This is a genomic window from Streptomyces violaceorubidus (genome assembly GCF_000717995.1).
GTDB lineage: Bacteria > Actinomycetota > Actinomycetes > Streptomycetales > Streptomycetaceae > Streptomyces > Streptomyces violaceorubidus.
Genome location: NZ_JODM01000036.1, coordinates 1 through 55,564, shown reverse-complemented (window position 1 = coordinate 55,564; position 55,564 = coordinate 1). Strand labels below are relative to the sequence as shown.

Here is a 55,564-nt window from a genome sequence, read left to right as displayed (position 1 = left end):
GCAGTACGCTCCGGGGCCCTTCCAGCTGCGGCTGCGCCGTACCTTCGACGGGGTGCACGTGGTGATGCACGACACCAGCACGACGGAGCCGGCCCCGCGCCCCTTCCATCCGAGCAAGGGCGGCGGCGGCATCGGCTGGCACCTGATCCACACCCTGTCCGAGCAGGTCAGCGTCGTCACCGGGGAACGGGGCAAGGACATCCACGTCTTCCTGCCCTGGTGAGCGGCGCGGACCGGTCAGGGGGCGCCCGGCGCGACGCGCAGGGGCACCAGCGCGCTGATCGTCTTGCCGCCCTGCGGGCGCGGGTCGACGGCGATGTCCCGGGCGAGGCGGGCGACGAGCGGCCAGCCGTAACCGCCGCCACCGGTTCGGGCGGTGGGAAACGCGTACGCGGCCCGGGGCACCACCGCGCTGTTGTCGTGGACGGCGATCCGTATCCCCTCCGGGGTGGGCCGGGCCTCGAAGCCGGCCAGCCCGTCACCGTGCCGGATCGCGTTGGTCACCAGCTCCGAGACCACGAGCAGCAGGTCGACGACGTCCTCCTCGCGCACCTCGCGTCCGGGGCCGCCCCAGGCCGTCCGCGCCACCGACTCCGCGTACGCCCGGGCTCCCGCGGCGCCGCCCCGGGCGCCCGGCGCGGGTACGGGGGCGGGACGGGTCGATGCCGTGGTGACCCCGGCGGTCGTGCTGGTCCGGTCGGCTGGTTCCATGTCAGTGCTGTCCCCGGTTTCCGCGTGCCGTCGTCCGCTTCGGTCCGCCTCGCGGGGCGGTCCCGGGGCGCGTGCCGGCCGGGCGGACGCGACGGTCCGCACCGGCTCCACAGCAGCGGTTACCCGTCCGGGGCCGCCGCATTCGGCGCGGCGGGACCGCTCGGGCGTGACCCGATGCGGGGGTACGCGTCCGGCCGGGTGACACATCGCTTTGTCGGCGCCGGGCACCTGGGTTAGCCTCGGGCGTATTTTTCTCCCGGGGACGAATCCGTGAACTGCGTGAACGCGGACACGGGAGGCCGGACCGCCCGGGCGGTCCGGCAGGGGGTGTCGGGTCCTCACCGCGAGGACCCCCGGGGAGCGGAACGAGGGTGCGCATGACCAGCGACAGCACGGGATCCGTCGACACGGCTCCGGGCGATCAGGAGCTGCGCCGTCTCCTGGCGGGCCTGACGGCCGTGCGGGACGGCGACTTCGGGACCCGTCTGCCGGACGACGCGGACGGCCTGATGGGCGACATCGCCAAGGTCTTCAACGGCATGGTGGACCAGTTGTCCGTGTTCACCTCCGAGGTCACGCGGGTCTCCCGCGAGGTGGGCACCGAGGGTGCCCTGGGCGGGCAGGCCGGCGAGATCCTGGAGCTGAAGAACACCATCAACACCATGGTCGACCAGCTCTCCGCCTTCGCCGACGAGGTCACCCGCGTCGCCCGCGAGGTCGGCACCGACGGGCGGCTCGGCGGCCAGGCCGACGTGCAGGGCGTCAGGGGCCGGCGAGATCCTGGAGCTGAAGAACACCATCAACACCATGGTCGACCAGCTCTCCGCCTTCGCCGACGAGGTCACCCGCGTCGCCCGCGAGGTCGGCACGGCGGGGAACCTGGGCGGTCAGGCCCGGGTGCGCGGGGTGTCGGGCACCTGGAAGGACCTCACCGACAACGTCAACGTGATGGCGTCGAACCTGACCGGGCAGGTGCGCTCCATCGCCCAGGTGGCCACCGCGGTGGCCCGGGGCGACCTGTCGCAGCGGATCACCGTCGACGCGGAGGGCGAGGTCGCGGCGCTGGCCGACGTGATCAACACGATGGTCGACACCCTGTCGGCGTTCGCCGACGAGGTCACCCGCGTGGCCCGCGAGGTCGGCACCGACGGGCGCCTGGGCGGCCAGGCGCACGTGCCGAACGTCGCCGGCACCTGGAAGGACCTCACCGACAACGTCAACTCGATGGCCAACAACCTCACCAACCAGGTGCGCAACATCGCCCTGGTGACGACCGCGGTGGCCCGGGGCGACCTGTCGAAGAAGATCGACGTCGACGCGCGCGGCGAGATCCTCGAACTCAAGACGACGATCAACACGATGGTCGACCAGCTCTCCGCCTTCGCCGACGAGGTCACCCGGGTGGCCCGCGAGGTCGGCACCGAGGGCCGGCTCGGCGGCCAGGCCGAGGTGGAGGGCGTCTCCGGCACCTGGAAGCGCCTCACCGAGAACGTCAACGAGCTGGCGGGCAACCTCACCCGCCAGGTCCGCGCGATCGCCGAGGTCACCTCCGCCGTGGCCGAGGGCGACCTGACGCGCTCGGTCAACGTGGAGGCCTCCGGCGAGGTCGCCGAGCTCAAGGACAACATCAACGCCATGGTGGAGTCCCTGCGCCAGACCACGCGGGCCAACCAGGAGCAGGACTGGCTCAAGACCAACCTGGCCCGCATCTCCGGCCTGATGCAGGGCCACCGGGACCTGCCCGTCGTCGCCGAGCTGATCATGGACGAGCTGGTGCCGCTGGTGTCGGCCCAGTACGGCGCCTTCTACCTCGCCGAGGACGGCGACGAGGGTCCCGAGCTGCGGCTCGTCGGCTCCTACGGCTACCCGCAGGACACCGACAGGCCCACCCGTATCGCCTTCGGCCGCACGCTGGTCGGCCAGGCCGCGCGCAGCCGGCGCACCATCATGGTGAACGAGCTGCCGCCGGGCTACCTGACCGTCTCCTCCGGCCTCGGCGAGGTGGTCCCGGCCGCCCTGGTGCTGCTGCCCATCGTGGTCGAGGGGCAGGTCCTCGGGGTCATCGAGCTGGCCTCGGTCGCTCCGTTCACCCAGATCAACCAGGACTTCCTGGAAATGCTGATGGAGACCATCGGCGTGAACGTCAACACGATCGTGGCCAACGCCAGGACCGACGAGCTGCTCGCCGAGTCCCAGCGCCTGACCGCCGAGCTCCAGGCCCGCTCCGCGGAACTGCAGACGCAGCAGGAGGAACTGCAGCACTCCAACGCCGAGCTGGAGGACAAGGCGTCCCTGCTCGCGGCGCAGAACCGGGACATCGAGGCGAAGAACCTCCAGATCGAACAGGCCCGGCAGGAGCTGGAGGCCCGCGCCCAGCAGCTGTCGCTGGCCTCGAAGTACAAGTCGGAGTTCCTGGCCAACATGAGCCACGAGCTGCGCACCCCGCTCAACAGCCTGCTCATCCTGGCCCAGTTGCTGGCGCAGAACCCCTCGCGCAACCTCACCCCGAAGCAGGTCGAGTACGCGGGCATCATCCACTCGGCGGGCTCGGACCTGTTGCAGCTGATCAACGACATCCTGGACCTGTCGAAGGTCGAGGCGGGGAAGATGGACGTGTCCCCCGAGCGCGTGACGCTGCGCCAGCTCATCGAGTACGTCGAGGCCACCTTCCGCCCCATGACCAGCCAGAAGGGCCTGGAGTTCAGGGTCACCACGGCCGCCGGGGCGCCGGCCGACCTGCTGACCGACGACTCCCGGCTGCGGCAGGTGCTGCGCAACCTGCTGTCCAACGCGGTGAAGTTCACCGAGCGGGGCGGCGTCGAGCTGGCCGTCGAACCGGCACCGGACGACGAGGTGCCGAGGGGTGTGGTCCGGGGCGGGGCGGTGGTCGCCTTCCGGGTGAAGGACACGGGCATCGGCATCCCCGAACAGAACCTGGAGTCGATCTTCGGCGCCTTCCAGCAGGCGGACGGCACCACGAGCCGCAAGTACGGCGGCACCGGGCTCGGCCTGTCCATCACCCGGGAGATCGCGCAGCTCCTCGGCGGTGCGGTCACCGTGGACAGCACGCCGGACCGGGGCAGCACCTTCACCCTGTACCTGCCGGTGGCCCGGCCCGACTTCGAGGACCTGCTGGCCCGCGGTCCGCAGCACATCGGGGCCGACGTGTCGGCCGACGTCCTCGACCGTCCGGTGCCGCTGCCCGAGCTGACCGGCGGCCACCGCCGGCGACCACGGCGCCTGCTGGTCGTGGAGGAGCGTCCGCGCGGTCTGCTGACCCTCGTCGCGGAGAGCGTGGTCGCCGATCTGACGCACGGGCGGGACGACGCGGGAGACAGGCCCGTGCTCGACGTCATCACGGCCGTGGGGGCCGAGGAGGCCGCCGGGGCGCTGGCGGCCGAGCCGTGCCACTGCGTCGTGCTGGAGCTGGGCATGCCGGACGACGAGGCGTCCCGCTTCCTGCACGCGCTGCGGGGCGACTCGGCGCTGGCGAGCGTGCCGGTGCTGGTGCACAGCGGTCACCGCGCGGACGCCGCCGTGGAGGAGGACCTGCGCTCGCGCGCGGCCGGCACCACCCTGGAGTTCCTGGCCGGCCTCGACGAGCTGCGCGAGCGCATCGCCCTGCACCTGGCCGCGGAGGAACCCGGGGACGTGCTGTCCCTGGTGCGGCCGGAGGAGCCGCCGCGCCCGGAGCCGCGGGCCGCTCAGGATCCGCCCGCCGGCCGCACCGTCCTCGTGGTGGACGACGACGCGCGCAACCTGTTCGCGCTCAGCGGGATCCTGGAGCTGCACGGTCTGCGGGTGCTGCACGCGGAGAACGGCCGCCGGGGCATCGAGACCCTCGTGGACCACCCGGAGGTGGCGCTGGTCCTCATGGACGTGATGATGCCGGAGATGGACGGCTACACGGCGACGGCCGAGATCCGCCGGATGCCTCAGTACGCCGAGCTGCCGATCATCGCGGTCACGGCGAAGGCGATGCCCGGCGACCGGGAGAAGAGCCTCGCCTCGGGCGCCAGCGACTACGTCACCAAACCCGTCGACACCCAGGACCTCATCGCCTGCGTCCGACGGTGGCTGCCGGTATGAGCACGCCCGAGCAGTCCGGCGAGCCGGGCGGCGTCGACCGGCGGGAGGCGTCCGCGGTCGGCATGACGCCGCTGTCGCCCGTGGGGCGGCTCGCGGCCACGGTGGACCGGCTCAGCCGCGAGGTACGGGCCGCCCAGGCGGAGGCCGAGGGCCGGGCGCTGATCGAGCTGGCCAAGGGCATCCTGGTGGCGCGGCTCGGCTGCGGTCCCGCCGAGGCCGCCCGGCAGCTCGCCGAACTGGCCGAGCAGTCCCAGGTGACGCCGCTGGAGTTCGCGGTCGACGTCATCAACCAGGCCGCGCGGGACCGGATGTCGGAGGTGACGGACGCTTTCCTGGCGGCCACCGCCGCGGTGCGCACCGCCGCCCCCGACGAGGACCCGGACGGCGAAGGCGCCCGGGAGGTCGCGGCCGGGTCCCCCGCCGTACGCCTGCGGGCGGCCGAGAGCGGCGCGCTGGCCGCGGACGACACCCAGGCCGTCGCCGACGCCCTGCTGGAGCAGGCGCTGCGCCCGCTCGGCGCGGTGGCGGTGGCCGTCTGGGCGGCCGGGTACGACGGGTCGCTCACCCTGGTGGGCAGCGCCGGGTTCCCCCCGGCCGAGGCGGACCGCTGGCGGTACGTGCCGCCGGACGTGGCGACGGTGGCACGGCGGGGGCTGACCGAGCGGGCCGGGCAGTGGATCACGTCCCTGGCGGAAACGGGGCTTCCCAGCGTGGGCCGCCACCAGTACCCGGACGGCGGCAGGGTCGCGCTGCCCGCCGGCACCGGGGGACGCGTCCACGGCGTGCTGGAGATCGCCTGGCCGGTGCCGCTGGCCCCGCAGCCGCCCCAGGTGGTCCGTCAGGTGGAGGCCCTGGCGGAGCTGTGCGCGCACACCCTGGAGTCGTACACGCCACCGCGCGACACCGGACAGGAGCCGCGGGTCGTCCCGGACGCGGTGGAGCTGATGGAGCTGGCCGACGGGCTGCACGACCCCGCCCTGGTGCTGGTGCCGCACCTGGACGCGGCGGGGCATCTGGCGGACTTCCGCATCCAGCACGTGAACAAGCGCTTCATGGACCCGGCCGGGCGGCCGCGTGCCGTCGTGGGCGGCGCGCTGCTGCTGGAGGCCTACCCGATGGCCGCCGGGGACAGCGAGCTGTTCCGGAACGTGGAGCGCGTGTACGCCACGGGCGAGCCGTTTCGGGCCCGGCACATGAACCTGACCGCCCTGGTGGACCAGGTGCCGCTGTCGGCGGTGGCGGACATCAGCATCAGCCGGCACGGCAACGCCGTGCTGCTGATCTGGCGCATCGAGGACGAGGCGGCCCGGCTGGCCAGCCTCCTCCAGCACGCGCAGCGGCTCGGCCGCATCGGCGGTTTCGAGGAGAACCTGCTGACCGGCGAGATCACCTGGAACGAACAACTGTTCGACCTGTACGGGCGCCCGCACACGAGCCCCCCGGTGCCGCTGGAGGAACTGGCCGCCCACGCCCACCCGGACGACGCCGTCGCCATCGGGCGGTTCCTGCGCACGCTGCTGCACCACCGGCGGCCGGCGTCGGCGGCCTTCCGGCTGCGTCGGCCCGACGGGGTGACCCGGCACGTGCGGGTGGTGGCCGAGCCGGTCCTGGACACCGACGACCGGCTGCTCCTCGTACGCGGCGCCTGCCAGGACATCTCGGCCCAGCACTGGACGGAGGTGGCGCTCGCCGCGACCCGCGACCAGCTGGCGCACACCGAGCAGCAGGCCGCCGAGCGCGCCCGGCTGACCCTTCAGTTGCAGCACGCCATCATGCCCCCCGCCCAGACCCCGCTGCGGGTGCCGGACCTCCAGGTGGCCGTCCGGTACCGGCCCGCGGAGACGGAGCAGTTGGTGGGCGGCGACTGGTACGACGCGGTGATGCTGCCCGGCGGGCGGGTGCTGCTGTGCGTCGGGGACGTCGCGGGGCACGGGATAGAGGCGGCGACCAGCATGGTGGTGCTGCGCAACGCGCTGCGCGGTCTCGCGGTGACCGGGGCCGGTCCGGGACAGCTGCTGTCCTGGCTCAACATCGTGGCGCACCACCTGACGGGCGGGGTCACCGCCACGGCGGTGTGCGGCCTGTACGACCCGGCCCGGCGCACGCTGCGCTGGGCCAGAGCGGGCCATCTGCCGCCGGTCCTGGTGCGGGGCCCGGAGGCGGAGCCGCTGCCCCTGGTGCGGGGCATGCTGCTGGGGGCGGTGGCGGAGACCGGGTACGAGGAGGCCGAGGCCCAGCTGGCCGCCGGGGACACCCTGCTGATGTACACCGACGGTCTGATCGAACGCCGTGACCGCCCGGTGGAGGAGGCGCTGGCCCAGCTGCTGAGCACCGTGCGCCCGACGCCGAACACCCTGGACCAGCACCTGGACCGGCTGCTCACCTACAGCAGGTCGGACACCGACGACGACACGTGTCTGGTGGGCATCCGGGTGGGGTGACACCTCCCGGCCGGGTCCTGGACGGGACGGCAGGTGTGGGGACGGGTTTCGGGGGTATCCGCCCGGCGCGGTGGACCAGACGACGGTCCGCCGCGCCGCCGCGTTGCTGGAGGTACACGTGCCCATAGCCCAGAACCCGCTGTCCGTCGAGGTGACGCTGCCGCGGGAGGAGGTCGCGCTGATCAAGGTGGAGGGTTACCTGGACGTCGACACCGCGACCGAGTTCCAGCACCATCTGGCCAACCAGCTCCATCACGGCCGACGGCACTTCCTGTTGGACCTGTCGGCGGTCCCGTTCATGGACTCGTCCGGTATGAACATCATCCTGCGGGTCTACCAGGAGGTGCGCGAGCTGCCGGGCAGCGTGCACATCATCTCGCCGACCCCGGCCGTGCTGCGCGTGCTGGATCTGACCGGGGTGAGCATCACGGTGCCGGTCTCGGGGAGCATCGAGGAGGCCCTCTCGCGCGTCGACGCCGAGCCGGAGGGTCCACGGGTGCCCGAGGCCTGAGCCGCCGCGTGCCCGAGCCTCGTCCGGACCGGTCGTGCGGAAGCAGGTGCCGAGCCAGGTCGGCGGGTGGTTAGAGTTGTCGACCGGCTGGGTCACGTCGCCGCCGCATCGGCCCCAGTGGGCAGATGTGCGGCGCTACGCGGATGAGGAGTGGGACAGGTGCCGGAGCACGCGGAGGGAACGGCGGCGGAGCCGACGCGCGAGGTAAGGGATCTGCTGCGGCGCCGCCGTGAGCAGATCGCCCAGCGGTGGGCGGACGAACCCCTGTTCCGGGCCGTGTTCACCGTCTCGCGCGACGAGGCGGTGGAGGCGGGCAAGACCGTCGTGGACGCGCTGGCGCAGGTCGCGGACGCGGCGCGGGTCGAGGACCCGGACGCGGCGGGATTCTCGACGGTGCGCGAGCAGCTGGCGCGGATGGGGGTCGCCCGCTCGCGCTCCGGGCTGAGCACCGCGCAGGTGTCCAGCGAGCTCGCCGCGCTGCGTCCGCCGGTCGAGAACCTGCTCGTGGCCGACCTGCCCGAGGACGCCCCGGCCGAGCACGTCCGCGACTGTGTCACCACGCTGAGCGTGCTGATGGGCACCCTGCGGGTCGTGGTGATGCAGACCGCGCTCAGCGAGGGGCAGGCGCTCATCGACCGCCAGCGGCTCCAGCTGCTCGAGGTGGCCACCCCGGTGATCAAGCTGTGGGACGGCATCGTGGCCGTGCCGCTGATCGGCACGCTGGACAGCGCGCGCAGCCAGGTGGTGATGGAGACCCTGCTGGAGTCCATCGTGGAGCAGCAGGCGCGCTACGCGATCCTGGACATCACCGGCGTGCCGACCGTCGACTCGCTGGTGGCCCAGCACCTGATGAAGACGGTCGCGGCGGCCCGGCTCATGGGTGCCGAGTGCATCGTCTCCGGCATCCGGCCCGCGATCGCGCAGACCATGGTCCACCTGGGTCTCGACCTGGGCACGGTGGTCACCCGGGCGAGCCTGGCCGACGCGCTGGGGTACGTGCTGCACCAGCTCGGGGTCGGCATCGTGACGCCCGGCACGAACGGTGCGGGCGCGCGGTGAGCCAGGTACTGCCCGGGCCCCACGGGGCCCCGGTGACGGGGCATGTGCCCGTCCTGCGGCTCGGCGAGATCCTGCTGGTCACCCTCCAGGGGGACCTGCACGACAGCACGGCGCAGCAGCTCCAGGAGGATCTGGCCGAGACCATCGTGCGCAGCGGGGCCACCGGGGTGGTCATCGACGTCTCCGGTGTGGAGATCGTCGACTCCTTCCTCGGCCGGATCCTGGCCGAGATCGCCGGGCAGACCGGTCTGCTGGCCGCGCGGACGGTGCTGGTCGGCATGCGGCCGGCCGTCGCCATCACCCTGGTGGAGCTGGGGCTGACGCTGCCGGGTGTGCACACCGCGCTCAGCACCGAGGTGGCCATGGAGCTGCTCAGACAGCAGGCTCCGTCGTCCCGCTTCGGCGGCCTGCGCCAGGAGAGTCAGTGATGCACACTGCAGCGGGCTCCCAGGCCCGCCTGCCGATCCGTTCGGACATGGATCTGGTGTGGGTGCGACAGCATGTGCGGCAGGCCGCCGCCCAGCTCGGCTTCGGCCTGGTGGACCAGACCAAGCTGGTCACCGCGGCCAGCGAACTGGCCCGCAACACGCTCGTGTACGGCGGGGGCGGCACCATGGAGACGGAGTCGCTCGTGGAGGGGACCACGCACGGGCTGCGGCTGACCTTCATCGACGAGGGGCCCGGCATCCCGGACGTGGAGCAGGCGCTCAGTGACGGCTTCACCTCCGGCGACGGGCTCGGGATGGGGCTGGGCGGCGCGCGGCGCCTGGTGCACGAGTTCGGGATCGAGACGGCCCCGGGCTCCGGGACGACCGTGCGGGTGACGTCATGGGTGGGCCGGCCGCCGCGCCCGCGTGAGGAGTCCTGATGCCCCGCGTGTGGGATGTCCCGGTGCACGACTCGACCCGGGTGCGCGACGCCCGGGTGGCCGCGGAGCACGCGGCGGCCCTGGCCGGTCTGGACGAGCAGCGGACCTCGACGGCGGCGTTGGTGGCGACCGAGCTGGCCACCAACCTGCTCAAGCACGCCGGGGGCGGCCGGGTCGTCGTCGACGTGGTCGCCCCGCCCTTCCTCGCGGCCGGTGCGCAGGACGCGCCGCGTGTGCAGGTCGTCACGGTCGACCACGGCCCGGGGATCGCCGACGTGTCCGCCGCGCTGCGCGACGGCTTCACCACCACGAGCTCCCTCGGCGCGGGTCTGGGCACCTGTGCGCGCCTCGCCGACGACTTCGACCTGCACAGCGTCCCCGGCCGGGGCACGGTGGTGGTCGCCCGGATCGGTCCCGTCCGCGGGGCCCGCGCCGCCGACCCCTCTGCGGCGGGCCGGTTGCGGGCCGGCGCGGTGAACGTCCCGTTCGGCGGTGCGGAGTACTCGGGTGACGCCTGGGCGTGGGTCCGGGACGGCGACCTGGTCACGCTGATGCTGGCCGACGGTCTCGGCCACGGCCCGGAGGCGGCCCGGGCCTCGACCGCCGCCGTGGAGGCACTGCGCACCGCGGCCCACCTGCCGCCGGCCGAGGCGGTGCGGCGGCTCGACCGGGCGCTGTCCGGCACCCGCGGCGCCGCCGTCGCGGTGGCCCAGGTCGACACGCGGGCCGCGGTGCTCCGCTTCACCGGCGTCGGCAACATCGGGGCCCGGCTGTGCGAGGGCGGGACCTGGCGGCACCTGGTGTCGCGGCCCGGCATCGTCGGCGCCCACCGGCCCACCACGCTGCGCGAGGAGCAGGCGCCCTGGGCGGACGACCGGGTGCTGGTCCTGCACAGCGACGGCCTGCCGAGCCGGTGGTCCCCCACGTCCGACACGTGCCGCACGGCGGCCGACCCGGCGGTGACCGCCGCCGTGACGATCCGTGACGCCAGCAGCCCGGCCCGGCCCGTACGGGACGACACCGCCGTCGCCGTGCTGGCCCCGACCCCGCCGGACGGCCCATGACCCGCTCCTGGCAGATCACCGACGTCACCGACGCGGCGCGGGCGCGCATCGCCACCGCGCGCCTGGCCGCGGCCTTCGGTGTGCCCCCCGTGGAGCGTGCGCGGCTGACGGCGTCGCTCGGCGCACAGCTGCGGCAGTGCCTGACCAAGGGCGGCACCTGGCGGCTCACCCTGGAGACGGGCACGGCTCCCCGCACCGCGCCGGGGACCGGGGAGAGCGTGCTGCACGCCGTGGTGACGCCCTCGCCCCGGGCAGCCACCGCCGGACAGCCGCCGTGGCGGGTCACCGTGCCGTGCCCCGAGGCGGCGGCGGACGTGGACGTGGGCGCCGACGCCGTGGCCGAGGACCCGGAGCTGCTGGCCCAGGCCCTGCTGGGCGCCGACGAGGACACGGCGCTGGTGCTGGAGCGCCTCTCCGAGCAGGAGGGCCTGGTCGAGTTCCACCGGGAGGAGCTCCAGCAGACCAACCAGGGCGTGGTGGCGCTGCACGCCGAACTGGACGCCGCCGGACGGGCCCAGCGCGAGGCGTTCGCCGCCGAACGCAAGGCGCGCACGGAGGCGGAGAACGCCCGGCGCAGGCTGACGTTCCTGGCGGACGCGAGTGCGGTGCTGACGGCGTCGCTCGACCATCACGAGATCGTGCGCCGGTTGCCGGAGCTGCTGGTGCCCGAGTACGCGGCGAGTGTCGACATCTGGCTGTTCGACCAGGACGGCGACCGGCCGGGACCCGCCCACGCGGCCGCCGCGGTGGTCGCCGCCCGCACCGGCCGCCCGCAGTACGCCGCGGGGCACCCGGGCCGCCTGCCCGGCGTCGACGACCAGCCGCCCTCGGCACTGGCCCCGGACCGGCCGCTGCTGTGCATCCCGTTGCCCACGCGGCAGGCTCCGCTGGGCGTGGTGACCCTCTCCCCGCCCGGGGAGCGCTGGGACCCGGACGACGCCGTGATGCTGGTCGAGCTGACCCGGCGGGCCAGCATCGCGATCGACCACGCCCAGCGCTATCAGCACAACCGCGACATCGCCGAGACCCTCCAGCGGGCCCTGCTGACGGAGCTGCCGTCCCCGCCCGGGCTCTCCCTGGCCGCGCGCTATCTGCCGGCGACCCACGGACTGAACATCGGCGGCGACTGGTACGACGCGTTCCGGCAGCCCGACGGCGGTGTCATCGCCGTGGTCGGGGACGTCACCGGGCACGGGCTGCGCGCGGCGGTGATGATGAGTCAGCTGCGCACCGCTCTGCGCGCGTACGCGGTCGACGGCGGCAGCCCCGGGCAGTTGCTGACCCGGCTGCACATCTTCCTGCACCATCTCCAGCCCGATCTGTTCGCCACCGCGGTCATCGCGCGTTTCCACCCCGACGACCCGACGGTGACCTGGGCCGCCGCCGGTCATCCGCCGCCGGTGCTGCGTACCCCCGACGGGCGGGTGCGCACCCTGGACGACAAACCTGGGGCGATGCTCGGCATCCCGCTGCGGCAGGAGATCGCGGACCACACGGTGGCCGTGGCGCCCGGTTCGACGCTCGCGCTGTACACGGACGGTCTGGTGGAGCGCCGCGCCCTCGGCATAGACCCGGGCATCGCGCGGCTGACGGCCGCCCTCGGGTCGTTCGGCCCGGCGGAGCTGGAGGCGGACCTGGAGGGCTCGGCCGACGGCATCCTGCGGCCGATGCTCAGCGACTCCGAACGCGACGACGACGTGTGCCTGCTGCTGTGCCACCTGCGCGGCACGGCCTGATCCACCGCGGGGCAGGGACCGGTCCGGCGGGAGAAGTTCCACGCGGTTCGCTCCCGCCCGGTGCGCTCCGGGCCCGGGCGGGGCATGGTGGTGATCAGGACGTGTCGCCTGCCTGCCGCACCCGGCTGGCCGAAGCGGTCCGCGCGCGGTCGCATGGACGAGGTGCGAAGCGGCGATCCTCGGGCAGGCGAAGGGCGTCCGCGGCAGAGCGCCCCGGAGCCGCAGAAAGGGATGGACACCGTGACACGACCCAGGATCCTGGTGGTCGGCGCAGGTTTCGCCGGCGTGGAGTGCGTGCGTCGTCTGGAACGCAGGCTCTCGCCGAACGAGGCCGAGATCACCCTGGTGACACCGTTCTCCTACCAGCTCTACCTGCCGCTGCTGCCGCACGTCGCCGCCGGGGTGCTCACCCCCCAGTCGATCGCGCTCTCCCTGCGCCGCAGCAGCAAGTACCGGACCCGGATCATCCCGGGCGGCGCCATCGGCGTGGACCTCAAGGCGAAGGTGTGCGTGGTGCGCACCATTACCGACCGGATCGTCAACGAGCCCTACGACTACATCGTGCTGGCGCCGGGCAGCATCACCCGCACCTTCGACATCCCCGGGCTGACCGACCACGCGTTCGGCATGAAGACGCTGGCCGAGGCCGCGTACGTCCGCGACCACGTCATCTCCCAGTTGGACCTCGCCGACGCCAGCCAGGACCCCGCGGAGCGCGCCTCCCGGTTGCAGTTCGTGGTGGTGGGCGGCGGCTACGCGGGCACCGAGACCGCGGCCTGTCTGCAACGGCTGACGCACGCGGCGGTCAAGCGCTACACCCGGCTGGACCCGGCCCTGATCAAGTGGCACCTGATCGACATCGCGCCGAAGCTGATGCCGGAGCTGGGCGAGAAACTCGGCCGCGACGCGCAGGAGATCCTGACGCGGCGCGGCATCGAGATCTCGCTGGGCGTCTCCATCGCCAAGGCCGCGCCCGAGGAGGTCACCTTCACGGACGGCCGGGTGGTGCCCACCCGCACGCTGATCTGGACGGCGGGTGTGGTCGCGAGCCCGCTGATCGCCACGCTCGGCGCTCAGACGGTCAAGGGCCGCCTCGCGGTGACCGCGGAGATGTGCCTGCCGGACCACGACGGGGTGTTCGCGCTCGGCGATTCCGCGGCCGTGCCCGACCTCGCCAAGGGGCAGGAGGGCGCCGTCTGCCCGCCCACCGCCCAGCACGCGATGCGGCAGGGCCGGCACGTCGCCGAGAACCTCATCGCCACCCTGCGCAACCAGCCGATGCGGCCCTACGTCCACAAGGACCTGGGGCTCGTCGTGGACCTCGGCGGCACCGACGCGGTCTCCAAGCCGCTCGGGGTGGAGCTGACCGGCCTGCCCGCGCAGGCGGTGGCCCGCGGCTACCACTGGTCGGCGCTGCGCACGGGCGTGGCCAAGGCCCGGGTCGCGGCGAACTGGGCGCTGAACGCGGTCGCCGGCGACGATTTCGTCCGCACCGGCTTCCAGGCCCGCAAGCCGGCCAAGCTGAAGGATTTCGAGTACACCGACGCCTATCTGACGCCGGAGCAGGTGCGGGAGCGGGTCGCCGAGGCGGACCGGGCGACGCCGTGACCCCCGGCCGCCCCCACCTCCCATAACGGACCGGGGCATGACATGCTGAGAAGTGGATCTCGGCGTGAACCGGCCGGGACATGGCTGGAACCGGCTGTGAGGCCGGCTGTGAATCGGGAGAGTGTACGGCGGCGTGAAGGCAGCGGGACGCTCGGCGCGGACACGGCTGCGGGACCGCGTCGCCGCGTCCGACCCGGGGCTGTTGCGGCTGACGGCGGGCTTGCGGACGGTGGGCGCCATAGCGCTGGCGCTGGGCGTGCTCGCCGTGTTCGAGGTGGACGTCAAGCACCTGGTGGCGGGCGCCATCGCGGCGATGGTCGCCACCTTCGCCATCCGGGAGAAGGAACCGGGTCCCCAGGCCGTCACGCTGACGCTGGGCCTGCCCGTCGCCCTGGCCTCGGTCTCACTGAGCACGCTGCTCGCCTCGCGGGTCGTCCTCGGTGACGCCGTCTTCGTCGTCCTGATCTTCAGCGCGGTCTTCGTCCGCCGGTTCGGGGACCGGGGCACGGCGCTCGGGCTGATCGGCTTCCAGATCTACTTCGTGTCGCTGTTCGTGGGCGCGAAGGTCTCCGGGCTGCCGGGGCTGTGGACCGCCATCGCCGTGGCGTTCGCGTCCAGCGCGGTGGTGCGCTTCGGGGTGGTCCCGGCGACTCCCCCGCGCATCCTGAGTCTGCTGCGGCAGGCCTTCCGCGCCCGTCTGGCCCAGCTGATCGCGACCCAGCTCGACCTGCTGGACGCCGGGCCCGACGCGATCGACAAGACGCTGGAGCGCCTGCGGGACGGCACGGCCCGCCTGCACGAGACCGCCCTGATGATCCAGTCCCGGCTGGAGGAGGGCACGCCCGACGCGTCCACGGCACGCCTGGTGCAGCGGCGCGTCGCGGACGCCGAGATCGCCGCCGAGCGCCTCGGTCTGCTGCTGCTGACGGCGCGCAGCGCCGAACGGGCGGACACCCTCACCCTGCACCTGCCGGGCGCCCCGGCCCCCACGGTGGGCCGCTCCCCCGCCCCCGGCGAGGCCACGGAGACGCTGCGGCGCGATCTCATGGCGCTGCGCACCCTGGTGCTGCGCCCGCCGGCGGAGGCCCGCGGCACCGCACTGTCCCACCTGCGCAACCGCCTGCTCGGCTACCGCGACGAGGAGAACCTGCCCAAGGCGACCGCGGCCGTCCAGGACGTGTTCCGCGGCATCGGAGAGACGGCGCGCGCGGTCATGGGCCTGAGGATCGCGCTGGACGGGCCGCAGGACGAGTCCGACGACTCACCGGCCACCGCCCGTTCCCGCGAGGAGCTGGACGCCGAGGACGCGGCCATCGACGCCGGTGAGGAGGCGGCGCCCGAGGAGGAGCAGACCGGACTGCGGCGGCCCACCACGCGGGCCGCGGTGCAGGTGGCCGTGGGGTCGTCGCTGGCGATCGTGGGCGGCGAGTTCCTGTCCTCGCAGCGCTGGTACTGGGCGGTGCTCACCTGCTGGATCGTCTTCATCAACACCGCCTCGACCGGCGAGATCCTGGTCAAGGGCTACCGGCGGCTGCTGGGCACGGTGCTGGGCGTGGTGGCGGGCATCGTGCTGGCCGGTCTGGTGGGCGACCACACCTGGACGGCGTTCGGCCTGGTGCTGGTGCTGATCTTCGCGATGTTCTACACGGCGCCGCTGTCCTACACGCTGATGTCGTTCTTCGTCACCGCGATGCTGGGGCTGCTGTACACGCTGCTGCACACCTACAGCGCGTCGGTGCTGGTGCTGCGCATCGAGGAGACGGCGCTCGGCGCGGCCTGCGGGATCGTGGCGGCGGCGCTGGTGCTGCCGATCCGCACCGACCGGCGTACGAACGAACTGCTGGGCACGGTGCTGGAGCGGCTCACCGATGTCACGGAGGGCGCGGTCGACCAGCTCAGCGGCGGGCCGGAGGCGGACCTGCTGGACACCGCGCGGGAGCTGGACCAGGCGCTGGGCGACCTGCGGGCCGCCACCCAGCCGCTGACCCACCCGATCACGCCGCTGCGGGCCCGGCGCGACACGGCCCAGTACGTGGTCGCGCTGCTGGAGACGTGCGCCTATCACGCGCGGTCGCTGGCGGCGACGGCCGAGCTGCTGCCCACCCATCCGTCGATCGCGGCCGATCCCCGGCTGCGCGGCGCGGTGCGGCGCACGGTGCGCAACATCGAGACGATCGCCGCCCACGTGGCCGGCGAGGACACCGGGGCACAGGTGGAGACCGGGCCGAGCATCGCCTCGCTGCTGGAGCCGGACGCCGCCGGAGTGCCGCGGTACGGCCGCATCACGGGTCGGGTGCTGCGGCACCTGGAGCGGCTGGACGAGGCGGTGGTCGGCCTCGCCCGGCCGCTGGGGGTGTCCGTCAGGGCGCCGCAGCGCTGACGGGGCCACCGAGCCGGTGCGGGTCAGAAGTCGCTGGGCAGACCGCTTGCCTCGGCGATGCCGCGCAGCTCCTCGTTCTGCTGGTGGCGTTCCTTGAGGTAGTCGGCGATCTCGCCGAGGCGCTCGGGGTCGGAGGCGGTGGCCGCGTCGGTGACGACCCGGACCGGGCCGGTCTCGTCGGTGCTGATCTCGACGACCTCGTTGTCGAGGCGTCCGGTGACGGCGGTGGCGATGACGAGTGCGGCCTCGTCCCTGATCTCCTGGGGCAGCGCCTCGGCGTTGTCCCCGTCCAGCGAGAAGTCGATGGTCGGCATCTGCTGCTCGTCGATCGCCTGGAGGACCGGTTCCACCACGCTGAGCAGCAGCTGGTAGTCGTCGTTGGCCATGCGCACGCGCAGGAGGTCGAGGTAGACGTCCACGGGACGTCCGTCCGGCGGAGGAATCTCGTGTTCGTTCATTCGCCCCGTGTTCCCCGTGCCGGGAAGCTCAGACCCTCCGCCAGCGGGCCAGGGTGAAGGAGAAGACGCCGAACAGCACCAGACCCGCGGCGACACAGGCCAGCAGCCAGGGGCCGAGGGCGGTGTCCGCGAAGGAGCGGAGGGTGTCGTCCAGTCCCTTGGCCCGGTCGGGTGCGTAGTCGACGGCGGCCCGTACGGCGAAGGCCCCGGCCACGGCGAACACGATGCCGCGGGCGGTGCCGCCGCCCACGCCGGTGACGTCGACCAGCAGCCGGGCCCGGCGGTCCACTCCGCCGAGCTTCATCTTCTTGCGGTAGGTGCGGCGCAGCGCCTGCACGGCGATCACCACCCCGGCGACGACGATCGCGGCTCCGGCTGCGCCCACGAGCCACCGGCCGGCGGGCATCTCCATCACCCTGGCCGTGACGTCCCGGGACTGCCGGTCGCTGGAGCCGCCACCGCCCGCTCCGGCCGCGAAGGCCAGGACGGAGTAGGCGACGAAGGCGTAGAAGACGCAGCGGGCGGCGGCGGGCAGGCGCTTCTTCGCCGTGTGCCCGTCCTTGCCGGTGACTCCGAAGACCGCCTCGGACAGCCTCCACAGGGCCATTCCGACCAGTCCGGCACCGAGCGCCCACAGCAGCACCGCGCCGAAGGGCCGGTCCGACAGCTCGGCCAGGGCGCCGCCCCGGTCCGCCTGCCGGTCCCCGCCGCCGAAGGCGATCCGCAGGGCCAGGATGCCGACCAGCAGGTAGATGACGCCCCTGGCGGTGAGTCCCGCCCGGGCGGCCCCCTCGGCCGCCGATCCGTTGGCGGCCCGCCGGGCGTGGCCTCGGCCGGTACGTGCAAGGACACGTGCGTTCATGTGGACCTCCCCTCCCGGACTCCGCATGCCCCGGCATCGTCCGCGCACACCGCGCTGGTCGCGGACGGACGACCGCCCGTACACCGAATGGTGGTGTACGGGCGGTCGTCCCGTCGTGTCACTGGCCGCAGGCCGCGTCAGTCCCCCACTGCCGCGGGCGTGCCACCGGGTACGGACGCCGGCGCCGCGGCCTCCGCGAGGTGGCGCCGGGCGGCCTCCAGGGCCCGCCGCACCTCACGGGTGCCGGTGGACACGCACAGTGTGTACGCGAGGTCCCGGGTCCGCGGACCCGGTTGGCCCGCCGCGTCGGCGGGCTCGTCCACCGCTGCGGCCTCGTACTCCGCCAGGAGTCTGCGCAGCACCGCGGGGTGTGGCATCAGCATCCGTCCCGTCCCTCCCTGTGTTCCCTGTGTGCCCGGTGCTCCCGGTGCTCCCGTCTCGTCCGGCCCGCCGTCCCGTCGGCCCATCAGGTCCGCGCCGGCTGCCCGGAGCGGGCCGTGTGCTCTCCCAGCGCCTCGTCGCGGACGCGGGCGCAGCTGCGGCTGATGAGCCGCGAGACGTGCATCTGCGAGATGCCCAGGCAGTCGGCGATCCGGCTCTGGGTCATGTCCTCGAAGAAGCGCATGTAGAGAATGGCGCGCTCCCGCTCGGGCAGCCTGCGCAGGCCCTCCTTGGCGGACTCGCGGTCGATCACGGTGTCGTACGAGGCGTCGGCCGCGCCGAGGGTGTCCGCGAGGCTGTAGCCGTCGTCGCCGGCCGACAGCTCGGCGTCCAGCGACAGGGTGCTGAAGCTCTCCAGCGCCTCCATCCCGGCGGCGACCTCGTCCTCGGTCAGCCCGGCGTGGGCGGCGAGGGCGGCCACCGAGGGCTCGGGGCTGCCGGGGCTCTGGGCGAGCTCCCTGCGGGCGACACGCACCTTGTTCCGCAGTTCCTGGACCCGGCGGGGCACCCTCAGGGCCCACATGCGGTCGCGGAAGTGGCGCTTGACCTCGCCGGTGATGGTGGGCACGGCGTAGCTCTCGAAGGCCCCGCGCTCCGGGTCGAAGCGGTCGATGGCCTTGACCAGGCCGAGCGCCGCGACCTGGCGGAGGTCCTCGATGGACTCCCCGCGGTCCCGGAACCGTCCGGCGATCCGGTGCGCCATGGGCAGCCACGCCGTGACGAGTTCGTCGCGGAGGGCGTCGCGCTCGGGCCCCTCCGGCAGTCCCGCCAGGCGGCCGAAGAGCGCCATGGTGTCGGGAGCGTCGTCGTGCCGACGGCGGGCGGAAGCGTTCGAGGGGTCGACGGGCTCGGCGGACTGGGGGGTACCGGGACGGATGGTGGGCGTTTCTATGAGCATGCGGATCCGCTCCTGAACGGTGGTCTCAGGGACTTTCCGCGGGAACGGCGCCGTCCGGATCGCCCGGGCACAACCCGGGGCACCGAAGCAGCCGTACCGCTCCCGCTGCTGCGCCTCCGGTCCGAAGCACGAATCTGCGACTGCCCCTGCCCCGGTGGAACAAACTCCGCTTTTCGAAAAGTCATCAGGACAGCGGAACGACCACGGTGATGCACTTGCCTCCGGAGGGAAGATCTGCCACCCGCACCTCGCGGGACAGCCGGCAGACGATCGGCCAGCCCCGACCACCGAGGCGCCGGCGGCCCCGGTCGTCCGTGGCGGGGACGGCCACCGGCAGGTCGTGGCTGCGGTCGCTCACGGACAGGCGCACTCCCGGTCGCACGCGGGGTCCCACCACGTCGACCCGGAAGTCGGTGATGCCGCCGCCGTGCAGGATGGCGTTGGTGGTCAGCTCCGAGGCGACGAGCACGGCGTCGGAAAGGGCGCCCGCGTCGCAGGCGACGGCGCCGTGGGGGCCGGGGCATTCGGTGACGGCCCGTTCGACCGCCCTGCGCGCGTCGGCGGGCCGGTGCGGCCGATCTCGGCGGCAGGTGTCCTTGCCGAGCTGCTCGACGACGGGTTGAGTCGTGTCCCTGTCACGCATCCCTCAGCTCCCTGGTCGGTGGGACGGTCCGGTCCGGCCGTGCGCGCGCCGCGGCCTCGTCCCCTGTCGGCTGACCTCTGCCGGTACGGGCAAACCTCCCCTCCTCCGTGCGGCCCAGGGGCCATCCCGGCGCCCAGCGGGGGTACGCGGAGTGCATGACGGATGTTGTGGACTCGGACGAACTGCTGCGCCGGATGCACCGGGCGAGGGCCTGTGCGCTGGAGGAGGGGCGGAGCTGGCGGGCGCGCAGCGAGGAGCTGCGCCCGACCGACCCGGAGGCCGCGCGGGAGGCTGCCGTACGGACGGTGGCGTACGAGGCCGTCCTGCGGGTGCTCGACGAGGTGCTGACCCCGGGCCGGAGCGCCCGGTGAGGGGCCCCGGGGCGGATTGACGCGGCGCCGGACGGGAAACCGGGTCGGCATGACTGCGGATCACAGCCGAGCACCGGTCCTGGAAGCCCTCGTGGAGTACCGCCGCGAGGGGCGGCTGTCGTTCACGCCACCGGGGCACAAGCAGGCGCGCGGGGCGGACCCCGCGGTGCGCGAGGTGCTGGGTGACGCGGTGTTCTACGGCGACGTGCTGGCGACAGGGGGACTCGACGACCGGCTCACCCGGGGACGGGTGCTCCAGCGGGCCCAGGAGCTGATGGCGGACGCGGTCCACGCCGACCACACGTTCTTCTCCACGTGCGGGAGCTCCCTGTCGGTGAAGGCGGCGATGCTGGCGGTCGCGGGACCGCACGAGAAGCTGCTGATCGGCCGGGACGCCCACAAGTCCGTGGTCTCGGGGCTGATCCTGTCCGGCATCGAGCCGGTGTGGGTGGAACCGCGCTGGGACGCCGAGCGGCACCTCGCCCATCCGCCGTCCGCCGAGGCGTTCGAGGAGGCCTTCGCCGCCCATCCCGACGCCAAGGGTGCCCTGATCACCAGTCCGACGCCGTACGGGGCGAGCGCCGATCTGCGGGCCGTCGCCCAGGTCTGCCACCGGCGCTCGCTGCCGCTGATCGTCGACGAGGCGTGGGGGGCGCACCTGCCCTTCCACCCCGATCTGCCGTCCTGGGCGATGGACGCAGGCGCCGACATCTGCGTGACCAGCATCCACAAGATGGGCAGCGGACTCGAGCAGGGCTCGGTGTTCCATCTGCGCGGCGACCTGGTGCCGCCCAAGCTGCTCGGCATGCGCGCCGACCTGCTGGGCAGTACCAGCCCGTCGGTGCTGATCTTCGCGGGTCTCGACGGCTGGCGTCGTCAGATGGCGCTGCGCGGGCAGGAGCTGATGGGCGGCGCCCTGGAGCTGGTGGCCGGAGTGCGGGCGGCCGTCGAGGAGATCGACGGCATGCACGTCAACGACCGGGACGACTTCTGCGGCCCCGGGGCGGCCCACGGCTTCGATCCGCTGCCGGTCGTCATCGACCTCGACGGGCTCGGCGTCTCGGGCTTCCAGGCGGCGGACTGGCTGCGGGAGAACCGCGGCGTGATCGCCCACATCACCGACCACCGCCGCATCGGCGCGCAGATCACCCACGGCGACGACCGGGAGACCGCCGGCGAGCTGCTCACCGCGCTCAAGGACCTCGCCCGCGCGGCCCCCGGCCTGCGCCCCGCCCCACGCGTCGAGGTCCCTCCGCCGGCCGAGCTGCGGATGCCTCAGGTGTGCCTGCCCCGGGACGCGTTCTTCGGGCCGACCGAGGACGTGCCCCTGGACCGGGCCGCCGGCCGGATCGCGGCGGAGATGATCACCCCGTACCCGCCCGGCATTCCGGCCGTACTGCCGGGTGAGCGGCTGGCCGAGCCGGTCCTGCGCTATCTGCGCAGCGGCCTGGAGGCCGGGATGTACCTTCCCGACCCGACCGATCCGGCGCTGGAGACGATCAGGGTCGTCGCGGAGCACGGCGGGTGAGCCGGGTCACGTGTCGGGGGGCCGGATTCGCGGAACGACCCGCGATGGTTTAGCGTTCACCCACAAGTGGCGACGGAGTCGACCGAGACGTCCTCCGCGGTCACCGCTTGCGGCCCTGGCCGGCCTCCCCCGTCCGGCCAGGGCTTTTTCACGCCCTCACGCTGCCCTTCCCGTTCCGGCACGGAATCCGTACGGGATCCCGCCGTCCGCCGAGGTGCTCAGCGCGGCGACAGCGACTGAAATGGACATAGGGAAAGCCCCGGAACCGAATCGCCGGCGAGGAGTCCCGTGCCATGACCAAAGCGATCAAACTCCTGACCGCCCTCCCCTCCCCCCAGCGGGCGCGGCTGATGGAACTGGCCCAGGAGGTCTCCTTCCCGGAGGACGACCGGATCTTCGAGGCGGGGGGCCGGGCGGACCGCTTCTGGGTCATCCGCTCCGGCGCGGTCTCCCTGACCCAGCAGGTGACCTCCTTGCAGCGGGTCACGGTCGCCAGTCTCGGCGTGGGCGACCTGCTCGGCTGGTCCTGGCTGTTCCCGCCCTACGAGTGGGACTTCGGCGCCGAGGCCTTCAGCCCGGTGCGCGCCTACGAGTTCGAGGCGGCGTCGGTGCTCGACCTGTGCGACCGCGACCCCCAGCTGGGCATCGTGCTGGTGCGGTCGGTGGCGGAGATCCTCGCGCACCGGCTGGAGTCCACCCGGGGCCGGCTCATGGAGCACTACGCGCTGCACGGACGCGGCTCCTTCTGAGCCGATGCCGAACCGATGTCGAGCCGACGTCCGGCCGACGCCGAGCCCACGTCCGGCCGACGCCGAGCCGACGTCCGGCCGACGTCGAGCCCACGTCAGACGCGGTGGCGGCGCAGCGCCGGCATCGCGGCGGCCAGCGCCAGCATCACCGCCACCACGAGCAGCCCGCCGCCGGCCACCGCCTCGCGGGCGCCGAAGGCGGAGCCCGCGCCGCCGTGCAGCACGTCGGCCAGTCGCGGACCGCCCGCCACGACGACGGTGAACACGCCCTGCATGCGCCCCCGCATCTCGTCGGTCGCGGCGGACAGCAGGATCGCCCCGCGGAACACCATGGAGACCATGTCGGCGACACCGGCCACGGCCAGGAAGGCCACCGCGAGCCACAGGCTGCCGCTGAGCCCGAAGCCGGTGATGGCCGCGCCCCAGACGACGACCGCGCCGATCACCATCCAGCCGTGCCGGCGGGCCCGCGAGAAGGTGCCGGAGAACAGGCCGCCGGCCACCGCGCCGACGGGGATCGCCGCGAACAGCAGCCCGAGCGCGAGCCCCTCGCCGTAAGGGGCGTACGTCTCGGCGGCGAGCTGCGGGAAGAGGGCGCGGGGCATGCCGAGGACCATGGCGACGATGTCGGCCAGGAAGGACAGCAGGAGCACCTTGTGCCCGGCGATGTAGCGGAAGCCGGCCACGACCTCGCGCACGCCCGCGCGCCGGACGGCCGTACCCGCGAGCGGCGGCAGGGCGGGCAGCCGGTAGACCGCCCACACGGTGACGCACAGGGCCAGGGCGTCGATCAGGTACAGCTCGGGCAGTCCGACCAGCGGGATCAGCGCACCGGCGAGCAGCGGGCCGACCACCTGCCCGGTCTGCATGACGGTCGAGCCGAGGGCGTTGGCGGCGGGCAGCTCGCCCTCGGGCACCAGACGGGCGATCGAGGCGCTGCGGGCCGGGGCGTTGAGGCCCCAGAAGGCCTGTTGCAGCGCGAGCAGCAGCATCAGCGTGCCCACCGACTCCATGCCGGTGACCGCCTGTGTCCAGAAGAGCAGCGAGGTCACCGCGATGCCGGTGTTGGTGATCAGGAGCAGCTTGCGGCGGTCCATGGTGTCGGCCACCGCGCCGCCCCACAGCGCGAACACGACGAGGGGCAGCAGACCGGCGAGGCTCGCGGCGCCGACCCAGGCCGAGGAGCCGGTGATGTCGTAGATCTGCTTGGGCACGGCGACCGCGGTGAGCTGGCTGCCGACGGCCGTGACGATGGTCGAGGACCACAGCCTGCGGTAGGCCGGGCGGCGCAGGGGACGGGTGTCCATGGCCCAGCGGCGCCACCCTCGCGGGCGCCCTCCGTCCGGCGCCGCGGCCTTCGCCCCGGCTTCGGTGCCGCTCTCGCCCCTGCTCTCGCTGGTGTCCACGCGCTTCCTACATGCTCGATACATCTTTCGGTTGCGGGGATCACTATCGCAGTCCGTTCGAACACGCCCGCACGCGCGTGGCCTGATCCGGTCCGGATCAGGCCCGGCTCAGGCCCCGGCGACCAGGCAGAGGCCCAGGACGATCATGGTGGCTGCCACCAGGCCGTCCAGGACCCGCCAGGCCGCGGGCCGGGCCAGGAAGCGGCCGAGGTAGCGGGCGCCGAAGCCGAGCGCGGCGAACCAGACGAGGCTGGCCACCGCCGCCCCGAGGCCGAAGGTCCAGCGCAGCGGCCCCCGGTCGGCGGCGACGGAGCCCAGCAGGAAGACGGTGTCGAGGTAGACGTGGGGGTTGAGCCAGGTCAGCGCCAGGCAGGTGAGCACGGCCCGGCGGCGCGAGCCGGCGGCGTCGCCGTCCGCCCGCAGCGCGCCGGAGGGACGGAACACCCGCCGGGCGGCCAGGGCGCCGTAGCAGAGCAGGAAGGCGCCGCCGATCCAGCCGACGGCCCTCAGCGCGCCCGGCCAGGCCACCACCACGGCGCCGACCCCGCCGACACCGAGGGCGATGAGCACGGCGTCGGACAGGGCGCAGATCCCGACCACGGCGAGGACCGCGTCGCGGCGCACCCCCTGGCGCAGCACGAAGGCGTTCTGGGCGCCGATGGCGACGATGAGCGAGAGGCCGGTGCCGAAACCGGCGGCGGCCGCCGTGAGGGCGTTGTTCATGCACTCGACGCTAAGCGGACGATCACCGCACGTACAGCTAAAGATTCTTACCTATCATTAGCCCTCGTGATGACGACATGACGACGCCCTTCGCGGATCTGCCGCTGGACCACGTGCGCACCCTGCTGGCCGTGGTGGACGAGGGCACGTTCGACGCGGCCGCCGCCGCCCTGCACGTGACGCCGTCCGCGGTCAGCCAGCGGGTGAAGGCGCTGGAGCAGCGCACCGGCCGGGTGCTGCTGCTGCGCACCAAGCCGGTGCGGGCGACGGACTCCGGTGCCGTGCTGGTGCGGCTGGCCCGCCAGGTGGCGCGGCTGGAGCGGGACGCCTCGGCCGAGCTGGGCCTGCGCGGGGAGGGCGAGCCGACCCGGGTGACGGTGGCGGTGAACGCGGACTCGCTGGCGACCTGGTTCCTGCCCGCCCTGACCGGCCTCCCCAGGGAGCCCGCCCTCTGCTTCGAACTGCGCCGCGAGGACGAGGGGCACACGGCGACGCTGCTGCGGGAGGGCGTGGTGATGGCGGCGGTGACCTCCTCGCCCGAACCGGTGCCGGGCTGCACGGTCCGGGCGCTGGGCCGGATGAGCTATCTGCCCTGTGCCACCGCGGACTTCGCCGCCCGCCATCTGGCGGGGCCGCCCCGGGAGGTCGTCGCCCGGGCCCCCGTGGTGGTCTTCGACCGGCGGGACGACTTCCAGGACGCCTTCGCGCGGCGGCTCGGGCACGAGGGCGCGAGTGCCGCGCGCCACTACGTGCCGACCTCGGAGGGCTTCGTCGAGGCCGTCGCCGCCGGGCTGGGCTGGGGCATGGTGCCGCAGCCGCAGGCGGACCCGCTGCTGCGCACCGGCCGGCTCGTCTGCTTCGCACCGGACCTGGCGGTGGACATCACGCTGTACTGGCAGCAGTGGAAACTCGACTCCCCGGCGCTGGCCGCGGTGGCGGACGCCGTGGTGAGGACGGCCGCGCGGGCGCTGCACCGGTAGGCACCCGGCAGCGGCACGGCGTCCCGGGGCGGCCGCACCGGTTTCGCACCGCCGCCGACAGGTCACCCGCATCGGAGCAAGCCATGTCCGAAGACGTGAACTACACCGATCGCAGGAGACTTTGATGGACGACTGGCGAGAGCACGCCGCATGCCGGACGGAGGACCCCGACCTCTTCTTCCCGATCGGCACCACCGGCCCGGCCGCCTTGCAGACCGAGCAGGCGAAGGCGGTCTGCCGGACCTGCCCGGTCCGGGAGCAGTGTCTGCGCTGGGCGCTCGACACCGGGCAGACCATCGGTGTCTGGGGAGGCACCAGCGAGCTGGAACGCCGGGCACTCAAGCGGCGCGAGGCCGCGCGCCGGCGGTCGGGCTGACCCCCGGCGCCCAGCCGCGCCGCGCTCAGGCGGTCCGCCGCGCCGCGGCCCGGCCCGCCGCCCGTCCGGAGAACAGGCAGCCCCCGAGGAAGGTGCCCTCCAGCGCGTTGTACCCGTGCACCCCTCCCCCGCCGAAGCCCGCCACCTCACCGGCCGCGTACAGGCCCTCGACGGGGCTGCCGTCGGCGCCCAGAGCGCGGGAGTCCAGGTCCGTCTGGATGCCGCCGAGGGTCTTGCGGGTGAGGATGTGCAGCTTGACGCCGATCAGCGGGCCGGCCGCCGGGTCGAGGAGGCGGTGCGGGGTGGCGACGCGGCCGAGGCGGTCGCCGAGGTAGCGGCGGGCGTTGCGGATGCCCTGCACTTGGGCGTCCTTGGCGTACGGGTTGGCCAGTTGGAGGTCACGGGCCTCGATCTGGCGCCGGAGCACGGCGGCGTCCAGGAGCGGCTTGTCGGTCAACCGGTTCATCTTCTCGACCAGTTGCTCCAGGTCCGGCGCCGTCACGAAGTCGGCGCCCTGGCGCAGGAACGCGTCCACCGGACCCGGCGCCCCCTTGCCGAGCACGCGTTCGCGCAGGAAGCCGACGCGGTCCTTGGCGGTGATGTCGGGGTTCTGTTCGGAGCCGGAGAGGGCGAACTCCTTCTCGACGATCTTCTGCGTGAGGACGAACCAGGAGTGGTCGTGTTCCGCGAGGCCCTCGGCCGTGCGCAGGTGACGCAGGGTGCCCAGGGTGTCGTAGCCGGGCAGGTACGGCTCGGGCAGCCGGCGGCCCAGCGCGTCGAACCACATGGAGGACGGTCCGGGCAGGATGCGGATGCCGTGGCCGGGCCAGACCGGGTCCCAGTTGCGCACGCCCTCGGTGTAGTGCCACATGCGGTCCCGGTTGACCAGGCGGGCACCCGCCTCGGCACTGATGTCCAGCATCCGGCCGTCGACGTAGGCGGGGACCCCGGTGACCATCTCGGCGGGCGGGGTGCCCAGGCGCTCGGGCCAGTGGCGGCGGACGCTGTCGTGGTCGGCGCCGATGCCGCCGGAGGTGACGACGACGGCCCGGGCGGTGAGTGCGAACTCTCCGGCCGCCTCGCGGTGGGAGGCGACACCGCGCGGTGAGTCGTCCGGGGCGAGGACCGTGCCGCGCACCCCGCATACGGTGCCGCCCTCGACGACCAGGTGATCGACGCGGTGGCGGTGGTGGAAGGTGAGCAGCCCGTCCCGCACGGCCTGCTTCGCGTACCGCACGAAGGGCTCGACGACCCCCGTGCCGGAGCCCCAGGCGATGTGGAAGCGGGGTACGGAGTTGCCGTGCCCGCCGGCCCTCAGGTCGCCGCGCTCGGCCCAGCCCACGGTGGGCAGGAAGGTGATGCCGTGCCCGGCCAGCCAGGACCGCTTCTCCCCCGCCGCCCACTCGACGTACGCCCGCGCCCAGCGCACGGCCCAGGAGTCCTCGCCCTCGGTCCGGTCGAAGCCGGCGCTGCCCTGCCAGTCGTTCCAGGCCAGGTCGAGGGAGTCCTTGACGCCGAGCCGCCGCTGCTCCGGGGAGTCGACGAGGAAGAGGCCGCCGAAGGACCAGAAGGCCTGCCCGCCGAGATTGGCCGCGTTCTCCTGGTCCACCAGGGCGACCCTCCTGCCCCGGCTGGTCAGCTCGTGGGCGGCGACCAGCCCCGCCAGACCCGCTCCGACCACGATGACGTCGGCATCCATGGCGACCGTCCCTTCCTGTTCCGTCAGTGAGGCGTGCTGCCGTCGGTGAGCAGCGCGGTGAGCAGCTGTCCCAGCCAGGCCCGGGCGCGTACGACGTCCCGGTCCAGGAGCAGTTGGGTGGTCACCCCGTCATAGGCGGCGACCACGGCGTGCGCGGCCCGTCCGGCGTCGCCGAGCACGGCGGGCAGGTCGGTGTGGCCGCGGGCCCGGGCGAGCCGGTCCGCGATCGCCCGCCTGAGGCGCGCCCGGTGCTCCAGCAGGGTCCGGGCGACCTCCGGGTCGCGGGCGGCGTGCACCAGGAAGTCCGTCTTCACCAGGAGCCAGTCCCGGTCCAGGAGCAGCACCTCGGTGACGCGCTCCACGGCGGCGGGCACGTCCAGGTCGGGGCCGTCGGAGGCGAGGGACGCGGCCACCTGCTCGGCGATCAGGCCGGCCCGCTGCTCGTAGAGGGCGAAGAACAGCTCGTCGAGGGTGTCGAAGTTGGAGTAGAAGGCACCCCGGCTGTACCCGGCGGCCTCACAGACCTCCTCGATCGACACGCGTCCGAAGCCCTTGGCGGCGAACACCGCGAACGCGGCGTCCAGGAGGTTCGCACGGGTGCGCACGCGCCGCCTGGTCACCCGCCCGGTGCTCGTCCTCGCCGTCACGCCCGGCCCCTCGCTCGGTTCGATGCGCGAATGTATCGGATACACCGACGTATCGAAAGAGGGGCAACGGAACAGGGGCAGCCTCGCGCATAGAACAGATTTTCGAATGAGGAGTACGCTGGTCCCATGACCACGCACCACCTCCAGGGCTCGCTCTTCGACCAGACCGACGAGGCCCGGCTGGGCCCGCTCGACGGGCTGCGCCGCACGCACCTCGGCTCGGGGGCCTGGATCGACCTGCTCCCCGGGTGGCTGAGCGGCGCCGACGCGCTGTTCGAGCGGCTCGCCGCCGAGGTCCCCTGGCGCGCGGAACGACGGGAGATGTACGAGCGGGTCGTCGACGTCCCCCGGCTGCTGGCGTTCTACGGCGCGGCCGACCCGCTCCCGCACCCGCTGCTGGCCGAGGCGCGCGACGTCCTGTCGGCCCACTACGCCGAGGAGCTGGGGGAGCCCTTCACCACCGCGGGCCTGTGCCACTACCGCGACGGCCGGGACAGCGTGGCGTGGCACGGCGACCGGATCGGACGCGGCGCGCGTCGGGACACGATGGTCGCCATCCTCTCGGTGGGCGCGCCCCGGGACCTGCTGCTGCGCCCGGCGGGCGGCGGCGGGGAGACCGTGCGCCGCCCGCTGGGCCACGGCGACCTGATCGTGATGGGCGGCTCCTGCCAACGCACCTGGGAGCACTGCGTGCCCAAGAGCAGCCGCGCCGCCGGGCCGCGCATCAGTGTCCAGTTCCGCCCGCACGGCGTGCGCTGAGGGCCGCGCAACCGCCCGCGTCCGGTTTCTGGTTGGCTGTCCCGCGCGGGGACATCCGACCGGGAACGCGGGAGATCATGAGCGCGGACGTACGACAAGTGGCCGACGGCACCTATCTGGTGCACGGCGGCAACACCAACTGGGTCATCCTCACCGACGGCGACGCGGTGACCCTCGTCGACACCGGCTACCCCGGCGACCGCCGGGCGCTGCTCGACTCCCTGGCCGCCGTGGGGAGTTCACCGGAGGCGGTGGCGGCCGTGCTGATCACGCACGCCCACAACGACCACCTGGGCTCGGCGCAGTACCTGCGCGCCACCCACGGCACCCCCGTCCTCCTGCACGAGGCCGAGGTGCCGCACGCCCGGCGCGACTTCCTCCAGCAGGTGTCGGTCGGCACGGTGCTGCGCAACGTCTGGCGCCCCGGCGTGCTGCCGTGGATGGTGCACGTGCTGCGCACCGGCGGCACCGAACAGCACCCGGTGACCACGCCCGCGCCCTTCCCGGCGGACGGTGCCCTCGACCTGCCGGGCCGGCCCGTTCCCGTGCACACCCCCGGGCACACCGACGGCCACTGCGTGTACCACCTGCCCGACGCCGGGGTGGTGATCTCCGGCGACGCGCTGGTGAGCGGCCACGCCATCTCCCGGACCGAGGGACCACAGCTGCTGCCCGACCTGTTCCACCACGACCGGACCCGCGCGATCGGCTCGCTCGACGTCATCGCCGGTCTGGAGGGCGACGTCCTGCTGCCGGGCCACGGCCCGGTCCACCGCGGGCCGGTGAGGGACGCCGCGGAACTGGCCCGGGAACGGGCGTTCTAGAGTCGGGGCATGGCCTTGCAGATCAGTGCCACCAATCCGGAGCACCCCGCGCTCCTGCTCGAACTGCCCTGGCAGCTGCCGCTGGAGCAGTGGCCCGAGGAATACCTCGTGCCACTGCCGCGCGGCATCTCCCGGCACGTGGTCCGCTACGCGCGCGCCGGGGACGAGGTGATCGCCGTCAAGGAGCTGGCCGAGCGGCCCGCCCTGCGCGAGTACCAGCTGCTGCGCGACCTGGACCGGCTCGCCATCCCGGCGGTGGACGCGCTGGCCGTGGTCACCGGCCGCCTGGACGCCGCCGGTGACCCCCTGGAACCGGTGCTGGTCACCCGGCACCTGGGCGGCTCGCTGCCGTACCGGTCGATGTTCGAGACGACGCTGCGGCCGGCGACCATGCACCGGCTGATGGACGCCCTCGCGGTGCTGCTGGTCAGGCTGCACCTGGCAGGGTTCGCCTGGGGGGACTGCTCGCTGTCCAACACGCTCTTCCGGCGCGACGCGGGCGCCTACGCCGCCTACCTTGTCGACGCCGAGACCGGCGACCTGCACCCCCGGCTCAGCGACGGACAGCGCGACTACGACCTCGACCTCGCCCGGGTGAACATCAGCGGCGAACTGCTCGACCTGGAGGCCTCGGGGGCCCTGCACCCCTCCGTCGACCCGGTCGAGTTCGGCAACGAGATCTGCGCCCGCTACGGCAGCCTGTGGCAGGAGCTGACCCGCACCTCCGTCTACCCGGCGGGCAAGTACCACTACATCGAGCGCCGGATCCGGCGTCTGAACGACCTCGGTTTCGACGTGGCGGAGATGCAGATCGAGCACGCCTCCAACGGTGACACCGTCACCTTCGTGCCCAAGGTCGTCGACGCCGGCCACCACCAGCGCCAGCTGCTGCGCCTGACCGGGCTGGACGCCGAGGAGAACCAGGCCCGGCGGCTGCTGAACGACCTGGAGAGCTGGATGGCCACCCAGGACGACTACGCCCCGGGCGACCCCCTGGGCGCCCGCCCGGAGGTCCTCGCCCACCGCTGGGTGCGCGAGGTCTTCCGGCCCACCGTGCGCGCCGTGCCGGTGGAGCTGCGCGGCGCGATGGACCCGGCGGAGATCTACCACGAGCTGCTGGAGCACCGCTGGTACCTCTCCGAGCGGGCCCAGCACGACATCGGCCTGGACACGGCGGTCGAGGACTACCTCGTCAACATCCTGCCCAGGGCCCGGGAGTCCCTGCAGCCCACCGCGGACTGAGCGGCGCGGTGGCCGCTCAGCTGTGCGGCACCACCGCCACCGGGCACTCGGCGTGGTGCAGCACCCCGTGCGCCACCGAGCCGATCCGGGCGCCGACCGCCGTCCGGCGGGCGCGGCGGCCGACGACCATCAGCTGGGCGTTCGCGGACACCGACAGCAGCACCTGGCCCGCGCTGCCCATCTCCACGTGCTCGACCACCGCAACGTCGGGGAAGCGCTCGCGCCACGGTGCGAGCGCCTCGCCGAGCGCCTTGTGCTCGTACTGCTCCAGACCCCCGGCCTCGTCGGCGAGGGCCATCGAGCCGGGGCTGTAGGTGAAGACGGTCGGCAGGGTCCAGGCCCGCACGGCGCGCACGGTGGCGCCCCGGGCGGCGGCCGCCTCGAAGGCGAACCCGATGACGTCGGCGCTGTCCTCCGGCTCTCCCTGCTGGCCCACGACGACCTCGCGGCCCCCGGCTTCGGCGGCGGCCTCGTCGTCCGCCCGGACGAGGACGACCGGCCGGGGCGCCTCGGCGATCACCTGCTGACCGACCGAACCGAGCAGGAACCCGACCACCGCGCCGTGGCCCCGCGAGCCGAGGACCAGCGTCTCGGCGTCGGCCGCGGCGGCCAGCAGGGCCGCCACGGCGTCGCCCTCGCGGACGTCGGTGGTCACCGCGAGGCCGGGGTGCCGCTCGGTGACCGTCGCGACCGCCCGGGCGAGGGCCTCGCGCGCCCACCCCTCCTGCGTCTCCCGGTCCACCGGGCCGGCCGCGCCCTGCCCCTGGAACCGCCAGGCGTGCACCACGTGCAGCGGGGCCCGGCGGCGGACCGCCTCCCTCGCCGCCCAGGCCAGTGCGGCCAGGCTCTCCTCCGAACCGTCCGAGCCTGCCGTGATCGGGCGCGTCATGCGGGTCCCTCCCTGGGTCGCGGGAACGTCGTTCTCGGAGCCCAGTCTTCCCCAATTCCTCCTCACGGCCGCGCGGGGGGAGCGGACGGCCGCCGACCGCGTGCCGCCGCCCGAGCGAGGACCCGCGATCGAACATACGATGGCCGCAGGCCGGTGCGGTGACGGGGACGCCGTGCCGTGAACCCGGCCGCTCGACGTGGGGGACGTATGGCACAGGCCGACGGGGAGACACGGACCGTCATCATGACCGTGGACGACGATCCGGGGGTCTCCCGCGCCGTCGCCCGCGATCTGCGGCGGCGCTACGGCGCCACGTACCGGATCGTGCGCGCGGAGTCCGGCGAGTCGGCGCTCGACGCGCTGCGGGAACTGAAGCTGCGCGGCGACCTGGTGGCCGTGATCCTGGCCGACTACCGGATGCCCCGGATGAACGGCATCGAGTTCCTCGAACAGGCCCTGGACGTGTATCCGGGCGCCCGGCGGGTGCTGCTGACGGCGTACGCGGACACCGGCGCGGCGATCGACGCGATCAACGTCGTCGATCTGGACCACTACCTGCTCAAGCCCTGGGACCCGCCCGAGGAGAAGCTGTATCCGGTCCTGGACGACCTGCTCCAGGCCTGGCGCACCGGCGACCACCGGCCGGTGCCCAGCACCAAGGTCGTCGGGCACCGCTGGTCGGCGCGGTCCTCGGAGGTAAGGGAGTTCCTGGCCCGCAACCAGGTGCCCTACCGCTGGTACTCCGCGGACGAGCCGGAGGGACGGCGGCTGCTGTCGGCGGCCGGGCAGGACGGGCAGCGGCTCCCGGTGGTGATCACGCCGGACGGGACCCCGCTGGTGGAGCCGGAGGCGCCCGACCTGGCCGCGCGGGTGGGCCTGGCGACCACGCCGACGGCCGACTTCTACGACCTGGTGGTGATCGGCGGCGGCCCGGCGGGGCTGGGCGCGGCCGTGTACGGGGCCTCGGAAGGGCTGCGGACGGTGCTGGTGGAGCGGTCGGCGACCGGCGGTCAGGCCGGGCAGAGCTCCCGCATCGAGAACTACCTCGGCTTCCCCGACGGCGTCTCCGGCGGCCAGCTCACCGAGCGGGCCCGGCGTCAGGCGGCGAAGTTCGGCGCCGAGATCCTCACCGCGCGCGAGGTGACCGGCCTGGAGGCGAACGGCGCGGCGCGCGTGGTCCGGTTCTCGGACGGCTCGGAGATCGCCGCGCACAGCGTCATCCTGGCCACCGGCGTGTCCTACCGGCAGCTGACCGCCCCGGGCACCGAGGACCTGGCCGGCTGCGGGGTCTTCTACGGCTCGGCACTGACCGAGGCGGCCTCCTGCCAGGGCCACGACGTGTACATCGTCGGCGGTGCCAACTCCGCCGGGCAGGCGGCGATGTACCTGGCCCGGGGCGCCAAGTCCGTGACGCTGCTGGTGCGCGGCGACTCGCTGGCGGCGTCGATGTCGTACTACCTGATCCAGCAGATCGAGGAGACGCCCAACATCCGGGTGCGCTGCGGCACCCTCGTCGAGGGCGCGCACGGCGACGGCCACCTGGAGCGGCTGACGCTGCGCGACGCGGTCAGCGGCGCCACGGAACTCGTGGACGCGCAGTGGCTGTTCGTGTTCATCGGTGCGGCCCCGCTGACCGACTGGCTGGACGGCACGGTGCTGCGGGACGAGCGCGGGTTCATCCTCGCCGGGCCCGACCTCACCCCCGACGGGCGGCCGCCGGCGGGCTGGGAGCTGGACCGGCCGCCGTACCACCTGGAGACCAGCGTCCCTGGCGTGTTCGTGGCGGGCGACGCCCGCGCGGAGTCGGCCAAGCGGGTCGCGTCCGCCGTCGGAGAGGGAGCCATGGCCGTGATGCTCGTCCACCGGTACCTGGAGCAGTCGTGAGCGGCCGGCGGATGCCGTGCAGCCCCGGGGAGATCGGGAAGCTGTTCCTCTTCGAGAAGCTGACGCCCGAGCAGTTGGGCCGGCTGTGCGCCGAGGGCCGGGTGGAGCTGTTCGACCCCGGGCCGGTGTACACCGAGGGCGAGGACGCCACCTGCTTCTACGTGATGCTGGAGGGGACGGTCGTGCTGACCCGCCGGGTGGGCGGGGACGAGGTGGAGACCAACCGCACCTCGCAGCGCGGGGTGTACGCGGGCGCGATGCAGGCGTACGTCGGCGACCGGGTGCCGCAGGTCTACAACAACTCGATGCGGGTCACCGAGCCGACGCGGTTCTTCGTGCTCCCGGCGGACACGTTCGCGGCGGTCATGCGGGAGTGGTTCCCGATGGCGGTGCATCTGCTGGAGGGGCTGTTCTTCGGGTCCAAGAACACCCAGCGCGCCATCGGCCAGCGCGAGCGGCTGCTGGCGTTGGGCTCGCTGTCGGCGGGTCTCACCCACGAGCTGAACAACCCGGCGGCGGCGGCGGTGCGGGCCACCTCGACGCTGCGGGAGCGGGTGGCGAAGATGCGGCACAAGCTCGCGGTGATCGCGGAAGGCCCGTTCTCCCGGGACGTGCTCGCGGGGCTCATCGAGATACAGGAGCGCACGGCGGAGCGGGTGGCCAAGGCGCCCTCGCTCAGCCCGCTGGAGGCCGCCGACCGGGAGGACGCCCTCGGCGACTGGCTGGAGGACCACGGGATCGAGCAGGGCTGGCGGCTGGCGCCGACCTTCGTGCAGGCCGGTCTGGACACCGAGTGGCTGGAGCAGGTCGCGGCGGCCGTGGACGCGGAGATCCTGCCGGGAGCGGTCGGCTGGCTCAACTACACGGTCGAGACCGAGCTGCTGATGAACGAGATCGCGGACTCCACCGCCCGTATCTCGCACCTGGTGGACGCCGCCAAGCAGTACGCGCAGCTGGACCGGGCGCCCCACCGCACGGTCGACGTCCACGAACTCCTCGACAGCACCCTGCTGATGCTTTCCGGGAAGATCGGACCGCGGATCGCGGTCGTCAAGGACTACGACCGCACGGTCCCGCGGGTACCGGCGTATCCGGCGGAGCTGAACCAGGTGTGGACCAACCTGATCGACAACGCGGTCGGCGCGGTGAACGACGCGGGGGGCGAAGGGACGCTGACCGTACGGACCGCGCTCCACCACGACCGGCTGCTGGTGGAGTTCAGGGACACCGGCAGCGGGATCGCGCCGGAGATCCGGGAGCGCGTTTTCGACCCGTTCTTCACCACCAAACCGGTGGGCGAGGGCACCGGGCTCGGGCTGGACATCTCCTGGCGGATCGTGGTCGACAAGCACCACGGCAGCCTCCAGGTCGAGTCCGTGCCGGGCGACACCCGTTTCCAGGTGCTCCTGCCGCTGACCGCCACGGACCCGGACCAGGCAGACCCGGCCGATGCGGCCGATGCGGCCGATGCGGGCAGACCCGCCGAACCGGCGGAGCCCGCCGCCCCCACCGCTTCGAAGGATCCCACCGATCCGACCGAGCCCACCGATCCGACCGATCCGAGCGAGGAGCCGGTATGACCGACGACACCGGAATCGACCCCACCGTCCCGCCGAGCGGAGCGGGCTGCGCCGAGTGCGACGCGGTCGGCGGCTGGTGGTTCCATCTGCGGCGCTGTGCGAGCTGCGGCCACGTCGGCTGCTGCGACAGCTCGCCGGGACAGCACGCCACCGGCCACTACCGGTCCACCGGGCACCCGGTGGTGCAGAGCTTCGAGCCGGGTGAGGACTGGTACTGGGACTACGCGACCAACGAGGTGCGCGCGTCCGGGCCCGACCTGGCCCCGCCCGGCAGCCACCCGGACGACCAGCCGACCCCGGGTCCGGCCGGCCGCGTACCGGCGGACTGGGCGGCCTTCCTCCACCGCTGACCCGTCCGCCGCCGCTCCGGCACGCCGCCCCTCGGCCGATCCGGCACCCGGGCGTCCGGGCCGGGCCCCGGGCCGGGTGCGGCGCAGATCGCGTCGCCGAACCGGGAAGAGGCGTACCCGGCCGTGGGCGTCGACGGTGCCGAGCCGTTGAGCGCCCCCTCGTGGCCCGCGTACGGAGGCGGGGCGGACGGCCCGCGGGACGGGTGGGCGGAGGGGGCCCGAAACCCGGAGGCCCGCTGTCGGACCCGCGTGTCAGGATGGGCGGCGTGCCGCAGACCTCACTCACCAGCCCGCTCGTCGGCCGCGAGGACGAACTCGCGCGTCTCACCGGCGTCCTGGACCGCGCCCGCGCCGGTGAGGCCCGCGCGGTCCTGGTCGCCGGGGACGCCGGGGTCGGCAAGACCCGGACCCTGGACGAGGTCGCCGGGCGGGCCGCCGCTGCCGGGACGACGGTGCTCACCGGTCACTGCGTGGACCTGGGCGACGTGGGCCTGCCGTATCTGCCGTTCACCGAGGTCCTGGGCGTGCTCGCCGCCGACGAGCGGTTCGCCGCCGTACTGGCCCGGCATCCGGTGGCCTCCCGGCTGCTCGGCGGCGGCCCGGACGAGGGGGCCGACGCCGCGCCCTCGCGGCTGCGGCTGTTCGAGGGCGTGGCCACCCTGCTGAGCGACCTGACGGAGGTCGCACCGCTCCTGCTGGTCCTGGAGGACCTGCACTGGGCCGACCAGTCCTCCCGGGACCTGCTGAGGTTCCTGCTCAGCCGGGGCGTCCTGCAACGCCCGGCGGGCGGGGCGCCCGGCCACCGGCTCGCGCTGTTCGCCTCGTACCGGGCGGACGACCTGCACCGCCGCCATCCGCTGCGCCCGCTGCTGGCCGAGCTGGTGCGCCTGCCCGGCGTGGAGCGCCTGGAGCTGCGGCCGCTGCCGGACGCCGACGTGGCCCGGCTGGTGCGCTCGCTGCGCCGGCGGCAACTGCCGGACACCACCGTGCGCCGGATCGTCCAACGGGCCGAGGGCAACGCCTTCTACGCCGAGGAGCTGGTCGCCGCCACGGACGCGCCGGCCGGAGGCGTCCCCAGCGGGCTGGCCGACGTGCTGCTCATCCGCTTCGAGCAGCTGTCCGAGACCGCCCAACAGGTGCTGCGCACCGCCGCCGTGGCGGGCCGCCGGGTCGGGCACGACCTGCTGCGGGACGCCGTCGGGCTGCCCGAGCAGGAGCTGGAGTCGGCGCTGCGCGAGGCGGTGGAGCGGCAGTTGCTGGTCTCCTCCGACGGGGACACCTACTCCTTCCGCCACGCCCTCGCCCGGGAGGCGGTCTACGCCGACCTGCTGCCCGGTGAACGGGCCCGGCTGCACGGCGCCTTCGCCCGGCTGCTCGCCGGTGCGGACCGCAGGTCGGACCACGCGGCCGAGCGCGCGCACCACTACCGCGAGAGCCACGACCTGCCGGAGGCGCTCGCCGCGTCCCTGGAGGCCGCCGACCACGCCCAGCGCATCGGCGCCCCCGCCGAGGAGCTGCGGCACGTCGAGGCGGCACTGGACCTGTGGTCGGCGGTCGACACCGCCGCGCGGCCCGCCGGACCCGACGCGGTGACGCTGACCCTGCGCGCCTCGGCCGCCGCCGTGCACGCCGGTGAACTGCACCGCGCGGTCTCCCTCACCCGCTCCGCGCTGGCCGGCCTCGGCCAGGACGCGGACCTGGAGCTGGCCGCCCGCGTCCGCTACACCCTGGCCGGCAATCTGCTGAGCGTCGACAACCTGGAGTCCGCGTACGCCTACAGCAGCGAGGCGCTGGGCCTGATCCCCGCCGAGCCGCCCTCCGCGACCTGGGTGTGGGCGGCGGCCACGCATGTGACGGCGGCCCGCCAGGTCGGGGAGAACGAGACGGCGCTGCGGGTGGCCCGCCGGGCGCTGACGGTCGCCGAGGAGCTGGAGGTCACCGACGCCCGCGCCGATCTGCTGATCTCCCTGACGAGCCTGGAGGGCCACAACCGCGCCACCCCCGAGGGCCGGGAGCGGCTCCTTGAGGCACGCGAGCTGGCACGGCGGGCGGGCAACGCGCCGGTGGAGCTGCGGGCGCTGTTCAACCTCGCCATCGGCTGCTTCGAGTCCGGTGACCTGGAGGCGTGCCTGCCCTGGGCGTCGGAGGGCCTGGACCGGGCCCGCCGCTCCGGTCTGCTGTCCTCGCCGTACCCGCGGGAGATGCGGTACCTGCGGCTGCTGGTGCGGTACACGCTGGGCCACTGGGACGAGGTGCTGCGCGAGTTGGCCGAGGACGCCGGGAAGCGGTCGGCCGTGGACGGCCACGCCCTCGGGCCGGGGCTGTACGTGGCGCTGGCGCGCGGCGACTCGGGGGTGGCCGAGCGGGCCCGCGCCCTGTTGAGCGGGCCGTTCGACTGGATGGCCCGGATGGTCGCCGGGGTGGTGCTGACCGACGCGGCGGCGCTGCGCGGGGACGCGGAGGACGCGGTGCGGTGGATGCGCTCCAGCGTCGAGACGCTCACCGAGGCGGGCACGCGGCCCACCGTGACCCTCCGTCTGGCGACCCTCGCGCTGTCCGCCGTCGCCGACACCGTGACCGAGCTGCGCCGGGCCGGGGACGACGCCGGGGTGGCCCGCTGGTCGGACACGGCGGCCGAACTGCTGGCCGACGCCCGCTGGTCGGCCGCGCACGGCTACGACGACGTCCCGCAGGGCCCGGAGGGCCAGGCGTGGCTGGCGCGCGCGGAGGCCGAGTGGTCCCGGGTCGCCGGCACCGGGCCGGACCCAGCGGCCTGGGAGAGGGCGGTGGCCGCCTTCACGTACGGCGACGCCTACGAACGCGCGCGATGCAGGCTGCGGCTGGCCGAGGCGCTGCTGGCCGCCGACCGCCGCGAGGAGGCCGCCGCCGAGGCCGACGCCGTACGCCGGGAGGCCGACCGGCTCGGCGCGACGGTGCTGCGCGAGCGGCTCGACGACCTGGCCCGCCGCGGCCGGCTCACCGGCACGGCACCGGCCGCGGCGGGCACGGCGGCGCTGACCGCCCGTGAGCAGGACGTCCTGCGGCTGCTCGCGCTGGGGCACAGCAACCGCCGGATCGGCGAGGAACTGTTCATCAGCGCCAAGACGGCGAGCGTCCACGTGTCCAACATCCTCGCCAAGCTGAACGCGGCCAGCCGTACGGAGGCGGTCGCGGTCGCCCACCGGCAGGGCCTCGTCGCCGTGGAGCCGACGTCGTCGCACTGAGCCGGGCCCCGGGAACCCTCGCCGCCGGACGCACGTTGACCCGGCACCGGTACCCGGAGCGCGCACCACGACACAGGGCGGCACGATGAGCGACTTGGTCCCCGGGGGCAACGTCCCTCTGCCGGGCGGCCCCGTGAGCATCCGGGCGCCCGGCGGCTTCGACGTGGCGGCGCTGGTCACGGACGACGGCGGCAAGGTCGGCGAGAGCATCGCCTGCGGCCAGCGCTCCCCCGCGGACGTGGTCGAGGGCTGGATGAACAGCCCGGGGCACCGGGCCAACATCCTCAAGGCCGACTTCACCCACATCGGTGTCGGCCTGGCCGGCGGCGGCCGGGCGGGCACGTACTGGACGCAGCTCTTCGGCGGCTGAACCCTGGCGCCGGCACCCGATCTTGGCGGAACGGAACGCTCCGGGACAGGATGCCGTCATGAAGGGTGACCTCTTTTCCAGCGAGCACATGGTGCAGCCCGCCACGGCGCCGGGCATGACCGTCGAGAACTCCAAGTGCATCCGTTACGCGGTGAACGGTGAGATGCTCGCCCGGCAGGGCGCGATGATCGCCTACCGGGGCAGTCTCCAGTTCGAGCGCAAGGGCCAGGGCGTGGGCGGCATGCTCAAGCGCGCGGTCACCGGCGAGGGGCTGCCGCTGATGGCGGTGCGCGGACAGGGCGAGGCCTGGTTCGCGAACGAGGCCCAGAACTGCTTCATCGTCGAGGTGGAGCCGGGAGACGAGTTCACCGTCAACGGCCGCAACGTCCTGTGCTTCGACGCCTCGTTGTCCTACCGCATCGCCACCGTCAAGGGCTCGGGCATCGCCGGCGGCGGACTGTTCAACAGCGTCTTCACCGGGCACGGCGGACTGGGCCTGGTGTGCGAGGGCAATCCGCTGGTCATCCCGGTCTCGCACCAGTACCCGGTCCACGTCGACACGGACGCGATCGTCGGCTGGTCCGCGGGGCTCTCGACCTCCCTGCACCGTTCGCAGTCGATCGGCTCGATGCTGCGCGGCGGCTCGGGCGAGGCGGTCCAGTTGGTGCTCCAGGGCGAGGGCTTCGTCGTCGTACGGCCGAGCGAGGCGACGCCGCAGAAGACGCAGCAGCACTGAGCGCCCCTCCTACCCTTGCGGGATCCGTGTTGACCTTGGGGGCGTCGCGCGAAAGGGTGCGAAGGGGCGCGGATCACCGCCCGCGCCGGAAGGAAGAGTGCCTTGATCGGGATCACGGAGATCGAAGCCGCGGCCGAGCGGATCGCCGGACATGTCGTACGCACCCCGACCGTGCCCGCGCCGGGGCTGTCCGCGCTGCTCGGCGTCCCGGTCACCGCGAAGCTGGAGCTGCTCCAGCGCACCGGCTCGTTCAAGGCGCGCGGTGCCACGGCGAAGCTGCTGTCGCTGACCGAGGCCGAGCGCGCCGCCGGTGTCGTCGCGGTCAGCGGCGGCAACCACGGCATCGCGGTGGCGGTGATGGCCGCCGCCCTCGACGTGAAGGCCACGGTGGTCATGCCGCGCACGGCACCGGCCCGTTCCGTGGAGATCGCGGAGGAGGCCGGCGCGGTGGTGCGGCTCACCGACGGCATGGACAGTGCCTTCGCGCTCGTCGCCCGGCTCCGTGAGGAGGGGCTGACCCTGGTCCACCCCTTCGACGACCCGGTGGTGATCGCGGGACAGGGCACCGTGGGACTGGAGTTCGCCGCGGATGCCCCGGACCTCACCGACGTGCTGGTGAGCATCGGTGGCGGTGGGCTGATCGCGGGCGTGGCGGCGGCGCTGCGCGCGCTGCGACCCGGGGTGCGGGTCTGGGGCGTGGAGACCGAGGGCGCCGAGGCCATGTCCCGGGCGCTCGCGGCGGGCGGTCCGCTCGCGGTGCCCCTGTCCTCCATCGTCACCACGCTCAGTGCGCCGGCCGTCTCCCAGGTGACGTACGACCATGTGTCGGAGCTGGTCACCGACGTCCTCGTGGTGCCGGACCGGGAGGCGGTGCGGGGTTCGCTGGCGCTCGCCGAGCACGCCAAGGTATGGACCGAGCCCGCCGCCGGCTGTCTGATCCCGGCGGCGCGGCGGGTGGTGGAGCGGGTGGGCGGCGACGCCCGGATCGGGCTCGTGGTGTGCGGGGGCAATGCCACGGTGGCCGACATGGCGGTGTGGGCGGACCGTTTCGGTCTGCGCTGACGCCGGACCGGGCCGGAGACCTGTTCGAGGTCGTCCAGCACGAGAGGAACCGGGTCCGCCGGTCCGCCGGTCCGGGGAGGACGCCCCGCCGGGCCGCCCGCGCCTGGCACCCGGATCGCGGTGACCTGCTCGGCCGCCGGGGCGCCTCCGACTGCGCCCGGGCCGCGCGCTTCGGCTTCCTCGCCGCCTTCCGGGAGGATGCTCCCCGATCCCTTACGCCCCGTTTCCCCCTGTTTTCCCTCGGGCCGGGCGGGGACTCGGCCGACATGGCACACATCGGATACACGATGATGACCGAGCAGGCCGGCCCTCGGGACCTCGTCGGCCATCTGGTGCGGGCCGAGGAGGTGGGGTTCGACTTCTCGGTGACCTCGGACCACTACTTCCCCTGGCTGCGCGCGCAGGGCCACGCTCCCTACGCGTGGAGCGTGCTGGGCGCCGCGGCGCAGGCGACCTCCCGCATCGGGCTGATGACGTACGTGACGTGTCCGACGTTCCGCTACCACCCCGCGGTGGTGGCGCAGAAGGCGGCGACGCTGCAATTGCTGTCCGAGGGCCGGTTCCGGCTGGGGCTCGGCTCGGGCGAGAACCTCAACGAGCACGTGGTGGGCGGCGGCTGGCCGTCCGTCGACGTACGGCACGAGATGCTCCAGGAGGCCGTGGAGATCATCCGCGGGCTGTTCGCGGGCGGCCACGTCAACCACCGCGGCACGCACTTCGACGTGGAGTCGGCCCGGCTGTGGGACCTGCCGGACAGCGCGCCGCCCATCGGCATCGCCGCCTCGGGCGAGCGTTCCTGCAAGCTGGCGGGCGAGTCCGCCGACCTGGTGATCGCCACCGAGCCGAAGGCGGGGCTGCTGGAGTCCTTCGACCGGCACGGCGGAACGGGCAAGCCGCGCGTGGGCCAGCTGCCCGTGTCCTACGACCCCGACCGGGACACGGCGATCAAGCGGGCCCACGCGCAGTTCCGCTGGTTCGGCAGCGGCTGGAAGGTCAACTCCGAACTGCCGCACCCGGACTCCTTCGAGGCGGCCACCCAGTTCGTGACGCCCGACGACGTCGCCGAGTCCATCCCCTGCGGCGACGACCCGGACGCCTTCGTGTCGGCCGTACGCCCGTACGTCGAGGCCGGGTTCACCGAGATCGCCCTGGTGCAGATCGGCGGCGAGTCGCAACCGGCCTTCCTGGACTGGTCGGAGAAGACCCTGCTGCCCGCGTTGCGCGAGGAGTTCGGCCGCGACTGAAACCCGGGGGCGGGCGAATCACCCGGATGACTGAGCATCTTGCCGGTGTGCGGGGTACTAGGAGTCCCTACGTCCGTCCTCCTGGAGGTCCCCGTGAACACCGCCGTGCACCAGACCCTGGTCGTGCAGCTCCAGGCGGGCGACACCGCCGACCGGTTCCCCGTGCTCGCCCACCTCGGGTACGAGGCGGCGGACCCGTTCGCTCTCACCGTGGTCTTCAGTCACGACGGGCGGGTACTGGCCCGCTGGGTGCTGGACCGTGAGATGGTCACCGAGGGGCTCACCCGAGCGGTGGGCGTCGGCGACGTGCGGCTGCGGCCGGAGTCGCGGGGCATGTGGGACGAGCTGCGCATCGAACTGCTGGGCGACCACAGAGCCGACGGGGACCGCCACCGTGCCGTGGTGTTCGTGTGGACCGCGGCTGTCGAATCCTTCCTGCGCGAGACGCACTCGGTGGTCCGGCCGGGGCGGGAGCGGGTATGCGTCGACGACTTCCTCGCGGAGCTGACGGCGGAAGGCTGACGGCGGAGCGCTGAGGGCGGAGCGCTGAGGGCGGGAGGTCTGTGCGCGGAGGCCGACCGCACAGGGCCGACCCCCGCGTGCCGCGGGAGTGCCGCGGCACGCGGGCCGCGCCGCCTCAGCGGGCCGTGTGGCGGTGCCGGGTCCACAGCGGGATGCCGAACCAGCACAGCAGGTACCAGAGCACCACGCCGGTGACGAGGTACGGCACGAAGCCGTCGTGGGTCGCGACGCGCAGGATCAGCAGCAGCGAGCAGGCCGTCGTGGCGAGCAGGAGCACCAGGCCGAGCACGGTCAGCCGGGACGCCCACCGCACCGCCTGGGGCTTCACCCGCCGTCCGGAGACGAGGCGGTGCAGGGACACCGGGCCGATCAGCGCGCCGGTCGTGACGGCACCGAGGACCACCGTGATCAGGTAGATCGTCTGATCGGTGTCCGAGAGGCTCTCGTACTTCGGCTGGAACACGACCGTGAGCAGGAAGCCGAAGAGGATCTGCACGCCCATCTGCGCGACGCGGACCTCCTGGATCAGCTCCGTCCACATCCGGTCCGCCCGCTCCTCCTCGGTCTCGTTGCGGCCCCTGCGTCGGACCTGTCCCTCGGCCGGTTCCGAGCCCGAGTGCGTCACGTCTTCCTCCCGTTCGAAGTCGCCTGCGTCCCCTTCCCTGTTCCCGGGATCCCCGTACTCAGGCGCCGGGCGGGGGCGGTGACGCCCGGTTTGGGTGATCGGGGGGCGGTTACACGGGCCGGGACGAACGACGCGCGGCAAGGAAGGCGAAGGATGTCCGACACTCAGCTCACCGTGACGCTCGACGGCGGCGGCATCGACGACGCGCGGGCGATCGTCCGTGTCCTGGAGGGCGTCTTCGGGACGTCCGACGGCCCGCCCGCCGACGAGGGGGCTACGGTGCGCACCGCGACCTTCGGCTCACCGGGCACCCCGCGGGCGGCGGACGTGTCCCCGCGGGCAGCGGGCGACGCGCTGTCCGCGCCGGTGACGGTCACCGTCCAGGGCACGCCGCAGGCCGTGGAGGCGGCCGGCGAGACACTGTCCCGCGCCTTCACCGCGCGCGACGACGGAGCGGCCTCGGGCGACCAGGAGCGGGAACGGCAGTTGCTCCTGGTCCCGTGAGGCCGGGGCGCGTCGCCCGCCGACCTCCTACCAGCGGCCCTCGACCTGGTCCTTGACGCGGCGGTCGTAGAGGTCGCGGATCGCCGCGAGGGTGTCGTCGGACAGCTCCGGCAGCCGGGCGGCGTCCGTGTTGGCGCGAGCCTGCTCGGGCGTACGGGCGCCCGGGATCACGCTCGTCACGCCGGGCTGCTGGATGATCCAGCGCAGCGCCAGTTGGGCCGGGGTGTACCCCTGCGGGGCGAGCGCGGCGAACTCGGCCGCGGCCTGGACCCCGCTGGCGAAGTCGACGCCGGAGAAGGTCTCGCCCTGGTCGAAGGCCTCGCCGTGCCGGTTGAAGTTCCGGTGGTCGTTCGCCGCGAAGACGGTGTCCGCGGTGTACTTGCCCGACAGCAGCCCGGACGCGAGCGGCACCCGGGCGATGATGCCGACGCCCGCCTCGCGCGCGGCGGGCAGGACCTCGCGCAGGGGCTTCATGCGGAAGGGGTTGAGGATGATCTGCACGCTGGCCACGTTCGGCCGGGCGATCGCGGTGAGCGCCTCCTCGCAGGTCTCCACGCTGACGCCGTACGCGGCGACGCGCTCCTCCTCGACCAGGGTGTCCAGGGCGTCGAACACCTCGTCGCTGGAGTAGACGGGCGTCGGCGGGCAGTGCAGCTGCACCAGGTCGAGGCGGTCGACGCCGAGGTTGCGGCGGGAGCGGTCGTTCCACTCCCGGAAGTTGTCCAGCACGTAGTTCTGCGGGATCTGGTCGACCCGGCGGCCCATCTTGGTGGCGACCAGCACGTGCAGGTCCGGCCTGCTCGCGAGGAAGGTCGCGATGGTCTGTTCGCTGCGGCCGTCGCCGTAGACGTCGGCCGTGTCGAAGAAGGTCACCCCCGACTCGGCCGCCGCCTCCAGTACCGCGAGGGCCTCCTTGTCGTCGACGTCTCCCCAGTCGGCACCCAGTTGCCAGGTGCCGAGGCCGATCACCGACGCGTGCTGATCCGACCTGCCGAAAGTGCGCTCGTCCATGCCGTCAGTCTGTCATCCGCGGTGCGCGGGCAGCGCGTCGGGACGGCTGGAGCGGTCCGGTCCCCCGCCGGTGGCGAGCCTGCGGGCCTGGGCGGTGCGCGCGATCGCGGGCCCCAGCGTGCGCTTGAGCCGGCGCAGCGTCTCCAGTCGGCCGGCCACCCGGTCGAGCCGGTAGTACAGGCGGGGCGGGAGGTACGGCAGCAGCGGCGAGTGGCGCTGGCCGAGCAGGGCGAACATCTCCCGGGGCGGCAGGCGGACGTAGCGGGGCAGGTTCTCGTACCACTGGGCGCTGAGCCGGGCCGCGCTCTGCACCGGCAGCAGGGCCGCCCTGCGTTCGCGTTCGTAGTGGGCGAGGGCGTCCGGGAGGGTGTCCCGCTCGTGCAGCGCGGCCGACAGCGTCATGGCGTCCTCCAGGGCGAGCGTGGTGCCCGCGCCGATGGAGTAGTGCGTGGTGTGCGCGGCGTCGCCGAGCAGGACGAGGTTGCCCCGGGACCAGGTGCGGTTGGTGAGGGTGCGGAAGGTGCGCCACGGGGCGCCGGTCCGGCCGGAGGACCGCGCGGTGAGCGGATGTCCGTCCAGCACGTCGGCGAAGAGCTTCTCCAGCAGGACCAGCCTCTCGGCCTCGTCGGCCCGGTCCAGGCCCAGGCCGGTCCAGGTCGCCGGCGCGCACTCGACGACGCAGGTGCTGCCCTCGGGGCCGAAGCCGTAGCCGTACGCCCAGATCCAGCCGTGGTCGGTCTCGACGAAGGCGAAGGTGAAGGCGTCGAAGACCCTCGTGGTGCCGAGCCACACGTAGGGATTGCGGCCGCCGGTGATCTCGGTGCCGAAGTGTTCGGCGTGCCGGTTGCGCAGGGCGCTGCCCGCCCCGTCGGCCGCCACCACCAGGTCGGCGGAGGGCGGGTTCGCGCCGGTGACCTGGTGTTCGTACTCCAGGCGTACGCCCAGCTCGCGGGCGCGGGCGGCGAGAATCGCGAGCAGCCGGTGGCGGCCGATGCCGAAGCCCTCGTCACCGTGGTGCCGGGTGGCCAGGTCGCCCACGTGGGCGACGCCGTCCCGCCAGCGCACGGAGTGCTCCTCGACAGCGCGGGCGGACTCGGGGTCGTGCTCCTGGAGGCGGTCGAGCAGTCCGCGCCAGTAGGTGACGCCCCAGCCGTAGGTGGAGCCCTCCGGGTCGCGCTCGAGGACGGTGACGTCGTGGGACGGGTCCCGCCGCTTCAGCAGGATCGACAGATACAGTCCGGCGGGCCCACCGCCGACGCAGGCGACCTTCACACACACCCCTGGTATGCACTCAAAACGGTCATTCGGGACCGCAGAGTAACAAGGGAGGGGCCGCCTGCCGGTGTCGCGCGGCCGTGGGCGGGCGCGGTTTGTCCGGCGCCCTACCCGGCGGCCACCGTGCGGCACTCCGGGTGGCCCCAGCCCTGGTCGTTCTTGGCGATGGGCTCGCCGGCCGCGTACGAGCGGCCGCACAGGCAGCGCCCGGCGAACTTCGCCTTGATGGTCCGCGCCGAGGAGCCGCCGCCCTTGCGGGCCGCGCCCGACGCCCGGCGCGGCGCCTTGCCGCGGGCCGCGGGAACGTCCGGCGCGGGCGGCGGCTCCGGCGAACCGAGACCGCTGCCCGCGGCTTCCTGGACCACGGCCGCCTGGCTGGCGGCGCGGTCGGCGAAGTCGTTGAGCCGGTCGCCGTCGACCTGGTGGGCGGGTACGTAACGGAACTCGACCGAGCGGCCGTCGAGCAACTCGTCGATGCGCACGACCAGCTCCTGGTTGGCGACGGGCTTGCCGGCGGCGGTCTTCCAGCCGTTGCGCTTCCAGCCCGGCAGCCAGGTGGTGACGGCCTTCATGGCGTACTGCGAGTCCATGCGGACCTCGAGCGGTACGCCGGGGTCGGTCGACGCCAGCAGGCGCTCCAGCGCCGTGAGTTCGGCGACGTTGTTGGTGGTCCTGCCGAGCGGGCCGGCCTCCCAGCGGACCGGGTTCTCCGACGCGTCGGCCAGCACCCAGGCCCAGCCGGCCGGACCCGGGTTTCCCTTCGAAGCCCCGTCGCACGCGGCCACTGCTCGTTCACGCATGCGTCCGATCATGCCACGGCCCGGCGGGCTCTCCGGACGGGGTTCAGGCGACGTCCGTGACCGTGGGCATGTCCCCCTGGGTGGTCGTGGTGTCGATCACCGAGAAGTTCGCGCCCTGCGGGTCGCTCAGTGCCGCGAACCGGCCGAAGGGGGTCGTGAGCGGACCGAACCGCAGGACGCCGCCGAGCTTCGTGGCGCGGGCCACGGCGTCGTCGCAGTCGGTGACGGTGAAGTAGACGTTGATGTAGGGCGGGACCTCGGGCGGGAAGTCCTCCGGCATGGCCATGCGGCCCAGGACGGTGCGGTCGCCGAGGTCGAAGAGGCGGAAGTCCACCTGGTCGTCCTGCATCTGCTTGGCCCGGTAGGAGAAGACCGCGGGGAAGAAGGCGTCCGACTTCGCGGGCTCGCGGGTGAAGACCTCCGCCCAGCAGTAGGCGCCGGGCACGGCCGTGGCCTCGAAGCCCTCGTGGGTGCCGCCCTGCCAGACGCCGAAGACGACCCCACTGGGGTCCCGGGCCAGGCACATGGTGCCGAAGTCGTCGACCCGCATCGGTTCGAGGAGTAGTTCCCCGCCGGCCTCGCGGATCCGGTCGGCGGTCGCCGCCGCGTCCGGTGAGGCGAAGTAGAGGCACCACTGGGACTGGTCCTCGTGGCCGGGCGGGGGCGGGACCACGGCGGCCACCGCCTTGCCGTCCGCGTAGCACTGGGTGTAGTTGCCGAACTCCGACGACGACTCGCCGAAGGTCCAGCCGAGGACGTCGCCGTAGAAGCTCTTGGCCCCCTCGACGTCGGTGAACATCGCGTCGGCCCAGCAAGGGGCCCCTTCGGGTTGCACGGCCATGACTGCCGCCTCCTGTGCGGACAAAGGGTTCGGACTGTGGGGGACGGGAGGACCGGATACGGTCTGCTTCCTCACGCTAGCCATCCCGCCCCCACCCCGCGCGCCGACGGCGGGTCACTGCCCGGCGTACGCCTGCTCCAGCGCGGCGATGTCGAGCTTGCTCATCGACATCATGGCCTTGTTGGCGCGCGCCACCTTGGCCGGATCGGGGTCGCGGAACATCTCCTCCAGCCGGCGCGGGACGACCTGCCAGGACACACCGAACCGGTCCTTGAGCCAGCCGCAGGGGCCGTGCTCGCCGCCGCCCTCGGTGAGCCGGGCCCAGTAGTGGTCGACCTCGTCCTGGTCCTCGCAGGTGATCTGGAAGGAGATCGCCTCGTTGAACGTGAACTCCGGGCCGCCGTTGAGGCCCACGAACTTCTGGCCGTTGGCCGTGAACTCCACGGTGAGCACCGAGCCCGCGGGCCGGGGTGCTCCCTCGGGGTAGCGGGTGACGGCGCCGATGCCGGAGTTCTTGAAGGTCGAGACGTAGAAGTGGGCGGCCTCCTCGGCGACGCCGTCGAACCAGAGACAGGTGGTGAATCCTTCGGTGCTCATGAGTACCTCCCGGGAGCGGAACACGGTCACCACGGTCGACCGGCTCGGAGCACGGAACTCATCGCTCTGCCGGTGGCGAATCTGCCGCGGGCAGAGAAAGCCCCGTCGGGGGCCGATGCGGGCCGAAAGTGGAGGGACCGCGGCGCCACCGGCCGCGGCCCGTCCCGGTCTGCCGACCACGACTCGACAAGGAGCGCCGATGCTTCCACTCATCGCCGCGACGGCCCCGCCCCGACCGCCCAGGGCCGAGGAGGGCGACACCCCGGCGACCCGGTTCGACGACCGGCTCGCCGAGCAGTTGCTCGACCAGCGGATCGTGCTGCTGGGCACGCAGGTCGACGAGGTCTCCGCGAACCGGGTCTGCGCCCAGCTGCTGATCCTGTCCGCGCAGGACCCGCGCACCGACATCAGCCTCTACATCAACAGCCCGGGCGGCTCCGTGCACGCGGGGCTCGCCATCTACGACACGATGCGGCTGGTCCCCAACGACGTCTCGACGCTCGCCATGGGGTTCGCCGCCAGCATGGGGCAGTTCCTGCTCAGCGTCGGCACGCCGGGCAAGCGCTACGCGCTGCCGAACGCGCGGATCATGATGCACCAGCCGTCGGCGGGCATCGGCGGCACCACGGCCGACATCGAGATCCAGGCGGACAACCTGGAGTTCACCAAGCGGACCATCGAGCGGATCACCGCCGAGCACACCGGTCAGAGCCCCGAGACCATCTCCCGGGACGGCGACCGCGACCGCTGGTTCACGGCCGAGGAGGCCAGGGAGTACGGAATGGTGGACCAGGTCGTGCGGTCCCTCGCGGACGTGCGGCCGGCCGCCACCAGGCGACGGATGGGGCTGTGACATGGGGAGCTACACGATTCCGAACGTCGTCGAGCGGACCCCGCAGGGCGAGCGGTCCTACGACGTGTTCAGCCGGCTGCTGTCGGAGCGGATCATCTTCCTGGGGACCGAGATCGACGACGGCGTGGCCAATGTCGTGATCGCTCAGCTCCTGCACCTGGAGTCGTCGGCCCCGGAGAGCGAGATCGCCGTCTACATCAACTCCCCCGGCGGCTCGTTCACGTCGCTGATGGCGATCTACGACACGATGACCTTCGTGCAGGCCCCGATCTCGACGTTCTGTGTCGGGCAGGCGGCTTCCACGGCGGCCGTGCTGCTGGCGGGCGGGGACCCCGGGCGGCGGTTCGTGCTCGAACACGCGCGGGTCCTGCTGGGGCAGCCGGCCAGCGGCGGCCGGCAGGGGACGGTCTCCGATCTTGCGTTGCAGGCCAAGGAGATGGTGCGGATCCGCTCCCAGGTGGAGGAGGTGCTGGCCCGCCACACCCGTCACGACGTGGCGACACTGCGGGCGGACATGGACCGCGACAAGGTGTTCACCGCCCAGGAGGCGGTGGCGTACGGGCTGGCCGACGAGGTGCTCGCCCGGCGCCTGGCGCGGGTGTGAGGGTCCGGGCCGGCGTCCCGCTCCGCGCGGGGCGCCGGCCCGTGCGCGGCCTCAGGCGGCCAGGCACATTCCGTCGAACCGCGAGCCGGAGGTGCCGCGGCCCGCGCCGGTGTGCCGGGAGGCGAGGCGGACCAGCTCGCCCTGGGCGCGGGCCAGCAGGTCGCCCAGGCCCAGTCCGAGGGCGCCCGCGGCGGCGGCCAGCACCTCGGAGGACGCCTCCTTGCGCCCGCGCTCCACCTCCGACAGGTAGGGCATGGAGATCCGGGCGGCCTCCGCTACCTCCTTGAGCGTGCGCTCCTGCTCCAGGCGTTCACGCCGCAGCACGTCGCCGACCAGGTCGCGCCACAGGGGCTCGCGCCCGGCGGGCGGCCTTCGCTCCGGGGGGAGCGGCGAGGCGGCGAGACGCGCTGGGGGACGCTCGGCCCGTGGGCGCAGCGCGATGACGCGGGCTTCGTTCGGCACGTGGCTGGTCACCTCCCCAGCCTAGGGTCCCGGCCGTGTCACGGAAGGGGTCGGCGTTCCGCCCTCAGGGAAATTCACGGGGCGATACGGGGTGCCGGGCGCTGCCCGCCGGACTAGGCTTGACGGTGACGAAACCACCCCGCGAAGACGCCGCGGCACACGCATCGCGCCACCTGTGGAACCGGGTGGCATGGGTCGTCGCGGCCCGGGTACCCGCAAGCGGGAAAAGCCTAGGGAGACGTCGAACCGTGACTTTCGTGGGAGAGGCAATGGAGACCGCCGTGGTCCGGCCGCAGGCGCGGGTTGTCGAGGAGAGTGCCGGGAGCGGGACGGGTGAGGGGTCGCCGCGGGACGTCGTGAACCCCCGGACCGTGGCCCCGCGCGACGCGCGTCAGTTGTCCCGCCAGTTCTTCCGCCGCCTGGCGGAACTCGAAGAGGGCACGCACGAGTACCAGTACGCGCGCAACACCCTGATCGAGATGAACATGTCGCTCGTGCGGTTCGCGGCGGGCCGGTTCCGCGGTCGCGGGGACGACATGGAGGACATCGTCCAGACCGGCATGATCGGCCTGATCAAGGCCATCGACCGCTTCGAGCTGTCGCGCGAGGTGGAGTTCACCTCGTTCGCGCTGCCGTACATCGTCGGCGAGATCAAGCGCTTCTTCCGGGACACCACCTGGGCGGTGCACGTGCCGCGGCGGCTCCAGGAGCTGCGGGTGGAGCTGGCCAAGGCCCGGGAGGAGCTCTCCTCCCGCCTGGACCGCGAGCCCACCGTCGCCGAACTCGCCACGCTGATGAACATCGGCGAGAGCGAGGTGATCGAGGGCCAGATCGCGTCCAACGGCTACAACTCCTCCTCGCTGGACGCCGCCCTGACCGGCGACGGCCCGGAGAACGGCGAGTCGGTCCTGGCCGACTTCATCGGAGTGGAGGAGGACGGGCTGCGGCTCGTCGAGGACTTCCACTCGCTGGCCCCGCTGATGGCCGAGCTGAGCGAGCGGGACCGTCGGATCATCCACCTGCGGTTCGTGGAGGAGGCCACCCAGGCGGAGATCGGCGAGCGGCTCGGCTGCTCGCAGATGCACGTCTCCCGGCTGATCAAGCGGATCATCGGCCGGCTGCGCGAGGGCATGCTGGGCGAACTCGGGTGCGCCTGAGCCCCGCCCGGCGGTGACGGTGGTGCCCTTCACCCCTCGGTGAGGGGCACCACGGCGCGTACGCGCTTGCCGACCGGGACACGTTCCACGACGACCGTCTCCACCAGGGCGTGCACGATCTCCAGGCCGTGTCGGCCGATCCGCTCGGGGTCCCGGGGGAAGCGCTGCGGCACGGCGCCGCTGCTGTCGTACACGGTCACCTCCACCGAGCTGCCGGTGCCCTCCAGCTCCAGGATGTACGGCCCCCTGCTGTGCCGGTCGGCGTTGGTGACCAGCTCGCTGACCACCAGGAGCACCGCTCCGTCGGCGCGGGGGCCGATCGTGGCGCACCACTCGGTCCTCAGCTGTTCGAGGAAGAGCGCGGCGAAGGCACGCGCCTGCGCTATGCATCCCGGCTCACCGGAGTAGTGCGCCGCCCGCCTCAGCGGTTCGACGGGTACGTCGAAACCAGTCGGTATCACTGCCCCGTCCAGGTACTCGGTCATGCGTGTCTCTCTCGGAAGCCGGACTGGCCGGACTCTGCTGCACCTGTCCTCGTACCCCGAGCCGCGCCGCGCAGTCCCCGCCTCTTCGCAGTGCGGGCATCGTCACAGTCGTGCGGGGAACCCGTGGGTGCGTCAGGGGGATGCGAGCGGGTGGGGAAGGGTGTGCGATGAACGAACTGATGGCCGCACGGAGCCTGACCACCCGGCCGGTGGTCACGCTCGGCGGCGATGCCGTCGCCCAGGTCAAGGACACCGTATGCGACGCCGCCGCGGCCCGGATCACCGGTTTCACCCTGACGGGGCGGGGCCTGCTGTCCGGCCCGTTGAAGGAGGGCCTGCCGTGGTCGGCCGTCTACGCGCTGGGCCACGACGCGGTGATGATCCGGGGCCGGCGGTGCCTGGTGACCGCGGCGGCGATGACGGCGCACCGGACGCACCTGCGGGGCCGGCTGCTGGGGGCGCGGGTGCTGACCGAGGAGGGGGCGGAGATCGGAACGGTGCTGGACGTCGTGGTGGAGGGGGGCACCGGCGGGCGGATCGTCGGCTTCCGGGTGGCGGCGAGCCGGAGGTTCGTGCCGGGCCCCACCCGTCACCGGCGCCGGGTGTACGTGCCGCGCGGGGAGGCGCTCACGGTCACCGGCCGGGCCCTGGTGCTTCCCGAGGGCGCGGTCCGGCACGTCGCGGAGGACCTGCCCGGCTTCACCGCACTGGTCGGTGGGGTGCCGGGCCCGCGGCCGGGGTCGCTGCCGTGATGCTGTTCACCGAGGTGCGCGGCCTGCCGGTGCTGCCGCCGGACGGGGCCGGGGCACTGGGCACCGTGACGTCCCTGGCCGTCGACGCCGTCTCCTGGACCGTCAGCCATGTCCGGTGGCGGGGCAGCCGGTTCGGTGGGGAGACGGCGCTGCCCTGGGAGGCGGTGCGCACGGTCGGGCCCGGCGCCGTCCGGGTACGGTCGGCGGCCGCCACCGAGCCGGCACCGGCCCCTCACGACCTGCTGGGCCGGCGGATCCTCACGGACACGGGCACCGGGCGGGGCACGGTGCTGGACGTCGCGTTCGACACCCGCACGGCCCGTCTCCTCGCGCTCTTCACCACCCGCGGCGAACTGCCGGCCGACCGTCTGCTGGGCCTCGGCGACTACGCCCTGGTCGTGCGGGCGGGCTGAACGCCGACCCGGCCGGGTCATCCCCGAGCCCCCGCTCGACCGGCGCGGACGGCCCTGTCGGCGGGCGTGTCCGGCGGGGGCTGCCTAGCGTGGCACCCGTGAGTGCGCGAACCCCCGCAGTACCTCCTGTGCCTCCCCTGCCCCCCGGACCTCCTGGGAACTCCGCCCGGAGGGCCGCCCGCCACGGCTGGGCGCAGGCTCTGGGCACGGTGCTGGCGGGGCTGGTCGCCATGGGGGCCGTGGCCGCGCTGGGGCTGTGGGCGGCCGGTGCCGCGGACCTGCCCGACCACGCCTTCCCGCGGGTCGTGGTGGCGACCGTCGTCACCGCCGTGGGCGGCGCGCTGGAGATGTCGGGCGACGCGGGCGAGCTGGCGACCACCGACGCCGGGCTGACCGTGATGCCGCTGTCCGTCACCCTGACCGGCGCGCTGGTGATCGCCCGGGGCTTCCTGCGGCCGCTGCGCCACCGGGCCGTGGCCGGTACCGCGGAGTTGGCCGGCTGGGCCGGGCGGATCGCCGTGCTGTGGCTGCTCGCCCTGCTCGGGACGGCGTTCGCCGCGCGGCAGACCTTCGAGGTCTCGCTCGGGGAGGGCCTGCTGAACGACCTCGGCGACCTGTTCGGGGTGAGTCCGACGGTCGGTTTCACCACGGACGTGCCGCTGACCGTCCTCTTCGGTCTGCTGTGGCTGGCGGGAGTGCTCGTGCTGGCCCTGCTGGTGTCGCCCCGGGCGCCGCTGCCCGGGGGGCTGACGCGGCTGCGGACGTCGGTACGGCCGGCCGCGTACGCGATGGCCGCGCTGCTGCTCGCGTACGTGGTCGTCGGCGTCGTCGTCGCCCTGGTCGTCGCCGGGACGCGGGGCCGTCCGGCGGACACCTTCGCGGTGCTGCTGCTCGGGCTGCCGAACCTGGCGTGGCCCGCGCTCACGATCGGCCTCGGGGCGACCTGGAACGGACGCGTGGAGGGGCCGTTCGGGCTGCCGATGCCGCGGGTGCTGGACGAGGTGCTGCGCACGCCGGACGTCTCGACCGTGAACGTGGGCACGCTCGCCGAGCGCGACGGGCGGATGTGGTGGCTCGTGGTGGCCGCGGCGGTCCTGGTCCTGGCGGCCGGATTCCTCATGGTGGCCCGCTCCCCGGCCCGGCTGCCGGTCTGGCTGCACGCCGTGCACATGGCCGTCGCGCTGGGCCTCACGGTCCTCGCGGTCGGACTGGTCGGCCGGATCTCGGCCCACTACGGGCTGTCGGTGCTCGGCATCGGCGACCTGGGCGGCGGGCTGTCCGGGCAGGTGTTCCTGCGTCCGCGCCTGTGGGGTGCGGTGGGTCTCGCGGTGCTGTGGGGACTGGTCGCCGGGCTCCTGGGCGCGCTGCTCGCGCGGTGGGTGGGCGGACGGGTCCGGGTCCGGTCCTGAGGCGGGCCGGTGCGGCGTACCGGGAGACTCAGGCGACGGGGACGACCAGGAGCGGGACGGCCCGCTGCATGCGCAAGGCGTCCACGGACTCGGCCATCAGCTCGTACTCGGTGGTCTCGTCGCTGGTCGCGATGCGCACCAGGTGCCCGGCGGCCAACTCGTCGGCGACCAGCTCCTGCTGCGCGTCGTCGGCGCACCAGGTGCGCAGCGTGCGCGGCACGTCGGGGGCGTCGTCGGCGACGGGGGTCAGCGCGCCGCGCGGTAAGTGAGGGGTGTCGGGCTGCGGATCCAGCCGCTCGGCGATCCAGGAGGCCCGGTCCCGCAGCCACCACAGGGCCAGGGCGAGGGTGGGAGCCCGGTAGGTGCCCAGGGGGACACCGATGCGCCGGCCGTCACAGACACCGTAAGCGGTGACATGGCACAGGAACTCGTCGTGCACTGCTAGCCTCCCCCGTCACGCCCGCCTGCCGGTCGGGCGGCGCGTCCGTGCGGCTCGTGTGCTGTGCGTGAGGGCGCTGTCGCATGGTGTGAAAGGCCCTAGGGGTGAGTATGTTCACTCCTGAACCACTGTCACCATGAATTTCCGGCCAGTCTCCTGGCATATTCGCGGCACCGAATGGCCGAAATGCCACGCCGATGCCGCACCACGGCCGGGCACGAGCACGGAGCGGGGCGCACACACGTCGATTCCGGAGGCGCGGTCCGCCTCCGGAATCGCTGTGCACGCCCCTCGGGGGCCTGGCTCTAGGGCCTGTTGCGAAAGTGGATCTTGTTCGTTGATGATCACGTCCTGTGAGACGTGGGGATCTGACGAATGGCCAGTGGGCCCGGCTTGAGCCTCT

At 73.5% G+C, this 55,564-nt stretch carries 56 protein-coding genes (1 of these 56 cut by a window edge); 35 read left to right on the top strand and 21 right to left on the bottom strand.

Features of this window, described 5'->3' with window-relative positions; translation table 11 throughout:
* Window positions 1-223: the 3' portion of an ATP-binding protein gene (locus IE94_RS0130375; RefSeq protein WP_030190608.1), read on the top strand. The gene continues 212 nt to the left of window position 1, outside the view; only the last 223 of its 435 coding nucleotides appear in the window; its start codon lies off the left edge, out of view; it ends in the stop codon at window positions 221-223.
* 14 nt (window positions 224-237) lie between these two features.
* Here IE94_RS0130375 and IE94_RS0130370 read toward each other — a convergent pair whose 3' ends face one another.
* Both IE94_RS0130370 and IE94_RS41925 read right to left on the bottom strand, forming a co-directional pair.
* Complete coding sequence (locus tag IE94_RS0130370; protein ID WP_030190606.1) at window positions 238-711, bottom strand: ATP-binding protein; 474 nt, start codon at window positions 709-711, stop codon at window positions 238-240.
* A gap of 338 nt (window positions 712-1,049) precedes the next feature.
* Window positions 1,050-1,511: a hypothetical protein gene (locus tag IE94_RS41925; RefSeq protein WP_167343986.1), complete on the bottom strand. Its 462-nt coding sequence runs from the start codon at window positions 1,509-1,511 to the stop codon at window positions 1,050-1,052.
* A 7-nt stretch (window positions 1,512-1,518) separates the two neighbouring features.
* Between IE94_RS41925 and IE94_RS36245 the strand changes: the two genes are divergently transcribed.
* The 10 genes from IE94_RS36245 (at window position 1,519) to IE94_RS0130320 (ending at window position 16,467) form a co-directional block, all read left to right on the top strand.
* Entirely contained in the window at window positions 1,519-4,800 is a 3,282-nt protein-coding gene (locus IE94_RS36245; protein WP_167343985.1) for a HAMP domain-containing protein, read from the top strand.
* Window positions 4,797-7,241, top strand: coding sequence for a SpoIIE family protein phosphatase (locus IE94_RS0130360; RefSeq protein WP_030190605.1), 2,445 nt, complete (start codon window positions 4,797-4,799; stop codon window positions 7,239-7,241). Before IE94_RS36245 ends, IE94_RS0130360 begins: the two co-directional genes overlap by 4 nt.
* 118 nt (window positions 7,242-7,359) lie before the next feature.
* Window positions 7,360-7,752 (top strand): STAS domain-containing protein, encoded by a 393-nt coding sequence (locus IE94_RS0130355; RefSeq protein WP_030190604.1) that lies wholly within the window; start codon window positions 7,360-7,362, stop codon window positions 7,750-7,752.
* 159 nt (window positions 7,753-7,911) lie between these two features.
* Window positions 7,912-8,811: an STAS domain-containing protein gene (locus tag IE94_RS0130350; protein ID WP_030190603.1), complete on the top strand. Its 900-nt coding sequence runs from the start codon at window positions 7,912-7,914 to the stop codon at window positions 8,809-8,811.
* Window positions 8,808-9,239 carry an STAS domain-containing protein gene (locus IE94_RS0130345; protein ID WP_051777746.1) on the top strand — a complete coding sequence of 144 codons (432 nt, stop codon included), beginning with the start codon at window positions 8,808-8,810 and terminating at the stop codon, window positions 9,237-9,239. The genes IE94_RS0130350 and IE94_RS0130345 overlap by 4 nt, the downstream gene beginning before the upstream one ends.
* The gene (locus tag IE94_RS0130340; RefSeq protein ID WP_030190600.1) at window positions 9,239-9,679 is read left to right on the top strand and encodes an anti-sigma regulatory factor; all 441 of its coding nucleotides are present in this window, start codon (window positions 9,239-9,241) and stop codon (window positions 9,677-9,679) included. Before IE94_RS0130345 ends, IE94_RS0130340 begins: the two co-directional genes overlap by 1 nt.
* Window positions 9,679-10,743 carry an ATP-binding SpoIIE family protein phosphatase gene (locus tag IE94_RS0130335; RefSeq protein WP_030190598.1) on the top strand — a complete coding sequence of 355 codons (1,065 nt, stop codon included), beginning with the start codon at window positions 9,679-9,681 and terminating at the stop codon, window positions 10,741-10,743. Before IE94_RS0130340 ends, IE94_RS0130335 begins: the two co-directional genes overlap by 1 nt.
* Window positions 10,740-12,479 (top strand): PP2C family protein-serine/threonine phosphatase, encoded by a 1,740-nt coding sequence (locus tag IE94_RS0130330; protein ID WP_030190596.1) that lies wholly within the window; start codon window positions 10,740-10,742, stop codon window positions 12,477-12,479. Before IE94_RS0130335 ends, IE94_RS0130330 begins: the two co-directional genes overlap by 4 nt.
* Before the next feature lie 231 nt (window positions 12,480-12,710).
* Complete coding sequence (locus IE94_RS0130325; protein WP_030190594.1) at window positions 12,711-14,087, top strand: NAD(P)/FAD-dependent oxidoreductase; 1,377 nt, start codon at window positions 12,711-12,713, stop codon at window positions 14,085-14,087.
* Window positions 14,088-14,220: 133 nt separating this feature from the next.
* Window positions 14,221-16,467, top strand: a complete 2,247-nt coding sequence (locus IE94_RS0130320) for an FUSC family protein (protein ID WP_030190592.1) — start codon at window positions 14,221-14,223, stop codon at window positions 16,465-16,467.
* A 23-nt stretch (window positions 16,468-16,490) separates the two neighbouring features.
* Here the strand turns inward: IE94_RS0130320 and IE94_RS0130315 are convergent, their stop codons facing one another.
* The 5 genes from IE94_RS0130315 to IE94_RS0130295 all read right to left on the bottom strand — a co-directional run bounded on the left by IE94_RS0130315 (window position 16,491) and on the right by IE94_RS0130295 (window position 19,769).
* Window positions 16,491-16,925 (bottom strand): hypothetical protein, encoded by a 435-nt coding sequence (locus tag IE94_RS0130315; RefSeq protein WP_030190590.1) that lies wholly within the window; start codon window positions 16,923-16,925, stop codon window positions 16,491-16,493.
* 28 nt (window positions 16,926-16,953) lie between these two features.
* Window positions 16,954-17,787: a DUF1206 domain-containing protein gene (locus IE94_RS0130310; protein WP_030190587.1), complete on the bottom strand. Its 834-nt coding sequence runs from the start codon at window positions 17,785-17,787 to the stop codon at window positions 16,954-16,956.
* 137 nt (window positions 17,788-17,924) lie between these two features.
* Window positions 17,925-18,170, bottom strand: a complete 246-nt coding sequence (locus IE94_RS0130305) for a DUF5133 domain-containing protein (protein ID WP_030190585.1) — start codon at window positions 18,168-18,170, stop codon at window positions 17,925-17,927.
* Between the two features lie 83 nt (window positions 18,171-18,253).
* Entirely contained in the window at window positions 18,254-19,126 is an 873-nt protein-coding gene (locus IE94_RS0130300) for a SigB/SigF/SigG family RNA polymerase sigma factor (RefSeq protein WP_030190583.1), read from the bottom strand.
* A 184-nt stretch (window positions 19,127-19,310) separates the two neighbouring features.
* A complete protein-coding gene (locus tag IE94_RS0130295; RefSeq protein ID WP_030190581.1) occupies window positions 19,311-19,769 on the bottom strand; it encodes an ATP-binding protein in 459 nt (152 codons plus the stop codon).
* Between the two features lie 155 nt (window positions 19,770-19,924).
* Between IE94_RS0130295 and IE94_RS0130290 the strand changes: the two genes are divergently transcribed.
* The 3 genes from IE94_RS0130290 (at window position 19,925) to IE94_RS0130280 (ending at window position 22,417) form a co-directional block, all read left to right on the top strand.
* A complete protein-coding gene (locus IE94_RS0130290; protein WP_030190579.1) occupies window positions 19,925-20,140 on the top strand; it encodes a hypothetical protein in 216 nt (71 codons plus the stop codon).
* Between the two features lie 49 nt (window positions 20,141-20,189).
* Window positions 20,190-21,668 carry an aminotransferase class I/II-fold pyridoxal phosphate-dependent enzyme gene (locus IE94_RS0130285; RefSeq protein WP_030190577.1) on the top strand — a complete coding sequence of 493 codons (1,479 nt, stop codon included), beginning with the start codon at window positions 20,190-20,192 and terminating at the stop codon, window positions 21,666-21,668.
* Between the two features lie 293 nt (window positions 21,669-21,961).
* Window positions 21,962-22,417: a cyclic nucleotide-binding domain-containing protein gene (locus IE94_RS0130280; RefSeq protein ID WP_030190575.1), complete on the top strand. Its 456-nt coding sequence runs from the start codon at window positions 21,962-21,964 to the stop codon at window positions 22,415-22,417.
* 95 nt (window positions 22,418-22,512) lie between these two features.
* Here IE94_RS0130280 and IE94_RS0130275 read toward each other — a convergent pair whose 3' ends face one another.
* Both IE94_RS0130275 and IE94_RS0130270 read right to left on the bottom strand, forming a co-directional pair.
* On the bottom strand, window positions 22,513-23,823 hold the full coding sequence (locus IE94_RS0130275) for an MFS transporter (protein WP_030190573.1): 1,311 nt from the start codon (window positions 23,821-23,823) through the stop codon (window positions 22,513-22,515).
* A gap of 108 nt (window positions 23,824-23,931) precedes the next feature.
* A complete protein-coding gene (locus IE94_RS0130270) occupies window positions 23,932-24,546 on the bottom strand; it encodes a LysE/ArgO family amino acid transporter (RefSeq protein ID WP_030190570.1) in 615 nt (204 codons plus the stop codon).
* A 77-nt stretch (window positions 24,547-24,623) separates the two neighbouring features.
* On the opposite strand from IE94_RS0130270, the gene IE94_RS0130265 reads away from it, so the two are divergent.
* The gene (locus tag IE94_RS0130265; protein WP_030190568.1) at window positions 24,624-25,526 is read left to right on the top strand and encodes a LysR family transcriptional regulator ArgP; all 903 of its coding nucleotides are present in this window, start codon (window positions 24,624-24,626) and stop codon (window positions 25,524-25,526) included.
* Between the two features lie 124 nt (window positions 25,527-25,650).
* Window positions 25,651-25,902 (top strand): WhiB family transcriptional regulator, encoded by a 252-nt coding sequence (locus tag IE94_RS0130260; protein WP_030190565.1) that lies wholly within the window; start codon window positions 25,651-25,653, stop codon window positions 25,900-25,902.
* Window positions 25,903-25,927: 25 nt separating this feature from the next.
* Here the strand turns inward: IE94_RS0130260 and IE94_RS0130255 are convergent, their stop codons facing one another.
* Window positions 25,928-27,601 carry an FAD-binding dehydrogenase gene (locus tag IE94_RS0130255; RefSeq protein WP_030190563.1) on the bottom strand — a complete coding sequence of 558 codons (1,674 nt, stop codon included), beginning with the start codon at window positions 27,599-27,601 and terminating at the stop codon, window positions 25,928-25,930.
* Between the two features lie 23 nt (window positions 27,602-27,624).
* Complete coding sequence (locus IE94_RS0130250) at window positions 27,625-28,248, bottom strand: TetR/AcrR family transcriptional regulator (protein WP_245235337.1); 624 nt, start codon at window positions 28,246-28,248, stop codon at window positions 27,625-27,627.
* A gap of 126 nt (window positions 28,249-28,374) precedes the next feature.
* Between IE94_RS0130250 and IE94_RS0130245 the strand changes: the two genes are divergently transcribed.
* The 3 genes from IE94_RS0130245 (at window position 28,375) to IE94_RS0130235 (ending at window position 31,073) form a co-directional block, all read left to right on the top strand.
* Window positions 28,375-29,007 (top strand): alpha-ketoglutarate-dependent dioxygenase AlkB, encoded by a 633-nt coding sequence (locus tag IE94_RS0130245; RefSeq protein ID WP_030190559.1) that lies wholly within the window; start codon window positions 28,375-28,377, stop codon window positions 29,005-29,007.
* Window positions 29,008-29,084: 77 nt separating this feature from the next.
* Entirely contained in the window at window positions 29,085-29,831 is a 747-nt protein-coding gene (locus IE94_RS0130240) for an MBL fold metallo-hydrolase (RefSeq protein ID WP_030190557.1), read from the top strand.
* Window positions 29,832-29,840: 9 nt separating this feature from the next.
* The gene (locus IE94_RS0130235) at window positions 29,841-31,073 is read left to right on the top strand and encodes a DUF4032 domain-containing protein (RefSeq protein WP_030190556.1); all 1,233 of its coding nucleotides are present in this window, start codon (window positions 29,841-29,843) and stop codon (window positions 31,071-31,073) included.
* Between the two features lie 16 nt (window positions 31,074-31,089).
* Here IE94_RS0130235 and IE94_RS0130230 read toward each other — a convergent pair whose 3' ends face one another.
* Window positions 31,090-31,962, bottom strand: coding sequence for a universal stress protein (locus tag IE94_RS0130230; protein WP_030190554.1), 873 nt, complete (start codon window positions 31,960-31,962; stop codon window positions 31,090-31,092).
* Window positions 31,963-32,169: 207 nt separating this feature from the next.
* On the opposite strand from IE94_RS0130230, the gene IE94_RS0130225 reads away from it, so the two are divergent.
* From IE94_RS0130225 to IE94_RS0130185, 9 genes are all read left to right on the top strand, one after another.
* Window positions 32,170-33,846: an NAD(P)/FAD-dependent oxidoreductase gene (locus tag IE94_RS0130225; RefSeq protein ID WP_030190553.1), complete on the top strand. Its 1,677-nt coding sequence runs from the start codon at window positions 32,170-32,172 to the stop codon at window positions 33,844-33,846.
* Window positions 33,843-35,426, top strand: coding sequence for an ATP-binding protein (locus IE94_RS0130220; protein WP_078606615.1), 1,584 nt, complete (start codon window positions 33,843-33,845; stop codon window positions 35,424-35,426). Before IE94_RS0130225 ends, IE94_RS0130220 begins: the two co-directional genes overlap by 4 nt.
* Window positions 35,423-35,776 (top strand): UBP-type zinc finger domain-containing protein, encoded by a 354-nt coding sequence (locus tag IE94_RS0130215; RefSeq protein WP_030190545.1) that lies wholly within the window; start codon window positions 35,423-35,425, stop codon window positions 35,774-35,776. Before IE94_RS0130220 ends, IE94_RS0130215 begins: the two co-directional genes overlap by 4 nt.
* Before the next feature lie 257 nt (window positions 35,777-36,033).
* The gene (locus IE94_RS0130210) at window positions 36,034-39,000 is read left to right on the top strand and encodes an ATP-binding protein (RefSeq protein ID WP_030190542.1); all 2,967 of its coding nucleotides are present in this window, start codon (window positions 36,034-36,036) and stop codon (window positions 38,998-39,000) included.
* Window positions 39,001-39,085: 85 nt separating this feature from the next.
* Window positions 39,086-39,370, top strand: coding sequence for a CAP domain-containing protein (locus tag IE94_RS41760; protein WP_030190539.1), 285 nt, complete (start codon window positions 39,086-39,088; stop codon window positions 39,368-39,370).
* Window positions 39,371-39,428: 58 nt separating this feature from the next.
* Window positions 39,429-40,106, top strand: a complete 678-nt coding sequence (locus tag IE94_RS0130200; protein ID WP_030190537.1) for an AIM24 family protein — start codon at window positions 39,429-39,431, stop codon at window positions 40,104-40,106.
* 102 nt (window positions 40,107-40,208) lie between these two features.
* On the top strand, window positions 40,209-41,168 hold the full coding sequence (locus IE94_RS0130195; protein WP_030190536.1) for a threonine/serine dehydratase family protein: 960 nt from the start codon (window positions 40,209-40,211) through the stop codon (window positions 41,166-41,168).
* Window positions 41,169-41,434: 266 nt separating this feature from the next.
* Window positions 41,435-42,412, top strand: coding sequence for an LLM class F420-dependent oxidoreductase (locus IE94_RS0130190; protein ID WP_030190534.1), 978 nt, complete (start codon window positions 41,435-41,437; stop codon window positions 42,410-42,412).
* A gap of 93 nt (window positions 42,413-42,505) precedes the next feature.
* Window positions 42,506-42,934 carry an SsgA family sporulation/cell division regulator gene (locus IE94_RS0130185; RefSeq protein ID WP_030190532.1) on the top strand — a complete coding sequence of 143 codons (429 nt, stop codon included), beginning with the start codon at window positions 42,506-42,508 and terminating at the stop codon, window positions 42,932-42,934.
* A gap of 115 nt (window positions 42,935-43,049) precedes the next feature.
* Here the strand turns inward: IE94_RS0130185 and IE94_RS0130180 are convergent, their stop codons facing one another.
* Window positions 43,050-43,475, bottom strand: a complete 426-nt coding sequence (locus IE94_RS0130180; RefSeq protein ID WP_245235338.1) for a DUF6328 family protein — start codon at window positions 43,473-43,475, stop codon at window positions 43,050-43,052.
* Window positions 43,476-43,712: 237 nt separating this feature from the next.
* On the opposite strand from IE94_RS0130180, the gene IE94_RS0130175 reads away from it, so the two are divergent.
* Window positions 43,713-44,063, top strand: coding sequence for a hypothetical protein (locus IE94_RS0130175; protein WP_030190526.1), 351 nt, complete (start codon window positions 43,713-43,715; stop codon window positions 44,061-44,063).
* A 27-nt stretch (window positions 44,064-44,090) separates the two neighbouring features.
* Here IE94_RS0130175 and IE94_RS0130170 read toward each other — a convergent pair whose 3' ends face one another.
* The 5 genes from IE94_RS0130170 to IE94_RS0130150 all read right to left on the bottom strand — a co-directional run bounded on the left by IE94_RS0130170 (window position 44,091) and on the right by IE94_RS0130150 (window position 48,587).
* Window positions 44,091-45,074 carry an aldo/keto reductase gene (locus IE94_RS0130170; protein WP_030190522.1) on the bottom strand — a complete coding sequence of 328 codons (984 nt, stop codon included), beginning with the start codon at window positions 45,072-45,074 and terminating at the stop codon, window positions 44,091-44,093.
* Window positions 45,075-45,086: 12 nt separating this feature from the next.
* Complete coding sequence (locus IE94_RS0130165; RefSeq protein ID WP_209441098.1) at window positions 45,087-46,346, bottom strand: FAD-dependent monooxygenase; 1,260 nt, start codon at window positions 46,344-46,346, stop codon at window positions 45,087-45,089.
* A gap of 110 nt (window positions 46,347-46,456) precedes the next feature.
* Entirely contained in the window at window positions 46,457-47,161 is a 705-nt protein-coding gene (locus tag IE94_RS0130160) for a ribonuclease H family protein (RefSeq protein ID WP_030190520.1), read from the bottom strand.
* Window positions 47,162-47,192: 31 nt separating this feature from the next.
* Window positions 47,193-47,990, bottom strand: a complete 798-nt coding sequence (locus IE94_RS0130155; protein ID WP_030190518.1) for a VOC family protein — start codon at window positions 47,988-47,990, stop codon at window positions 47,193-47,195.
* A gap of 114 nt (window positions 47,991-48,104) precedes the next feature.
* Complete coding sequence (locus IE94_RS0130150; RefSeq protein WP_030190516.1) at window positions 48,105-48,587, bottom strand: VOC family protein; 483 nt, start codon at window positions 48,585-48,587, stop codon at window positions 48,105-48,107.
* A gap of 199 nt (window positions 48,588-48,786) precedes the next feature.
* Here IE94_RS0130150 and IE94_RS0130145 point away from each other — a divergent pair, with 199 nt between their 5' ends.
* Window positions 48,787-49,440 (top strand): ATP-dependent Clp protease proteolytic subunit, encoded by a 654-nt coding sequence (locus tag IE94_RS0130145; RefSeq protein WP_030190512.1) that lies wholly within the window; start codon window positions 48,787-48,789, stop codon window positions 49,438-49,440.
* Between the two features lies 1 nt (window position 49,441).
* A complete protein-coding gene (locus tag IE94_RS0130140) occupies window positions 49,442-50,044 on the top strand; it encodes a ClpP family protease (RefSeq protein WP_030190509.1) in 603 nt (200 codons plus the stop codon).
* A gap of 51 nt (window positions 50,045-50,095) precedes the next feature.
* Here IE94_RS0130140 and IE94_RS0130135 read toward each other — a convergent pair whose 3' ends face one another.
* Complete coding sequence (locus tag IE94_RS0130135; RefSeq protein ID WP_030190507.1) at window positions 50,096-50,518, bottom strand: helix-turn-helix domain-containing protein; 423 nt, start codon at window positions 50,516-50,518, stop codon at window positions 50,096-50,098.
* Between the two features lie 257 nt (window positions 50,519-50,775).
* Between IE94_RS0130135 and IE94_RS0130130 the strand changes: the two genes are divergently transcribed.
* The gene (locus IE94_RS0130130; RefSeq protein ID WP_030190505.1) at window positions 50,776-51,663 is read left to right on the top strand and encodes an RNA polymerase sigma factor SigF; all 888 of its coding nucleotides are present in this window, start codon (window positions 50,776-50,778) and stop codon (window positions 51,661-51,663) included.
* Between the two features lie 29 nt (window positions 51,664-51,692).
* Here the strand turns inward: IE94_RS0130130 and IE94_RS0130125 are convergent, their stop codons facing one another.
* Window positions 51,693-52,148, bottom strand: a complete 456-nt coding sequence (locus IE94_RS0130125; protein WP_030190503.1) for an ATP-binding protein — start codon at window positions 52,146-52,148, stop codon at window positions 51,693-51,695.
* A 167-nt stretch (window positions 52,149-52,315) separates the two neighbouring features.
* Here IE94_RS0130125 and IE94_RS0130120 point away from each other — a divergent pair, with 167 nt between their 5' ends.
* From IE94_RS0130120 to IE94_RS0130110, 3 genes are all read left to right on the top strand, one after another.
* A complete protein-coding gene (locus tag IE94_RS0130120) occupies window positions 52,316-52,900 on the top strand; it encodes a PRC-barrel domain-containing protein (RefSeq protein WP_030190501.1) in 585 nt (194 codons plus the stop codon).
* The gene (locus IE94_RS0130115; RefSeq protein ID WP_030190499.1) at window positions 52,897-53,313 is read left to right on the top strand and encodes a PRC-barrel domain-containing protein; all 417 of its coding nucleotides are present in this window, start codon (window positions 52,897-52,899) and stop codon (window positions 53,311-53,313) included. Before IE94_RS0130120 ends, IE94_RS0130115 begins: the two co-directional genes overlap by 4 nt.
* A 128-nt stretch (window positions 53,314-53,441) precedes the next feature.
* Entirely contained in the window at window positions 53,442-54,722 is a 1,281-nt protein-coding gene (locus IE94_RS0130110; protein WP_245235336.1) for a streptophobe family protein, read from the top strand.
* A gap of 28 nt (window positions 54,723-54,750) precedes the next feature.
* On the opposite strand, the gene IE94_RS0130105 is transcribed toward IE94_RS0130110, so the two are convergent.
* A complete protein-coding gene (locus IE94_RS0130105) occupies window positions 54,751-55,161 on the bottom strand; it encodes a hypothetical protein (protein ID WP_030190495.1) in 411 nt (136 codons plus the stop codon).
* Window positions 55,162-55,564: the final 403 nt, after the last annotated feature.

Bases quoted from the DNA above. Each gene is read 5' to 3' on its own strand.
- IE94_RS0130265 (WP_030190568.1), top strand. From the start codon at position 24,624: ATGACGACGCCCTTCGCGGATCTGCCGCTGGACCACGTGCGCACCCTG.
- IE94_RS36245 (WP_167343985.1), top strand. From the start codon at position 1,519: ATGGTCGACCAGCTCTCCGCCTTCGCCGACGAGGTCACCCGCGTCGCC.
- IE94_RS0130230 (WP_030190554.1), bottom strand. From the start codon at position 31,962: ATGACGCGCCCGATCACGGCAGGCTCGGACGGTTCGGAGGAGAGCCTG.
- IE94_RS0130215 (WP_030190545.1), top strand. From the start codon at position 35,423: ATGACCGACGACACCGGAATCGACCCCACCGTCCCGCCGAGCGGAGCG.
- IE94_RS0130255 (WP_030190563.1), bottom strand. From the start codon at position 27,601: ATGGATGCCGACGTCATCGTGGTCGGAGCGGGTCTGGCGGGGCTGGTC.
- IE94_RS0130180 (WP_245235338.1), bottom strand. From the start codon at position 43,475: ATGTGGACGGAGCTGATCCAGGAGGTCCGCGTCGCGCAGATGGGCGTG.
- IE94_RS0130200 (WP_030190537.1), top strand. From the start codon at position 39,429: ATGAAGGGTGACCTCTTTTCCAGCGAGCACATGGTGCAGCCCGCCACG.
- IE94_RS0130245 (WP_030190559.1), top strand. From the start codon at position 28,375: ATGACCACGCACCACCTCCAGGGCTCGCTCTTCGACCAGACCGACGAG.
- IE94_RS41760 (WP_030190539.1), top strand. From the start codon at position 39,086: ATGAGCGACTTGGTCCCCGGGGGCAACGTCCCTCTGCCGGGCGGCCCC.
- IE94_RS0130310 (WP_030190587.1), bottom strand. From the start codon at position 17,787: ATGAACGCACGTGTCCTTGCACGTACCGGCCGAGGCCACGCCCGGCGG.
- IE94_RS0130300 (WP_030190583.1), bottom strand. From the start codon at position 19,126: ATGCTCATAGAAACGCCCACCATCCGTCCCGGTACCCCCCAGTCCGCC.
- IE94_RS0130150 (WP_030190516.1), bottom strand. From the start codon at position 48,587: ATGAGCACCGAAGGATTCACCACCTGTCTCTGGTTCGACGGCGTCGCC.
- IE94_RS0130260 (WP_030190565.1), top strand. From the start codon at position 25,651: ATGGACGACTGGCGAGAGCACGCCGCATGCCGGACGGAGGACCCCGAC.
- IE94_RS0130140 (WP_030190509.1), top strand. From the start codon at position 49,442: ATGGGGAGCTACACGATTCCGAACGTCGTCGAGCGGACCCCGCAGGGC.
- IE94_RS0130190 (WP_030190534.1), top strand. From the start codon at position 41,435: ATGGCACACATCGGATACACGATGATGACCGAGCAGGCCGGCCCTCGG.
- IE94_RS0130285 (WP_030190577.1), top strand. From the start codon at position 20,190: ATGACTGCGGATCACAGCCGAGCACCGGTCCTGGAAGCCCTCGTGGAG.
- IE94_RS0130155 (WP_030190518.1), bottom strand. From the start codon at position 47,990: ATGGCCGTGCAACCCGAAGGGGCCCCTTGCTGGGCCGACGCGATGTTC.
- IE94_RS0130160 (WP_030190520.1), bottom strand. From the start codon at position 47,161: ATGATCGGACGCATGCGTGAACGAGCAGTGGCCGCGTGCGACGGGGCT.
- IE94_RS0130225 (WP_030190553.1), top strand. From the start codon at position 32,170: ATGGCACAGGCCGACGGGGAGACACGGACCGTCATCATGACCGTGGAC.
- IE94_RS0130360 (WP_030190605.1), top strand. From the start codon at position 4,797: ATGAGCACGCCCGAGCAGTCCGGCGAGCCGGGCGGCGTCGACCGGCGG.
- IE94_RS0130370 (WP_030190606.1), bottom strand. From the start codon at position 711: ATGGAACCAGCCGACCGGACCAGCACGACCGCCGGGGTCACCACGGCA.
- IE94_RS0130315 (WP_030190590.1), bottom strand. From the start codon at position 16,925: ATGAACGAACACGAGATTCCTCCGCCGGACGGACGTCCCGTGGACGTC.
- IE94_RS0130330 (WP_030190596.1), top strand. From the start codon at position 10,740: ATGACCCGCTCCTGGCAGATCACCGACGTCACCGACGCGGCGCGGGCG.
- IE94_RS0130235 (WP_030190556.1), top strand. From the start codon at position 29,841: ATGGCCTTGCAGATCAGTGCCACCAATCCGGAGCACCCCGCGCTCCTG.
- IE94_RS0130340 (WP_030190600.1), top strand. From the start codon at position 9,239: ATGCACACTGCAGCGGGCTCCCAGGCCCGCCTGCCGATCCGTTCGGAC.
- IE94_RS41925 (WP_167343986.1), bottom strand. From the start codon at position 1,511: ATGGTGTTCTTCAGCTCCAGGATCTCGCCGGCCCCTGACGCCCTGCAC.
- IE94_RS0130120 (WP_030190501.1), top strand. From the start codon at position 52,316: ATGAACGAACTGATGGCCGCACGGAGCCTGACCACCCGGCCGGTGGTC.
- IE94_RS0130305 (WP_030190585.1), bottom strand. From the start codon at position 18,170: ATGCTGATGCCACACCCCGCGGTGCTGCGCAGACTCCTGGCGGAGTAC.
- IE94_RS0130240 (WP_030190557.1), top strand. From the start codon at position 29,085: ATGAGCGCGGACGTACGACAAGTGGCCGACGGCACCTATCTGGTGCAC.
- IE94_RS0130335 (WP_030190598.1), top strand. From the start codon at position 9,679: ATGCCCCGCGTGTGGGATGTCCCGGTGCACGACTCGACCCGGGTGCGC.
- IE94_RS0130145 (WP_030190512.1), top strand. From the start codon at position 48,787: ATGCTTCCACTCATCGCCGCGACGGCCCCGCCCCGACCGCCCAGGGCC.
- IE94_RS0130280 (WP_030190575.1), top strand. From the start codon at position 21,962: ATGACCAAAGCGATCAAACTCCTGACCGCCCTCCCCTCCCCCCAGCGG.
- IE94_RS0130175 (WP_030190526.1), top strand. From the start codon at position 43,713: ATGTCCGACACTCAGCTCACCGTGACGCTCGACGGCGGCGGCATCGAC.
- IE94_RS0130170 (WP_030190522.1), bottom strand. From the start codon at position 45,074: ATGGACGAGCGCACTTTCGGCAGGTCGGATCAGCACGCGTCGGTGATC.
- IE94_RS0130270 (WP_030190570.1), bottom strand. From the start codon at position 24,546: ATGAACAACGCCCTCACGGCGGCCGCCGCCGGTTTCGGCACCGGCCTC.
- IE94_RS0130290 (WP_030190579.1), top strand. From the start codon at position 19,925: ATGACGGATGTTGTGGACTCGGACGAACTGCTGCGCCGGATGCACCGG.
- IE94_RS0130210 (WP_030190542.1), top strand. From the start codon at position 36,034: ATGGGCGGCGTGCCGCAGACCTCACTCACCAGCCCGCTCGTCGGCCGC.
- IE94_RS0130295 (WP_030190581.1), bottom strand. From the start codon at position 19,769: ATGCGTGACAGGGACACGACTCAACCCGTCGTCGAGCAGCTCGGCAAG.
- IE94_RS0130130 (WP_030190505.1), top strand. From the start codon at position 50,776: ATGGAGACCGCCGTGGTCCGGCCGCAGGCGCGGGTTGTCGAGGAGAGT.
- IE94_RS0130125 (WP_030190503.1), bottom strand. From the start codon at position 52,148: ATGACCGAGTACCTGGACGGGGCAGTGATACCGACTGGTTTCGACGTA.
- IE94_RS0130325 (WP_030190594.1), top strand. From the start codon at position 12,711: ATGGACACCGTGACACGACCCAGGATCCTGGTGGTCGGCGCAGGTTTC.